The sequence below is a fragment of the Pseudoalteromonas sp. ABE4_541 genome (genome assembly GCF_056312285.1).
In genome coordinates this window covers 460,174-517,844 of sequence record NZ_JBSVEM010000001.1, presented here as the reverse complement: position 1 = coordinate 517,844, position 57,671 = coordinate 460,174, and the positions used below count along the sequence as shown (strand labels likewise).

At 41.9% G+C, this 57,671-nt stretch carries 55 protein-coding genes and 2 pseudogenes (2 of these 57 only partly in view); 27 read left to right on the top strand and 30 right to left on the bottom strand.

Features of this window, described 5'->3' with window-relative positions; genetic code table 11:
- The 6 genes and pseudogenes from ACW689_RS02445 to ACW689_RS02420 all read right to left on the bottom strand — a co-directional run.
- Nucleotides 1-1,379 carry the 5' portion of an HAL/PAL/TAL family ammonia-lyase gene (locus ACW689_RS02445; protein ID WP_476288220.1) on the bottom strand. The gene continues 238 nt to the left of window position 1, outside the view, so the window shows 1,379 of its 1,617 coding nt (coding positions 1-1,379); its start codon is at nucleotides 1,377-1,379; the stop codon falls past the left edge of the window.
- A 1,078-nt stretch (nucleotides 1,380-2,457) separates the two neighbouring features.
- Nucleotides 2,458-3,342 carry a CPBP family intramembrane glutamic endopeptidase gene (locus tag ACW689_RS02440; protein WP_476288218.1) on the bottom strand — a complete coding sequence of 295 codons (885 nt, stop codon included), beginning with the start codon at nucleotides 3,340-3,342 and terminating at the stop codon, nucleotides 2,458-2,460.
- 137 nt (nucleotides 3,343-3,479) lie between these two features.
- Nucleotides 3,480-3,632, bottom strand: a complete 153-nt coding sequence (locus ACW689_RS02435) for a hypothetical protein (protein ID WP_476288216.1) — start codon at nucleotides 3,630-3,632, stop codon at nucleotides 3,480-3,482.
- Nucleotides 3,633-3,888: 256 nt separating this feature from the next.
- Nucleotides 3,889-4,953: an AGE family epimerase/isomerase gene (locus ACW689_RS02430; protein WP_476288214.1), complete on the bottom strand. Its 1,065-nt coding sequence runs from the start codon at nucleotides 4,951-4,953 to the stop codon at nucleotides 3,889-3,891.
- Nucleotides 4,940-5,959 (bottom strand): carbohydrate kinase family protein, encoded by a 1,020-nt coding sequence (locus ACW689_RS02425; protein WP_476288212.1) that lies wholly within the window; start codon nucleotides 5,957-5,959, stop codon nucleotides 4,940-4,942. Before ACW689_RS02425 ends, ACW689_RS02430 begins: the two co-directional genes overlap by 14 nt.
- Nucleotides 5,956-6,240, bottom strand: a pseudogene (locus ACW689_RS02420) (glucose/galactose MFS transporter); the annotation flags it as partial. The pseudogene ACW689_RS02420 and the gene ACW689_RS02425, both read right to left, overlap by 4 nt.
- A 309-nt stretch (nucleotides 6,241-6,549) precedes the next feature.
- Between ACW689_RS02420 and ACW689_RS02415 the strand changes: the two are divergent.
- The 3 genes from ACW689_RS02415 (at nucleotide 6,550) to ACW689_RS02405 (ending at nucleotide 8,276) form a co-directional block, all read left to right on the top strand.
- A complete protein-coding gene (locus ACW689_RS02415) occupies nucleotides 6,550-7,545 on the top strand; it encodes a LacI family DNA-binding transcriptional regulator (protein ID WP_476288210.1) in 996 nt (331 codons plus the stop codon).
- A gap of 125 nt (nucleotides 7,546-7,670) precedes the next feature.
- Nucleotides 7,671-7,898, top strand: coding sequence for a hypothetical protein (locus ACW689_RS02410; protein WP_476288208.1), 228 nt, complete (start codon nucleotides 7,671-7,673; stop codon nucleotides 7,896-7,898).
- Between the two features lie 225 nt (nucleotides 7,899-8,123).
- Entirely contained in the window at nucleotides 8,124-8,276 is a 153-nt protein-coding gene (locus ACW689_RS02405; RefSeq protein ID WP_476288206.1) for a hypothetical protein, read from the top strand.
- A gap of 68 nt (nucleotides 8,277-8,344) precedes the next feature.
- Here the strand turns inward: ACW689_RS02405 and hrpB are convergent, their stop codons facing one another.
- Nucleotides 8,345-10,771, bottom strand: a complete 2,427-nt coding sequence (hrpB, locus tag ACW689_RS02400; protein WP_476288318.1) for an ATP-dependent helicase HrpB — start codon at nucleotides 10,769-10,771, stop codon at nucleotides 8,345-8,347.
- A 315-nt stretch (nucleotides 10,772-11,086) separates the two neighbouring features.
- On the opposite strand from hrpB, the gene ACW689_RS02395 reads away from it, so the two are divergent.
- The 3 genes from ACW689_RS02395 to ACW689_RS02385 all read left to right on the top strand — a co-directional run bounded on the left by ACW689_RS02395 (nucleotide 11,087) and on the right by ACW689_RS02385 (nucleotide 15,233).
- Nucleotides 11,087-12,430, top strand: a complete 1,344-nt coding sequence (locus ACW689_RS02395; protein WP_476288204.1) for an ABC transporter permease — start codon at nucleotides 11,087-11,089, stop codon at nucleotides 12,428-12,430.
- A 9-nt stretch (nucleotides 12,431-12,439) separates the two neighbouring features.
- Complete coding sequence (locus ACW689_RS02390; protein WP_476288202.1) at nucleotides 12,440-13,657, top strand: ABC transporter permease; 1,218 nt, start codon at nucleotides 12,440-12,442, stop codon at nucleotides 13,655-13,657.
- A gap of 232 nt (nucleotides 13,658-13,889) precedes the next feature.
- Nucleotides 13,890-15,233 carry an ABC transporter permease gene (locus ACW689_RS02385; RefSeq protein ID WP_476288200.1) on the top strand — a complete coding sequence of 448 codons (1,344 nt, stop codon included), beginning with the start codon at nucleotides 13,890-13,892 and terminating at the stop codon, nucleotides 15,231-15,233.
- Nucleotides 15,234-15,522: 289 nt separating this feature from the next.
- Here ACW689_RS02385 and metH read toward each other — a convergent pair whose 3' ends face one another.
- From metH to ACW689_RS02370, 3 genes are read right to left on the bottom strand one after another with little or no spacing between them, the layout of a single operon-like run.
- On the bottom strand, nucleotides 15,523-18,156 hold the full coding sequence (gene metH / locus ACW689_RS02380; protein WP_476288198.1) for a methionine synthase: 2,634 nt from the start codon (nucleotides 18,154-18,156) through the stop codon (nucleotides 15,523-15,525).
- A 10-nt stretch (nucleotides 18,157-18,166) separates the two neighbouring features.
- The gene (locus ACW689_RS02375) at nucleotides 18,167-19,222 is read right to left on the bottom strand and encodes a homocysteine S-methyltransferase family protein (protein ID WP_476288196.1); all 1,056 of its coding nucleotides are present in this window, start codon (nucleotides 19,220-19,222) and stop codon (nucleotides 18,167-18,169) included.
- On the bottom strand, nucleotides 19,212-20,159 hold the full coding sequence (locus tag ACW689_RS02370) for a homoserine O-succinyltransferase (protein WP_476288316.1): 948 nt from the start codon (nucleotides 20,157-20,159) through the stop codon (nucleotides 19,212-19,214). Before ACW689_RS02370 ends, ACW689_RS02375 begins: the two co-directional genes overlap by 11 nt.
- 167 nt (nucleotides 20,160-20,326) lie before the next feature.
- Here ACW689_RS02370 and ACW689_RS02365 point away from each other — a divergent pair, with 167 nt between their 5' ends.
- The gene (locus tag ACW689_RS02365) at nucleotides 20,327-20,647 is read left to right on the top strand and encodes a cupin domain-containing protein (RefSeq protein ID WP_476288194.1); all 321 of its coding nucleotides are present in this window, start codon (nucleotides 20,327-20,329) and stop codon (nucleotides 20,645-20,647) included.
- A 19-nt stretch (nucleotides 20,648-20,666) separates the two neighbouring features.
- On the opposite strand, the gene ACW689_RS02360 is transcribed toward ACW689_RS02365, so the two are convergent.
- Nucleotides 20,667-21,062: a tellurite resistance TerB family protein gene (locus ACW689_RS02360; RefSeq protein ID WP_476288192.1), complete on the bottom strand. Its 396-nt coding sequence runs from the start codon at nucleotides 21,060-21,062 to the stop codon at nucleotides 20,667-20,669.
- 159 nt (nucleotides 21,063-21,221) lie between these two features.
- Here ACW689_RS02360 and ACW689_RS02355 point away from each other — a divergent pair, with 159 nt between their 5' ends.
- Nucleotides 21,222-22,076, top strand: a complete 855-nt coding sequence (locus ACW689_RS02355; protein ID WP_476288190.1) for a hypothetical protein — start codon at nucleotides 21,222-21,224, stop codon at nucleotides 22,074-22,076.
- Nucleotides 22,077-22,100: 24 nt separating this feature from the next.
- Here the strand turns inward: ACW689_RS02355 and rluB are convergent, their stop codons facing one another.
- Genes rluB through rnm form a run of 5 tightly spaced genes read right to left on the bottom strand, consistent with a single transcriptional unit; the run spans nucleotide 22,101 to nucleotide 25,884 of the window.
- Nucleotides 22,101-22,964, bottom strand: a complete 864-nt coding sequence (rluB, locus tag ACW689_RS02350) for a 23S rRNA pseudouridine(2605) synthase RluB (protein WP_476288189.1) — start codon at nucleotides 22,962-22,964, stop codon at nucleotides 22,101-22,103.
- The gene (scpB, locus tag ACW689_RS02345) at nucleotides 22,964-23,551 is read right to left on the bottom strand and encodes an SMC-Scp complex subunit ScpB (RefSeq protein ID WP_476288187.1); all 588 of its coding nucleotides are present in this window, start codon (nucleotides 23,549-23,551) and stop codon (nucleotides 22,964-22,966) included. The genes rluB and scpB overlap by 1 nt, the downstream gene beginning before the upstream one ends.
- A gap of 49 nt (nucleotides 23,552-23,600) precedes the next feature.
- Nucleotides 23,601-24,404, bottom strand: a complete 804-nt coding sequence (locus tag ACW689_RS02340) for a segregation and condensation protein A (protein ID WP_476288185.1) — start codon at nucleotides 24,402-24,404, stop codon at nucleotides 23,601-23,603.
- Nucleotides 24,405-24,410: 6 nt separating this feature from the next.
- Nucleotides 24,411-25,034 carry an L-threonylcarbamoyladenylate synthase gene (locus tag ACW689_RS02335; protein WP_476288183.1) on the bottom strand — a complete coding sequence of 208 codons (624 nt, stop codon included), beginning with the start codon at nucleotides 25,032-25,034 and terminating at the stop codon, nucleotides 24,411-24,413.
- Nucleotide 25,035: 1 nt separating this feature from the next.
- Nucleotides 25,036-25,884: an RNase RNM gene (rnm, locus tag ACW689_RS02330; protein WP_476288181.1), complete on the bottom strand. Its 849-nt coding sequence runs from the start codon at nucleotides 25,882-25,884 to the stop codon at nucleotides 25,036-25,038.
- 447 nt (nucleotides 25,885-26,331) lie between these two features.
- Here rnm and ACW689_RS02325 point away from each other — a divergent pair, with 447 nt between their 5' ends.
- Genes ACW689_RS02325 through trpA form a run of 6 tightly spaced genes read left to right on the top strand, consistent with a single transcriptional unit; the run spans nucleotide 26,332 to nucleotide 32,866 of the window.
- Nucleotides 26,332-27,912 carry an anthranilate synthase component 1 gene (locus ACW689_RS02325; protein ID WP_476288179.1) on the top strand — a complete coding sequence of 527 codons (1,581 nt, stop codon included), beginning with the start codon at nucleotides 26,332-26,334 and terminating at the stop codon, nucleotides 27,910-27,912.
- Nucleotides 27,902-28,492, top strand: coding sequence for an aminodeoxychorismate/anthranilate synthase component II (locus tag ACW689_RS02320; RefSeq protein ID WP_476288177.1), 591 nt, complete (start codon nucleotides 27,902-27,904; stop codon nucleotides 28,490-28,492). Before ACW689_RS02325 ends, ACW689_RS02320 begins: the two co-directional genes overlap by 11 nt.
- An 8-nt stretch (nucleotides 28,493-28,500) precedes the next feature.
- Nucleotides 28,501-29,508 (top strand): anthranilate phosphoribosyltransferase, encoded by a 1,008-nt coding sequence (trpD, locus tag ACW689_RS02315; protein WP_476288175.1) that lies wholly within the window; start codon nucleotides 28,501-28,503, stop codon nucleotides 29,506-29,508.
- The gene (trpCF, locus tag ACW689_RS02310) at nucleotides 29,501-30,868 is read left to right on the top strand and encodes a bifunctional indole-3-glycerol-phosphate synthase TrpC/phosphoribosylanthranilate isomerase TrpF (RefSeq protein WP_476288173.1); all 1,368 of its coding nucleotides are present in this window, start codon (nucleotides 29,501-29,503) and stop codon (nucleotides 30,866-30,868) included. Before trpD ends, trpCF begins: the two co-directional genes overlap by 8 nt.
- Nucleotides 30,869-30,875: 7 nt before the next feature.
- Complete coding sequence (gene trpB, locus ACW689_RS02305) at nucleotides 30,876-32,060, top strand: tryptophan synthase subunit beta (RefSeq protein WP_476288171.1); 1,185 nt, start codon at nucleotides 30,876-30,878, stop codon at nucleotides 32,058-32,060.
- The gene (trpA, locus tag ACW689_RS02300) at nucleotides 32,060-32,866 is read left to right on the top strand and encodes a tryptophan synthase subunit alpha (protein WP_476288169.1); all 807 of its coding nucleotides are present in this window, start codon (nucleotides 32,060-32,062) and stop codon (nucleotides 32,864-32,866) included. The genes trpB and trpA overlap by 1 nt, the downstream gene beginning before the upstream one ends.
- A gap of 4 nt (nucleotides 32,867-32,870) precedes the next feature.
- Here trpA and ACW689_RS02295 read toward each other — a convergent pair whose 3' ends face one another.
- Nucleotides 32,871-33,146, bottom strand: coding sequence for an HU family DNA-binding protein (locus ACW689_RS02295; protein ID WP_476288167.1), 276 nt, complete (start codon nucleotides 33,144-33,146; stop codon nucleotides 32,871-32,873).
- 155 nt (nucleotides 33,147-33,301) lie between these two features.
- Here ACW689_RS02295 and ACW689_RS02290 point away from each other — a divergent pair, with 155 nt between their 5' ends.
- Complete coding sequence (locus ACW689_RS02290) at nucleotides 33,302-33,889, top strand: inner membrane-spanning protein YciB (protein WP_476288165.1); 588 nt, start codon at nucleotides 33,302-33,304, stop codon at nucleotides 33,887-33,889.
- Between the two features lie 78 nt (nucleotides 33,890-33,967).
- Nucleotides 33,968-34,609 (top strand): lysostaphin resistance A-like protein, encoded by a 642-nt coding sequence (locus tag ACW689_RS02285; protein WP_476288314.1) that lies wholly within the window; start codon nucleotides 33,968-33,970, stop codon nucleotides 34,607-34,609.
- A gap of 121 nt (nucleotides 34,610-34,730) precedes the next feature.
- On the opposite strand, the gene ACW689_RS02280 is transcribed toward ACW689_RS02285, so the two are convergent.
- Entirely contained in the window at nucleotides 34,731-36,155 is a 1,425-nt protein-coding gene (locus ACW689_RS02280; RefSeq protein WP_476288163.1) for a sodium-dependent transporter, read from the bottom strand.
- A 173-nt stretch (nucleotides 36,156-36,328) separates the two neighbouring features.
- On the opposite strand from ACW689_RS02280, the gene ACW689_RS02275 reads away from it, so the two are divergent.
- From ACW689_RS02275 to ACW689_RS02255, 5 genes are all read left to right on the top strand, one after another.
- A complete protein-coding gene (locus ACW689_RS02275) occupies nucleotides 36,329-36,628 on the top strand; it encodes a YciI family protein (RefSeq protein ID WP_476288161.1) in 300 nt (99 codons plus the stop codon).
- A 76-nt stretch (nucleotides 36,629-36,704) separates the two neighbouring features.
- Nucleotides 36,705-36,953, top strand: a complete 249-nt coding sequence (locus ACW689_RS02270) for a PepSY domain-containing protein (protein WP_476288159.1) — start codon at nucleotides 36,705-36,707, stop codon at nucleotides 36,951-36,953.
- A gap of 2 nt (nucleotides 36,954-36,955) precedes the next feature.
- Complete coding sequence (locus ACW689_RS02265; protein ID WP_476288157.1) at nucleotides 36,956-37,630, top strand: response regulator transcription factor; 675 nt, start codon at nucleotides 36,956-36,958, stop codon at nucleotides 37,628-37,630.
- The gene (locus tag ACW689_RS02260; protein WP_476288155.1) at nucleotides 37,624-38,964 is read left to right on the top strand and encodes an ATP-binding protein; all 1,341 of its coding nucleotides are present in this window, start codon (nucleotides 37,624-37,626) and stop codon (nucleotides 38,962-38,964) included. Before ACW689_RS02265 ends, ACW689_RS02260 begins: the two co-directional genes overlap by 7 nt.
- On the top strand, nucleotides 38,951-39,361 hold the full coding sequence (locus tag ACW689_RS02255; RefSeq protein ID WP_476288153.1) for a hypothetical protein: 411 nt from the start codon (nucleotides 38,951-38,953) through the stop codon (nucleotides 39,359-39,361). The genes ACW689_RS02260 and ACW689_RS02255 overlap by 14 nt, the downstream gene beginning before the upstream one ends.
- A 40-nt stretch (nucleotides 39,362-39,401) precedes the next feature.
- Here ACW689_RS02255 and ACW689_RS02250 read toward each other — a convergent pair whose 3' ends face one another.
- Nucleotides 39,402-40,421 (bottom strand): AI-2E family transporter, encoded by a 1,020-nt coding sequence (locus tag ACW689_RS02250; protein WP_476288151.1) that lies wholly within the window; start codon nucleotides 40,419-40,421, stop codon nucleotides 39,402-39,404.
- A gap of 129 nt (nucleotides 40,422-40,550) precedes the next feature.
- Here ACW689_RS02250 and ACW689_RS02245 point away from each other — a divergent pair, with 129 nt between their 5' ends.
- Nucleotides 40,551-41,462: a TIGR01777 family oxidoreductase gene (locus ACW689_RS02245; RefSeq protein ID WP_476288149.1), complete on the top strand. Its 912-nt coding sequence runs from the start codon at nucleotides 40,551-40,553 to the stop codon at nucleotides 41,460-41,462.
- A gap of 75 nt (nucleotides 41,463-41,537) precedes the next feature.
- On the opposite strand, the gene ACW689_RS02240 is transcribed toward ACW689_RS02245, so the two are convergent.
- From ACW689_RS02240 to ACW689_RS02230, 3 genes are all read right to left on the bottom strand, one after another.
- Complete coding sequence (locus ACW689_RS02240; protein WP_476288147.1) at nucleotides 41,538-42,602, bottom strand: hypothetical protein; 1,065 nt, start codon at nucleotides 42,600-42,602, stop codon at nucleotides 41,538-41,540.
- Between the two features lie 263 nt (nucleotides 42,603-42,865).
- Nucleotides 42,866-43,921, bottom strand: a complete 1,056-nt coding sequence (locus ACW689_RS02235) for a hypothetical protein (protein ID WP_476288145.1) — start codon at nucleotides 43,919-43,921, stop codon at nucleotides 42,866-42,868.
- A gap of 147 nt (nucleotides 43,922-44,068) precedes the next feature.
- Nucleotides 44,069-44,497 carry a MarR family winged helix-turn-helix transcriptional regulator gene (locus ACW689_RS02230; RefSeq protein ID WP_476288143.1) on the bottom strand — a complete coding sequence of 143 codons (429 nt, stop codon included), beginning with the start codon at nucleotides 44,495-44,497 and terminating at the stop codon, nucleotides 44,069-44,071.
- A gap of 108 nt (nucleotides 44,498-44,605) precedes the next feature.
- Between ACW689_RS02230 and ACW689_RS02225 the strand changes: the two genes are divergently transcribed.
- Entirely contained in the window at nucleotides 44,606-45,034 is a 429-nt protein-coding gene (locus ACW689_RS02225) for an organic hydroperoxide resistance protein (RefSeq protein ID WP_476288141.1), read from the top strand.
- A gap of 493 nt (nucleotides 45,035-45,527) precedes the next feature.
- On the opposite strand, the gene ACW689_RS02220 is transcribed toward ACW689_RS02225, so the two are convergent.
- Nucleotides 45,528-46,337 (bottom strand): sulfite exporter TauE/SafE family protein, encoded by an 810-nt coding sequence (locus tag ACW689_RS02220; RefSeq protein WP_476288139.1) that lies wholly within the window; start codon nucleotides 46,335-46,337, stop codon nucleotides 45,528-45,530.
- 464 nt (nucleotides 46,338-46,801) lie between these two features.
- Between ACW689_RS02220 and ACW689_RS02215 the strand changes: the two genes are divergently transcribed.
- The 3 genes from ACW689_RS02215 (at nucleotide 46,802) to ACW689_RS02205 (ending at nucleotide 49,875) form a co-directional block, all read left to right on the top strand.
- A complete protein-coding gene (locus ACW689_RS02215; RefSeq protein WP_476288137.1) occupies nucleotides 46,802-47,776 on the top strand; it encodes a DUF1852 domain-containing protein in 975 nt (324 codons plus the stop codon).
- A 30-nt stretch (nucleotides 47,777-47,806) separates the two neighbouring features.
- Nucleotides 47,807-48,835, top strand: coding sequence for a methionine synthase (locus ACW689_RS02210; protein ID WP_476288134.1), 1,029 nt, complete (start codon nucleotides 47,807-47,809; stop codon nucleotides 48,833-48,835).
- 188 nt (nucleotides 48,836-49,023) lie between these two features.
- The gene (locus tag ACW689_RS02205; protein ID WP_476288132.1) at nucleotides 49,024-49,875 is read left to right on the top strand and encodes a hypothetical protein; all 852 of its coding nucleotides are present in this window, start codon (nucleotides 49,024-49,026) and stop codon (nucleotides 49,873-49,875) included.
- 138 nt (nucleotides 49,876-50,013) lie between these two features.
- Here ACW689_RS02205 and ACW689_RS02200 read toward each other — a convergent pair.
- Nucleotides 50,014-50,118: pseudogene (locus ACW689_RS02200) on the bottom strand (transposase); the annotation flags it as partial.
- A 193-nt stretch (nucleotides 50,119-50,311) separates the two neighbouring features.
- Between ACW689_RS02200 and ACW689_RS02195 the strand changes: the two are divergent.
- Nucleotides 50,312-50,749, top strand: coding sequence for a nucleotide triphosphate diphosphatase NUDT15 (locus ACW689_RS02195; protein WP_476288130.1), 438 nt, complete (start codon nucleotides 50,312-50,314; stop codon nucleotides 50,747-50,749).
- Nucleotides 50,750-50,831: 82 nt separating this feature from the next.
- On the opposite strand, the gene ACW689_RS02190 is transcribed toward ACW689_RS02195, so the two are convergent.
- The 6 genes from ACW689_RS02190 to ACW689_RS02165 all read right to left on the bottom strand — a co-directional run.
- Nucleotides 50,832-53,513 carry a DUF349 domain-containing protein gene (locus ACW689_RS02190; RefSeq protein ID WP_476288128.1) on the bottom strand — a complete coding sequence of 894 codons (2,682 nt, stop codon included), beginning with the start codon at nucleotides 53,511-53,513 and terminating at the stop codon, nucleotides 50,832-50,834.
- Entirely contained in the window at nucleotides 53,503-53,784 is a 282-nt protein-coding gene (locus tag ACW689_RS02185; protein ID WP_476288126.1) for a YeaC family protein, read from the bottom strand. Before ACW689_RS02185 ends, ACW689_RS02190 begins: the two co-directional genes overlap by 11 nt.
- 2 nt (nucleotides 53,785-53,786) lie before the next feature.
- On the bottom strand, nucleotides 53,787-54,113 hold the full coding sequence (locus ACW689_RS02180) for a hypothetical protein (RefSeq protein WP_476288124.1): 327 nt from the start codon (nucleotides 54,111-54,113) through the stop codon (nucleotides 53,787-53,789).
- 79 nt (nucleotides 54,114-54,192) lie between these two features.
- The gene (locus ACW689_RS02175; RefSeq protein WP_476288122.1) at nucleotides 54,193-55,923 is read right to left on the bottom strand and encodes an alanine/glycine:cation symporter family protein; all 1,731 of its coding nucleotides are present in this window, start codon (nucleotides 55,921-55,923) and stop codon (nucleotides 54,193-54,195) included.
- 66 nt (nucleotides 55,924-55,989) lie between these two features.
- The gene (locus ACW689_RS02170; RefSeq protein ID WP_476288120.1) at nucleotides 55,990-57,117 is read right to left on the bottom strand and encodes a M14 family metallopeptidase; all 1,128 of its coding nucleotides are present in this window, start codon (nucleotides 57,115-57,117) and stop codon (nucleotides 55,990-55,992) included.
- A gap of 160 nt (nucleotides 57,118-57,277) precedes the next feature.
- Nucleotides 57,278-57,671 carry the end of a glyceraldehyde-3-phosphate dehydrogenase gene (locus tag ACW689_RS02165; RefSeq protein ID WP_476288118.1) on the bottom strand. Its footprint extends 1,052 nt past the window's final position, so the window shows 394 of its 1,446 coding nt (coding positions 1,053-1,446); its start codon lies beyond the right edge, outside the window — the gene reads right to left on this strand; it ends in the stop codon at nucleotides 57,278-57,280.

Here is a 57,671-nt window from a genome sequence, read left to right as displayed (position 1 = left end):
CCCATGCTGACGATGTCTTGGTTTAACGCCTCTGTTGTGCGTGAAAATACTGACATAGGGTTCGATTGTTTAAGCGCTTCTGCGACCAAGGCTGAAGCACTGATCTGCATTGCCTTAAAACCGTGATGGATCCAGGCTTTATTGCCTAAGTCATCCACTGCCACTAAGTTATTTGGAATACCGCCATTGAGTCTGTCGTCCACTAAAATGCCTAGCTCACGCTCCAACAACGCCCCCATGTTCGCCACTTGAGGCTTAAGCGCATCACAAATTGCAGCAATGTGACCACCATAGAAGTGACCGGCGTTTAGAATTAGGTCACTTTCATGATCAATAAGCGGGTTATCGTTTACAGAATTAATTTCAACCTGTAGCACTGATTTTGCCCAGTTTAAGGTATCAACTAATGAGCCTAGCACCTGCGGTGAACAACGAATTGAGTAGCTATCTTGTAAACGGAATTGCTCTTTCATACCGTGCTCAAAAGAGTCTTCCGTTCTTTGTCGACGACCTAACCTTTGCTCTGGGTCGGATAAACGTTTATAGATAAGATCAGCGCAGTACCGTTGACCTTGATGCGGTTTTAATTCATGTACTTTTGGGTGGAATGGTGATGCTCTGCCGTCAATAAGCTCAACAAACAGTGCAATTAGCTTACATGAAATATCAATGGCTTTTTCTACTTCATTGATGGCATTGGCTGCAATCGCACTCATTACTGAAGTGCCGTTCATAATAGCCAAACCCTCTTTCGCTTTAAGCGTATAAGGCTTGATATTCAGCTCTGCAAATACTTCTGCTGTGGGTCTTACAACACCTTGATAGTAAACTTCTCTTTGCCCATTTAGTGCCGCGCCAATGTATGAAAGAGGTGTTAAATCACCGCTTGCTCCTACCGAACCCATTGCTGGTATCGCAGGGAAAATTTTGTGCTGTAAAAACAGCTCCATCTGCTTAAGCAATTCCCAGCTTACACCTGAATAGCCACGTGCGTTACAGTTTAAACGGATCAACAAAGTTACAGCGCAATCCACTTCGCTTAAGTAATCACCTACACCACAGCCATGATAAGCCATCAAGTTTTTCTGCAACTCTTCAGATAAAGCTGGAGAAATACGATTACTAGCTGAGTTGCCAAACCCAGTTGTAACACCGTAAATATCGTCTCTGTTTTCTATTCGCTTATCAATATATCGGCGGTTGCTTTCGATAAGTGATTTATGAACTTCTCCATTCAACTGCACTTTTGGAAAATTTTCAGAAACAAATCTTTTTATATCTTCCAATGTTAGTTGACTTATTAAATCTATATCTATTGTTGATTCAACTTTAGTTTCAAAATCAGCTTTTGATTCTGAATATGAGAGTTCATGACTCATCTTCACTTCTTCCTTTAAAAAATATTAAATTACGGGTTTTATGACTAAAAAATGACAACAAAAAACAATTGCAATTAATCAAAAAAAACTAACCACCTATATAAACAAAAAACCTAAAGTAATAAAAAGGAAAACAAAAGGAATAAAAGCCATTTAATATTAACAGCTTCCAAATGCTAATAGGCTGCACTTTATCCAATTAATGTACGGAAGAATTTTTACACTATTAAATTTACTGAATCAATAGTGAATATGATTATTTTCATATTCAAGTTAATGCAAAAAACACCTAAAAAAATAGAGTGACAAACCAACTAATTAACAATAAAAAAATATATGTGAAACTTAAATTTCAGCTAGAATCAAGCCGCTTTCTTGTTAATTAAGAATGTAACAATCTACACAAGAGAGATAAAAACCAACCCACTTGAAAGTCGTTAATAAAAAGAGTAAAAGCTCAACAAGAATAAAAATATACAACCCAGCCCTTGTTGAAAAACAAAAAACCGTAAAAAACAGCACAGTAATAAAACACTTGCAAACTATTATTCTCTACAAGCCTAAAAACCAAAATACAAGGAATATAATTACCGAATTTATATATGACAAAAACATGAAAGTTATCACTATCACTTTAATATTAAGAATAAATTACACCTGAGTTGACCTGCACAAAACCAAAATAGATAAAATGGAAATTATTTAGTTTATTTGATCTTTAAAATAAAATTCAGATTTAACAAACACCAAAAATCGCAACAATTAAATTTAAATGACAGGGTTTGTTTTTGCTACTACCTCGCTTTTCCATAGTTTTTTAGTGGAGTAAAAAATCTAATTATTCGAATTTTTCTCGTTATAATCGCAAGCAACTGCAAGAGAAAACACATGCAATATTGGCAGTAGATGTAAAAAATTAAAAATCACTCACTCTAAGTGAAATGCAAAGATATAGTGCAGTCTTAGTAAGAAAAGTTGAAGCATCTAACTGGTGAACGCTAGGCTGGATATCAATAATAAGGTGGACTACTGAGTCATTATTAAAACTCAGTAATACACCATTTTTGCGTTGAAGAACTTAAGCTTGCGCTATGAATGGATAAGTAAAAAAGCAAAAGTGAACTAAGTTAAAGACAAAGTGCACAAATATTGGCACCAAAATATTTTGAGTCTTTTGATAGCTGTAGGCACAGCTAATACCGAGTATCGTAGCAATGAAAGTGTAGGCCGCGCCACCGGGCAAATGAGCAAGGCCAAACAGTAGACCTGATATGATAACCACAGCCACATTACCATAGGCAAAGCGGCTCAACGTGTTTTGTACTTGAACTTGTATAAACCCCCTAAAAAATGCTTCTTCCGCATAACAGGTAATAAATAAGTTGGTCAGTACCCAACCAAATAAAATCGGACTAAGCTTCATATCCCATTGCACTAAGCCAAAGTGCACACCACTTGAAAAGCCAACAACGTAGCTAGCTGCTATTACCGCTAGTATTTTGGCTTTATGTTGCTCCATCCTGACTTTCTTTGAAGGTACTACAAAACAAAGTAGTGCTAAAGCGACTAACAACTTATCGAAATTGAGGTGTTTCGAATATGGCACTGCATCACTACTGACCTGATATGATTCAATGACCATTGGATTATTAAAACCGGGGGCAGCATGAATAAACAGTAAAACTGATAGAACAAAGATCCCAATCCCCGTGAGGGTGGTGATCCATTTATGCTCGGAACGGCTAAATAAGAAGCAGGCAACAAATAAACCCACAATGCTAAAAAGTGCCACCCCGTCAATTAATTTGAAGTAGGCAGCGAGCAAGACCGAACAGAAACTCAACAATAAGGATAAGTTCCGTTTTGCTAACGTGATGGCAATTAATGCGAAAAAAGCTGGGCAGAAGGTAACAACCGTATTGAACGTTAGCGTCAATCCGAATAGTTCAAATGTCGAATTCATGTCGAAGTTAACTCATGGAAGGTATTTGCACGATTCATATGCAAAATGTGTTGTTTTGCTTATTGTACTTCGATCAAATAGATAAGCTGTAGACTTTATATAAAAAAGTAGCCCAGCCTAAACTGGGCTATTGCCTTTTAGCAAATGGTTGCAGTTGGACAAAATACAGGGGCTGTATAACAAGCGCCATAATCTTTGGTATAAGCTGCCCCCGCAATTTGACGCGTCTGCTTGTCAGTTAAGCTTTTATTATCTTTGAGCTTTTTTAGCTGTACTTTATTGAGTTTCATGTTTGTTCCTGTTGTTCAGTTATGATTATTTTCTTTGAAAGGTAAAGCTTAAAACGCCTTACCTGCACATCACTGTGTTTATAAAATGTACACAATGCAAGCTATGAGACCTTGTCAAATAGACTTAACGCTTTAGCATGCTGATTTATAAGTTATTTATTATATTGAAAATTTATCATATTGAACAAAATGACAGCGCTAGACAATTCAACAGTGCACCCAACCCAATCAAAAGACCAGATGCACTCGTCAAAAGCTATGCTTTTAATGCACCTTCAAGCACGTCAAAATACTGCCAACAATACGCCCATATCGCGTTATAACAATTTAGGTAATTTTGGGACTGCGTTTGAGCATACAGTAGTGCTGCTGCGGCAAAACTTTCGGCCTGCACCCAAAAATACTTATCGCTATCGCATGGTTGTAATTTTTGATCAAAACCATAGATCAACCCACCTTTTAAATGGTCCCATGCATTTTGATAAGCCGCATCAAACAAAAAGATAGCCTTGTTAACCAATTTCGACTCTGCCGTATAGCGATTAAGTTGCAGTAACAATTTGGCCCATTCGGTTTGGTGACCCGGTTGAAACCCCCAAGGGCGATATAAGTTTTTAGGGTCATCTTTGTTGTATACAAAATCAGGTTTGAGATCTGGCGTAAAGTGCTCATATATTAAGCCTTCGCTTTGCTCAGCTAATTCAAAGCAAAACTTTTTCGCAAGCAGCTTCGCTCGTCGTAAATAAAGTTCATTACCTATCGCCGAATAGGCAGCAATAAGCGACTCACAAATGTGCATGTTGGCATTTTGCCCGCGATACTGACATAAGCGACCATCTTCATAACGTGTATCGGCATAGAGTCCTTCTTCTTCGCGCCAAAAGCGAGATTCTAGTAGCTCAAAAGTACGCACCAGCTTGTGCTCATTTTCCAAAAGTCCCGCCTTAAAGCAATGCGCATAGCACAGTATTACAAACGCGTAACCATATGCTTGTTGGGTCATATCCAACGGGTGATTATCTTGTAAAGTCCAAGCATAAGTTTGTGTACTTTCTCGCCAGTGATGTTTTTCGATGTAATCAAGACCATGTTTTGCGTGACTTAGATAGTCTTTGTTCTCTAAAACGATGGATGCACGGCAAAAGTTAACCACCATTCGTGTGCTACTCACCAGTTGCCTAAAACCATGATTGAATATCTCACCATCATCGTAATAGTTTTGAAAGTAGCCACCTCGCTTTGTGTCTATACAACGCTGTGAGTAAAAGTCTAGGATTGCTTGTGCATGGTTTTTTAAAAAAGTTGAATTATAAAAGTTCACGTTTGATTTGCTCTAAAAATAGGTTGTTTGGCTGCTCGCCATATTGTGCGTAAAATAATTCGGTGGCTTGTTTTAAAGAAGGTAAAGCTGGAAATGCCCCTTGCTTTGATACCGCAATGGCGCCTGCACAGCTGGCAAAGGCAACACTACTATGTAGTAGTGATGTATTAAGAAGTAAAGAATACAATTTGTGTCCTTTACTCAATACAAAAAGCATCGCGCCAATGAAGCCATCACCGCCTGCAGTTGTGTCAACCACATTGACCTTTGGAGGAACAAGGTAACCTTGTGACAAAGGCGTTAGATACTCAATGGCGTGTGCACCGTTAGTAATGAGTAGCAGCTTGCATCCTGCATCAAAACATTTATTTATAAACGTTTTGCGCTGCTTCCCACTCAGTAAGTCAAATTCCTCTGCGGCAAATTTCACAACATCTGAACGAAAAACAACACTGTTGACTCGATCAATATCAATTCGATCTGCTGGCCATAAATTGCTGCGCAAGTTGACATCAAAACTGATCACTAGCCCTTGCTTTTTAGCTTCTTTTAACACTTCATCGGTTGTGTTGGCTGCAAATTCCGTAGTTAGGGTATTACTACACAAGTGCAAGGTTTCGCTATGTTCAAACCAATCAGCGACAACTTGCTCACATGACAACAACAAATCAGCGCTGTCATTTCTAACAAAGGTAAAACTTCTTTCGCCCTGCCCATCTAAATGCACAAACGCCAGTGCCGTAGGTGCATCTGGATGCGTCAAAACGTATTCAGTATTAACGCCATAACGCTGTAAACTCGTTTTTAAATATGCGCCAAATTGATCGTCACCGACCTGCCCCGCAAAATATGCGCTTCCACCAAGCTTCGCTAGAGCAACCGACGCATTGGCCGGTGCTCCTCCAGGAAACTGACGATAATCACGCACATTTAAACCGTCTTGATGTGCTGTATGTACTTGTAAAAAGTCAATCAGCGCTTCGCCATAACAAAGTACTCCACTCATGACAAACTAGCCTCCTTAACTCGCGCCATTGACTGGCTCACGGCAAAAAATAAAATGTATACGTATGCGAAAACGGGTACCAAAAAGCTCACTTGCACTGATTGACTGTCTGCGACAATTGCCTGCAATAGTGGAAAAATCGCACCTCCGACGATTGCCTGACATAACAAGCCTGAACCTTTTGCGGTGAGTCGACCAAGCCCTCTTATGGCTAAACTAAAAATAGTAGGAAACATAATCGAGTTAAACAGTCCGATTACCAACACACTCCACATCGCAAGTTATTCTCGTCATTGATAAGCTTGCTCATTCGCTCGCTTTCACTGAGCAATGATTGTGTATACGCATGTTCAGCTCCAAAGTTAAACATGCCAAATGGCTATACGTTTCACGCTCTTTCCCCTATGGCTTGTTATTTTCATTATGAACCTCTTTTACTTCACTGCACTTTACCCTACCAATAAATGGAACGTTCCAAATTCTTTCTTTTGAATATACTTAACGATTTGTTACAATACAAGTTATTGAGATGAAATTTACACAATTTTAATTTCATCAACCTATGCCAACCCTTTATAGAAAACATCACTTTGAACAAGAACAACCATAACAACCAAACCGTTACAGTACACGATGTTGCGCGAGTTGCTGGTGTATCAAAATCAACCGTATCGCTGGTTTTAAGAGGCAGTGATAAAGCCAGTACACGAGCAAAAGAAAAGGTACTCAAGGCAATTCAAGAGACGGGTTACGTATACAATCGCGAAGCCGCAGCAATGCGCAGTAAATCATCTGATTTAGTGGCCATTGTTATCAACGACTTAACTAACCCATATTCAGCAAAACTGGCCGTAGCGCTTGAAAAGCATATCCGTGAATTAGGCTTTATGGCCACATTGGTAAACACTAGCGAAAATGCACTCACGCAAACTCAAATCGTTTCAAAACTACAAGAATACAGAGTACGCGCTTTTATCATATGCCCTACCCCAAACACCCAAGCTAGTTGGTTAAATCAATTGCAAAAGCCACAAACGCAAGTTGTGAGTATTATGCGACAAGTGACCAACAGCCAAGTACCGTGTGTATTGCCCGACAACGAACTTGGTGCATATAAAGCGACTCAATCTCTCATTAACCGAGGCCATAAGCACATTGCTTTTATTGGCGGTGATGCGTCAATCTCTGATTATCACCAACGATTGAGTGGATTCAATAAAGCCATTTCAGAGCGAGATGACATACAAAGTTGGGTATTTAATAGCGCTACGAATAGGCATGGTGGACGCATGGCTATGTCTGAATGTTTAGCTCAAGTTCCCAATGTCGAGTCTGTGATGTGCTTCAACGATATAGTCGCCTATGGCGTTATCGAATTTTTATCTGAGCAGGGCTTAAAGCCTGGCGCAGACATAGGTGTAGTCGGCTTTGATGATTTGGATGACTCCAAGCTAATGAGTATTCCTTTAAGTACCGTAAAAATAAATGCCGATGATATCGCAAAAGCTGTTTGTTATATTCTTAAAAACAATATCCAAGATGGGATACAGCAGGTTCCCATTGAGCTAATCGAACGCGCATCATAATGCAACAATATAACTGGACTGCAAAAATATTTTGCAGTCCAGTTTCTTACACACGTTTAGGTTCCCTCCCCCTACAACGAACTTGAATAGAATTTTTATTTTCATCATGTTGCAACATAAATATCATGCAAAATCGTAAACAATTTAATACAACACCTTTGGCACTGTTTGTACTTGGTTTAAGTATTGGCGCTCAAGCGATAGCAAGCAATACGCTAAGCGATGATCTTACTCAACCAAATGCAGGCGTGGTTACAGCATCAGCTGAAAACACACAATATGGCGAAACAGCTGTAAAGGCGTTTGATGATAACCAATATTCTAAATGGATAACATTTGAGCCAACGGGCTAGATCAGTTATCAATTCTCTACGAGTAAAGTGGTAAAAGGTTACTCTTTGAGCTGCGCAAACGTAGTACCCGGAAGAGGGTCGAAGAATTGACAACTACAAGATTCAAGTAACGGTACAAATTGGATACTCAAAGTAATCAAACTTTTTGAGCCAACCACTGACAACCATACCTATGCAAGCACTTCACCTAGCGCAACAGAAACATGCAGCGCACAAGGCGACAATATGTATGTCTCTGTATATGGTTTCTCTGAAACAAGCTATACCATTAACATTTCAGAAGAACCGACGGACCCAACAGATCCTCAATGGCAGGCTCCTTGTGTCGATTTTGTAGATATGAACCCAGAAACAAATGGCTCAAAATATGTGTTCTAGGGCGTTTAACAAGTTTTCCTTAACCTAAAACAACCCCCCTTTATGGTTACTAGGGGGTTTTATTGACGCTACATACGACTTTTGACTCTATTGGTCGCTTGTGCTGTGCTTGGATCATCAGGCCAAAAGTGTTTGGGATAGCGCCCTTTCATTTCTTTTTGCACTTCTTTGTAACTTGTTTGCCAGAAGTTGGCGAGATCTTGGGTTAGCTGCAAAGGACGCTGCGCAGGAGACAAAAGCTCCATTAGTAATGGAAGTTGCCCATCACACAACTTAGGCGTCTCCGTTACACCATATACCTCTTGCATTTTAACGGACAACTTCGCGGGGCCATCTAGTTGGTAGTGAATTTTAATATTGGAACCACTGGGTACCTGCATGCGCGTTGGTAAAACCGCATCAAGCCGTTGTTGCTGAGACCAATCAAGATTGCTCATGAGCGCTTGATGTAAGTCCAGCTTTTTGAGTTGAGGGAGTTGTTTAACCTCATTTAGGTAAGGCGACAACCATTGCTCAGCCTGCTCCATCAAGGTTTCTTCTTCAAGCTTTGAAAACTCTTTGGGATAAAACCGACATGCTAAACTCATCCGTATAAGCAACTGCTCTACATTTGGAAACTGCTCAAAAAGTCTAAAGCCCTGTTTTTGTATCAACCCAAGCCAAGCAGATGTTCGTGCTATAATATCAAGCGCTTTGTTACTTGGTCTAGACTCAATAACCAAAGCACCAATCACTGTTCGACACTCTTGCACGAAGCGACCACTTCTTTCATCAAATTCGCACACCTCTTGTTCACGGAATAAGTGTGGCAAATAGTCACGAATTAAAGTGATATCAAGTTCTGTTGCACTAAAAATACGCTGCCCTTTATGGCCGCCAAGTGTTGCAATTGCTAAATAACCGCAGTCCAGCCAATAGTCTTCATGACTTTCAACACCTGCACCATTAGATAAAGCAAATCCACTTCCTCGACGTTTTGCCAGTCTATCGGGGAAAGCAAGCGAGACAAGAATAGAAATGTACCCACATTTCAGTTCTTGTGGAGAAGTAATGCGCATACGTTTTAACCAAGATGACAGTGACTGCGTGAAGCTAGCGCTCGGTCTTTCAAATTGGCTTTGTAGCGCGACTCTTAGCTCTGGCGCACTTTTCACTCGACTTTCAATCAGCGCAACAAAATAGCAAGCCAATGAGAGAAGCCCTGGTAATCGTTCTTCAAGCTGCTGTGCCTTAATCAACATATGCGCCAACCTTGGTTCTGTGCCAAAGGATTGCATATTTTTGCCTAAGGAAGTGATTTTTCCTTGCTCATCAACTGCTTCTAGTTGCTTAAGTAACTCTAATGCTTGTTTTACAGCAATTGAGCTCGGTCTATCTAAAAGCGGCAATTCTTCTAGGTCCGTGCCCCAGACTTTTGTTTCAAGCAATAAGCTGCTGATATCACTGCTTAAGATCTCTGGCAAATCATGTTGGCTGCGCCTTTCAAACTGCGCTCTTGAGCCCAAACGATAAACTATACCATCTTCAATTCGTCCCGCTCGCCCTGCTCTTTGAATAGCTGATGAACGTGAAATTGACACGGTCATCAGTTCGGTTATGCCTGTTTTGATATTAAACACTGCTGCACGACGTTTTCCGCTATCAATAACGATACGGATCCCCTCTATCGTCAATGAAGTTTCGGCCACATTGGTGGTCAATACGACTTTGCGTCGACCTGCCACTGGAGGTGCTATCGCAGCTTGTTGCGCACGTTTATCCTGCTCACCAAACAAAGTAACGACATCCACATAATCTGGCACTTTGTCGTGTAACTGTTGATATATATACCCAATTTCTCTTTGCCCCGGTAAAAATACTAATACACTACCATGTTGTTTTGACAATGCTTCTAGCGTCAATTTAGGTAAAGCCTCTAACCATCGACTTTCATCACTTAAAGGGTGGTATATCTCCTCAACCGCGAAACTTTTACCTTGTGAGCAGACAATGGGACAGGACAAAAACTGCTGGTATCGATCGGTATTCAATGTTGCCGACATGACTAAAATATTTAAGTCATCACGAAACGCCGCTTGGCTTTCCAATGCAAATGCTAGGGCGGTATCAGCAGCGAGCGAACGTTCATGAAACTCATCAAATATAATTAAATCAATACCCGTTAGTTCAGGATCACTTTGTAACATACGGGTGAGCACACCTTCAGTAACAATCTCCAATCTCGTATGCTCTGAAACCTGCACCTCATTGCGCACACGCAGACCCACACTTTGTCCTAAGGACTCATTCTGTTGCTGCGCCAAAAAGCGTGCGATATTACGCGCTGCGAGGCGTCTTGGTTCGAGCATCACAATACGCTTAAAGTGATTGTCTCTCATTAACTGCAAGGGCAACCATGTGGATTTGCCCGCGCCAGGGGGGGCTTGCAACAATACCGTACTATTGTTTTGAAATTCATGAACGAGTTGAGAATATACAGATTGTATTGGCAGCACAGAATTGACTCTAATTACAGCTGTTTTTTGCGATTCTAACATGCCCTAGGTTTCTGATTAAGTGCGATTTTGCGCTTACTCAATCATTCAACAGCGGTTGGCACATTGACCGATGAAAACATGTGCTTTTTCATAAAAACTGAACATTAAACAAGCAATCGACATCAAAATGTATACTAAGTTACTTTTTTGTAAAAAAATCTAGAGACAATCTAAGTTAACTTCATGTATCCTAAAGGTAATAGAAAAAACAAGTCGGTACCTTCTCGAGTGCTTTCTCACTCGTTGCCGCGCTCTTATCAATAAGGGAAAACAATGGCCCAGTATTATTTTAAGCTTGCATGGTTGAGTTTGCGCTCTACACCTATGCTTAGCTCATTAATGGTGTTAATTATTGCCATTGGAATAGCCACATCGATGATCACCTACACTGTCACGTACATGATGTCTAAACACCCAATAGAGCACAAAGCGGATACGCTCGTGAAAGTATATTTAAGTGCGTGGAATGCAAGTCGTCCCTACAAGGAAAAAGGTGGTCGGGAAGAAGCACCTGATGTGCTTACCTATCAAGACTACGTTAATTTGTCAGAAGTAAACCAAAAAAGCGCCCTTGTTAAAGCACAAACGCCAATCGCATCACATAAAGATTTAATTAGACTCCCCTCCCAGCCAAAAGCTCAAGCACAAATGCGCTATATGTATACAATCGGCAATGCATTTTTTACTATGTTTGATGCACCATTTTTGTACGGTGCACCTTGGACAGAAGCCTCAGACTTAGGTGGAGCGTTAGACGTAGTAATAAGTAAGCGACTCAATGAAATTTTGTTCCGTGGTGAAAACTCTGTTGGCAACCCACTGCTGATTGGTGCGCACACTTTTACCATTTCGGGTGTTTTAGATGATTGGAACCCTATTCCAAAGTACTTTGATTACGCAAGCTACGCTTATCAACGCCCCCATGATTTATATGTGCCATTCCAAACACAAATTAATACTCCTTTGTATATCGGCCCGTACTTCCCAACCTACTGCCCAACTTACCCTGAAGAAATCACGTTCCGTACAATTATTAAATCAGAGTGCATGTGGGTTAACCTATGGGTTGAGCTAAGAAATGCCAGTGATAAAGACGCATACACAAGTTTGTTACATGATTACGATGAACAACAAAAGCAAGTAGGCCGGTTCCCTCGTCCAATAAATAGTAAAGCCCGAACCATTGAAGAAGTTTTAGTATATGGTGGGGCAGTACCTGAGCATTCCAAAATAGCGGTCTGGCTCTCTTTTGCATTTTTGATCGTTTGCTTGTTAAACTGTATGAGCTTATTAATCAACAAATTTCATAATAAAAAGAACGAAGTGGGTTTAAGAAGAGCAATAGGCGCAAGCAAACAACAGATCGCGCTACAATATGGCTGTGAAACCGCACTAATTGGGTTTGTTGGTGGTGTATTTGGTCTATTGCTCACACAACTTGGGTTATTGAGTGCAAGAGGAATTTTCAACTTTCTCAACACCAGCTTTATACAAATGAATACAATACTCATCATCGCCACTGTTTTTTTGGCCGTATTTACAACTTGCTTATTTGGTCTTTGGCCTATTTACAAAGCGGTACAAGTACACCCTTCTAGTCAATTAAAGAACTTGTAGGATCCAAGGATGAAAGATCTATTACCTATTTTAAAATCGCTGAAACAACGTAAAGGCGCGGCATTACTGCTCATACTTCAAATTTCAGTCACACTCACTATCTTAATAAATACCGCCTTTATGTTAGAGCAAAAGCAAACGCGCGTATCGGCTGATAGTGGCATCGCTGAATCAGATACATTTAGCTTTATCATGAATCTACAAGGTGAACCGTCAGAGCTAGAAGCCTTGTTAAAGCAAGACCTTTCAGCAATCAAGTCACTAGAGAGTGTTCATAATGCATCCAACACATCGAGTATTCCTTATTCTCAGCGTGGAGGAACGGAAAATATCAGCCTACCACCCAATCCTGACGAAGTAATAGTACGAGCAGCTAGCCACTGGGGCGGCTACGATATGAAAGACACTTGGGATGTTCAGCTTCTTGCCGGTGACTGGTTTACAGAAAATGAAGTCTTTTATTACGCCAACATGAGCGAAAACCGTATGGGACAAAACTCGCTAGTGATATCTCAAGCATTAGCCCAAAAGCTCTTTCCCGATGACTGGCGACAAGCGGTTGGAAAAATAATCTATGCCTCTGGTAATTCATTTACCGTACGCGGTGTAGCCTATCAGTTTCCTAGTAGTGGTTGGAGTTGGTGGGAAAATCATTGGTATGGTATTGTTACCAATGCCAATTACCTTGCGACTGAGCCAAAAATCATTGTGCGTGCAAAGCCTGGCATGCGTGATCAAGCAATGCAAGATGTGACCAATTTACTAATGAAAACCCCAGGGAAATGGGTCGACCAAATGCGCTCTTTTGAAGAAATTAGACAGACTGCACATGAAAATGACTCCGCCGTTGTGGTTATTTTAATGGTCATGATGATCATCATCAGCATCGCAACCGCTTTAGGAATTTTTGCCCAAGTTCGTTTTTCCATTATTACAAGACGCAAGCAGATTGGAACACGTAGAGCGCTTGGCGCTAGTAAAATACAAATTTTACGCTTTTTTATGCTAGAAAGCTTTTTAGTTAGCAGTATGGGTGTATTAGTGGGAATGGCGCTTTCAATTATCACCAATGTGTACTTAGTTAACATATTATCATTAAGTCCAGTCCCCATCAGTTATTTAGTCATTGGCGCTGTCTGTATGTGGCTGATCTGCCAAATAGCAACCATGCAACCTGTTTATCAAGCCAGCAGAGTGTCACCCGCAATTGTAACGCGAAGTGCTTAACTCACGCACCGTATCTTGGAGTAAACTCCAAGGTACAACACTGCATGCCAAATAAGAAATCCAATCATATCAAAGCCGCGCATGCAATCATATTGCACAAGCTCAACGCAATTTGTAATAAAAATAGAGACAACAATGGTTAAATTGATGTATCCTAATTTGTCAAGAAAGTTAACAAAAGGAATCTAATTGTGCATGTTTCTCATCAAGCTCCTCATTACGTGGAGGCGCTATGATCCCATATTACATTAAGCTAGCTTGGCTAAGCATTCGCTCTACTCCCATGCTTAGTTCACTGATGATGTTGATCATAGCGATTGGGATTGCAACTTCTATGATCACTTATACTGTAACGTATATGATGTCTCAGCACCCACTTGAAGACAAAGCAGACACAATACTCAAAGTGTACCTCAGTGCATGGAATGCAAGCCGTCCATACAAAGAAAGATTCGGCGAAGAACAAGCACCAACAGTAGTAACGTACCAAGACTATGTAAATTTATCTTCGCTGCATGACAACACGAATATCGTTAAAGCCTATACACCGGTTGCGACGCACAAAGATCTCGTTAGAACCACAATACAGCCGCTCAATGAAGCTAAGATGCGTTACATGTATTCAATCAATAACGACTTCTTTTCCATGTTTGAATCCCCCTTTTTGTATGGCGCACCGTGGACAGAACCGGCAAATAATAAAGGCGGCCTAGAGGTTATTATCAGCAAACCTTTAAATGAAACGTTATTTGCGGGTGAAAACTCTGTTGGTCAACAACTTATGATAGGTAAACACGCGTTTACTATTTCTGGTGTACTAGATGAATGGAACCCCATTCCAAATTATTTTGGCTATGCTGCTGACTCCTATCGAAGTCCACACGATATATATGTGCCATTTCAAACACAAATTAACTCCGAGCTATACATTGGCCCTTACTTTCCTATATTTTGTGCGACCTACCCTGAAACAATTACCTTTCAAACTATTCTTAAAGCCGAATGTCATTGGATTGATTTATGGGTTGAGTTAACACATGCACAAGACAGAGATGACTACACCGCTTTACTGCATAGCTATGATAAGCAACAGAAACAAGCAGGTCGCTTTCCTCGGCCACTTCCGAGTAAAACACGGACTATTTCAGAAAACCTACTTTATGAAGGAATAGTTCCTGAAAATTCCACAGTGGCGGTTTGGCTGGCTTTTGCTTTCTTAGCCGTTTGTTTATTAAACTGTATGAGCTTATTAATCAATAAGTTTCATAACAAAAGAAGTGAAGTAGGATTAAGACGAGCCATAGGCGCAAGCAAACAAAATATTGCGCTTCAGTTTGGCTTTGAAACAGCTTTGATAGGTTTTTTTGGTGGCGTGTTTGGTTTGGCACTTGCACAAGTTGGCTTATTAGGTGCTAGGAACATTTTTCATTTCCTCAACACCAATTTTATACAGATGAATATCACAATCATGATAAGCACGATTGTATTATCAGTATTAGCGACCTGTATATTCGGATTGTGGCCGATTTACAAGGCGATGCAGGTACAGCCATCTAGCCAGTTAAAGAGCTTATAAGTTTGCAAGGTAAAAGGCCCTAATACCCCTTCTCAAATCCCTTACACAATCAAAAGGCAACGTATTTGGGCAGACCGCGGTATTTCACAACGAGATGCCTTTCGTTTTATATGAAAAGCAGCTACATGAAGACCAAGGTTTGGCACGCTTACTCAAACGAGATATAGATGCGTTCTGCGCGTTGCCAGTTGCCTCCTGCAATAGTGACTCCAAAAGTCATAAATTGGCCTACCAAAAAAAAAGAGCTACCATAGGAAGCTCTTTTTTAGTCTATTTAAAGTTTTAGCGATTAGCTCGGCTCATAGCCTAAGTTAGGCGCAAGCCACCTTTGGGCCTCTTCCAAACTCATATTGGTACGTTTTGCATAGTCTTCAACCTGATCCTTTTGAATGGCTGCAACAGCATAATATTTAGAGTCAGGGTGCGAAAAGTACCAACCAGATACCGCTGCCCCCGGCCACATCGCATAAGAACTGGTAAGCTTCATACCAATACTCTGCTCGGTATTAAGTAGCTGCCAAATCTTTTTCTTCTCTGTATGCTCAGGGCAGGCTGGATAGCCCGGCGCAGGACGAATACCTTGATAGTTTTCGCGGATCAGCTCTTCATTACTCAAGTCTTCATTTGGCGCATAACCCCAATATTGCTTACGCACTTGCTCGTGCAGATATTCAGCAAATGCTTCTGCCAATCTATCCGCGACCGCCTTAACCATGATTTTGTTATAATCATCGTGCTTAGCATCGAATGCATCCGCTAAATCGTCTTCTTCAAGTCCACCAGTCACGGCAAATGCACCAAAGTAATCCGCAATACCTCTAGGTGCGACATAGTCCGCCAAACAGTAATTAGGAAAGTCGGTTTTTTCAGTTTGTTGACGTAAATGACAAGATAGCGTCAATACTTCCGTCCGACTTTCATCGGTATAAATCTCGATGTCATCCCCGACTCTGTTCGCAGGGAACAAGCCAATTACACCCAAAGGTTGTAACGCACCCGTTTTTTCAAATTCATCGAGCATGGCATTAGCATCTGCGTACAAGCTTTTCGCTTGTTCACCGACAATTTCATCTTCTAAAATGCGCGGAAATTTACCCGCCAGTGACCAAGTCATAAAAAATGGCGTCCAGTCAATGTACTGACGCAAGGTTGCAATGGTTACATCGGTAAACTCTGTGACCCCTAACCTCTTTGGCACCGGAGGCGTGTAATTGTCCCAATCAATTTTAATTGCATTGTCGCGCGCTCGTTGCAAGGTTACAGGCTTGGAACGAGGCTTCTTACGCGCCTGTTGTTCGCGCACCTTTTCATACTCAGAGGTTGTTTTAGCCAAAAAGTCCGATTTTTGCGTTTTGCTAAGCAAACTTGAAACAACACCCACAGCACGGCTAGCATTATTCACATACACCACACCTTTATCGTACTGAGGCTCAATTTTCACCGCTGTATGCGCCTTTGAAGTGGTTGCCCCACCAATCAATAATGGAATTTCAAAACCTCGACGCGTCATCTCTTTTGCAACATGCACCATCTCATCAAGAGATGGCGTAATGAGGCCAGACAAGCCAATCACATCCGCATTTTCATCGATGGCAGTTTGCAAGATTTTCTCTGCAGGCACCATCACCCCCAGATCAACCACTTCGTAGTTGTTACACTGCAGCACCACGCCTACGATATTTTTACCTATATCGTGTACATCACCTTTCACGGTGGCCATGATGATTTTACCGTTGGTTTCACCTTCTTGCTTTTCAGCTTCAATGTAAGGGTCAAGGTAAGCAACCGCACGCTTCATTACTCGCGCCGACTTCACTACCTGTGGTAAAAACATTTTACCCGCACCGAATAAATCACCAACCACATTCATGCCGTCCATAAGTGGGCCTTCAATCACTTCTATTGGCTTGTCTTTATTTGCACGGCACTCTTCGGTGTCTTCCTCAATAAATTCGGTAATACCTTTAACAAGTGCATGTTCTAAACGCTTCTCTACAGGCCAGCTACGCCATTCTAAATCTTCAACTTTAGCGGCTTGAGCCATGCCGGAGTACTTAGGTGCGAGCTCAACTAAGCGCTCTCCCGCTTGAGGGTCTTTGTTGAGGATCACATCTTCCACTGCATCTCGCAGCTCTGATGGAATATCGTCATACACGGTCAACTGACCCGCATTTACAATCCCCATATCCATACCCGCTTGAATAGCGTGATATAAAAATACCGAGTGGATAGCCTCACGAACCGGGTTATTACCACGGAATGAGAACGACACATTTGACACACCGCCAGATACTTTACAGTGTGGTAACTCAGCTTTTATACGACGCGTGCCTTCAATGAATTCAACCGCATAGTTATCGTGCTCTTCAATGCCCGTTGCAACCGCAAAAATATTAGGGTCGAAAATGATGTCTTCAGGTGGAAAACCGATTTGATCAACCAAAATACGGTATGAACGTTCACAGATTTCAAATTTGCGCTGCGCGGTTTCCGCCTGGCCTACCTCATCAAATGCCATCACCACAGCGGCCGCACCAAAGCGCTTAATAATTTTCGCTTGGCGAATAAACGGCGCTTCCCCTTCTTTCAATGAGATAGAATTAACAATGGCCTTGCCTTGAATGCACTTTAGACCCGCTTCTATCACCTCCCACTTTGAAGAGTCAACCATGATAGGTACTTTGGAAATATCAGGCTCAGAAGCAATTAGATTTAAAAATTTGACCATTGCAGCTTTTGAATCCAACATGGCTTCATCCATATTGATATCAATCACTTGTGCGCCATTTTCCACTTGGTTACGTGCTATATCCAATGCGGCTTCATAATTTTCTTGCAATATTAGCTTTTTAAAACGAGCCGAGCCGGTCACATTGGTACGTTCACCAACGTTGGTAAATATGGCTGTTGATTGTTGCGTCATTGGATACTTCCTAATTCAAGTTACAGGCTTCTAAACCTGCCAAGCGCATACGCACTTCAAGTTCAGGTAACTGGCGCGGTGCGACCTTCTCAAGGCCTTGCGCAAACGCTTTAATATGCTCTGGGGTTGTGCCACAGCAGCCACCAACGATATTGATCAAGCCTTCTTTACCCCAATCAACGATTTCTTTGGCCATTTCTGGCGCTTCCAAGTCATACTCTCCAAATTCATTAGGTAAACCTGCATTTGGGTGTACTGAGGTAAATGTTTCACATACTCTTGATAATTCGACGACATATTGGCGTAATAAATCAGGACCCAATGCGCAATTTAACCCAATTGAAAGCGGCTTAATGTGGCGAATTGAATTATAAAATGCTTCTGTTGTTTGACCAGACAAAGTACGTCCAGATGCATCGGTAATCGTGCCTGAAATCATCACAGGTAAGGTCACACCGGCTTGCTCGAATGCTTCTTCAACTGCAAAAGACGCTGCTTTGGCATTGAGCGTATCAAATATGGTTTCAATCAGAATTAAATCCACACCGCCCTCAATCAAGGCGAGCGTCGACTCAACATAGGCCTCTACAAGCTGATCAAAAGTAATGTTTCTATAACCTGGATCGTTCACATCAGGAGAGATTGAGCAGGTTTTTGATGTTGGACCTAATACACCTGCGACATAACGCGGTTTAGCCGAATCATTCGCTGTGTATTCATCACACAACTTACGCGCAAGCCGTGCAGAAGCTAAGTTGATTTCTTTACTTACACTGGCCATGTCATAGTCTTCCATCGAAATGGTCGTGGCATTAAAGGTATTTGTTTCAATAATATCCGCCCCCGCATCTAAAAACTCTCGATGAATTTGCGCTATCACCTCAGGCTTAGTAATACTGAGCAAGTCATTGTTACCTTTGATCAACACATGCCAATCTTTAAATCGCTCACCGCGATAATCTTCTTCTTCCAGCTTGTGCTTTTGGATCATCGTGCCCATGGCACCATCCAAAATTAAAATGCGTTGTTTAAGTGCCTCTGTTAAGGCTGCGCGTTTATTCAGCATAGTTGTTAGTCCTTACATCTTGGCTAACGAGGTTAATATCATAAGGCGTGGTTTGATAAACGTAATAGTTTAACCAATTCGAGAATAACAAAAAGGCATGACTTTGCCATGTCTTTGATGGCTTATTCGAGGCATCGTCATTTGGGAAATAGTGCGCAGGTTTCGGGGCATCCGGGCTACTTTGCAAGTCTCGTTGGTATTCTTTCAATAACGTGTCTGCATCATACTCAGGATGTCCAGTAATATAAACTTGACTACCCGATAAGTTTTTAATCAGATACGCGCCTACAGTTTGTGAACCCGCTAATACCACCAGCTCTTTCTCATTCGCTATCTTACTTGGATCAACGTGACCATAACGAGAGTGTGGCACTAAGAATTCATCGTCAAAGCCACGGGTCAATGCGCCATGCTCAAAGTAACATTGATGCCTAAATACACCACATAGCTTTTCACTGCGAAGGTCGCGCTTAATCCCATAGTGATGAAATAACGCAGCGTGCGCCGCCCAACAAGAGAACAGCGTAGAAGTGACATGATGTTCAGCCCAATCAAAAAAGGTTTTGAGTTCTTGCCAATAAACAACATCGTCATATTCTAAATGTGCTAACGGCGCGCCTGTGACGATCAGCGCATCATAGTTTTGATCTTTCACATCAGAAAAATAACGATAAAACATGTCAAGATGTTGCTCCGAGTTTTCTGAACTGCGGTGTGTATCTAAGCGTAATAAATCAACATTGACTTGCAAAGGTGAGTTTGCCAAAAGACGAATAAACTGAACTTCGGTTTCTACTTTGTTTGGCATTAAGTTCAATATGGCCAAGCGCATCGGTCTGATTTCTTGTGTTTTTGCACGGCTTTGTGGCATCACAAACACGTTTTCTTGACGTAAACGCACAATGGCAGGCAATTCATCTTTTACTGTTATTGGCATCATTCACCCTCAAACTATCACTATGCTGTCATTATGAAGATAATCCGAAAAATATCAACCTCTAGATGTTTAGACGTCCAAAATAAGAACAATGGAGACTTCAAACTATGATTTTGAACAATAACATGCTAAGAAGTTAATTCTGCAGTTCAAAAGGTCAACTTGTTATGACACAAAACCTATTTTCTAACTTACCCACTGATAAATCGGTAGAGCATTTCGAAGACATTATAAAAAATAAGCATATTCGTATTGAACGTATCACATCGTACGGACAAAGATCGCCTGACTCATTTTGGTATAACCAAACTGAACATGAATGGGTAACGGTACTAGAAGGCGAAGGCACTATCGAATTTGAAGGTGGCGTAAAACACACTCTTAAGCGAGGTGATTATATTAATATCCCGGCACATACCAAGCATAGAGTAAGTCGAACCGCAGCCAACGAAACGACACTTTGGCTTGCGGTATTTTACAAAGACTGAGTAAATTTACACTCAGCCGCTAAACCTGCTCTTCTAGAAAGTCCATGGCCGATTGTTCTTTGCTATCAATTGTGCCATCGGCAGCCGCCACTTTTTGCGCCAGCTTAAGTGCTAACTCTCTCATTGGCTTGTCAACGATGTATTTCATGCGGTGTTGAATAAATGCTTCAACATCTGACGTTTGCACTGCATGAACACATTTTCCTGACATATCAGCAATATAATTTTCAAGGCTTACAGCAGAGTTCCAATTAATCTTGCTTGCCCATTGCTTCACAACCGCTAATTCAGCGTCACAAATACGACCATCAACTGCCACAAATAATAATGCTAAATCTAAAAGTGACTCTTTTTGCAACTGCTCTACACAAATGCCACTATCAAAGTGGTTAAGTAGTTGTTCAAATTTCATCATTCCGTTTCTCCTTGAAGTTAACAATCGATGTACATGTCACTTCATGACCACCGAACATCAATACAATATTAGACAACTATGAAAAAGTCACATTAAAAACTCTCATCATGCTCGCATACACTACAATAAGTGAAGTTACTCATATGATCAAAGGCCGTTATGCGCCCTCTTATCAGCCTATTTTTTGCAATACAATTCAATGCCATCGCTACGGAGCGGATCACCGTCACGATAGAAAAAGATATTTACGACTACGCGCAAACTATACTCAAAGGACAAACCGTTCATACCATCGATAACTTCAAACACCCACTTTGCCAAAGAGATATTGTAGAGTATGTTATTTTACAAAAGGCGCTAACGCTCGGCGGTTTATCATTAAAATTTGAATTTGACGTTGGCAATTATGATGCAAGAAATATCAAATTGTTGGTTGATGGTTTGTTGTTAGTCAGCTTTGATACAATATGGCTAGATCAAGCCAATCAATATCGTGACAAACTCTATATTTCCGCTCCGATTATTCGAAAAGGCGAATACTATGCTGGCATTTATACTAAACCAGAAAATATGGAAGTCCTTAAAGCCAAAATTAATCGAGACTTATCTCAATTGTCCATGATTTCTAGTAAAGCATGGCATACAGATTGGCAAACTCTGAATTCTCTCAAGCCTAAAAACTTAATTGATGAATCGGACTGGGTGATCATGGCTAAAATGGTCAGCCGTGGTTGGGTTGATGGCATGCTCGTTTCATTCAACAACACGCAACCCTTCGAATACAGTGGCGAGGGCTACCGAATAGCAGCGATTGACGGCATTAAGGTTGCTCTACAAGACAGTCGCCATTTTGCTGTGTCTCGTGCACATCCTATGGGAAAAACCGTTTTTGAAGCGCTTCAGACAGGATTAAAAAGGCTCAGAGAAGAAGGGTTTATAAGGCGCTCATACCAACAATGTGGTTTTTTTAATGATGTCATTAACGACTGGCGAGAACTAAAAAGCCAGCAATAAGCTGGCTTTACTGACAAACCTTAACTACCCACGTTTCTTTGGCTTTTGCATTCTTTGATTATGCTTCTTCACCGCTTTGCGGATTTGATTTACCCTCTTACGCTTATCTTTGCGCTTTTCAGGCATAACTGACAGTTTAGTTTCTGTTTCATTGCGTAGTTGAACTGACTTACGTAGATAGTTAACTTCTTCTAATGCTAGTTCTTCCCAACCGCCCTGTGGTAGGCGCTTGTTTAACTCCAGCTTGCCATATCGAATACGAATAAGGCGTGAAACTTCAACATCTTGTGATTGCCATAAACGGCGTACCTCACGGTTACGGCCTTCTGTTAAAGTCACATTAAACCACTTGTTGATCCCCTCTCCACCAAGAGGCTTAATCTTGAGGAATTTAGCAGGACCGTCGTCTAGCTCAACACCTTTGGTTAAGTTACGTAACGTTTCGTTGGTTACTTCACCAAACACACGCGCAGAGTACTCACGCTCGACTTCATACTTGGGGTGCATTAAACGATTTGCTAACTCACCATCATTGGTAAACAACAATAAACCAGAAGTGTTAATATCTAGTCGGCCTATCGCAATCCAACGATCACCATCCAAACGAGGTAAACGGTCAAACACCGTTCTGCGGCCTTCAGGATCTTTACGAGTGCACAGCTCACCTTCAGGTTTGTGATACATAATCACACGGCAAACTCTGTCTTCTTTTTGCTCAATTTTAACTACATGTCCGTCTACTCGGATCACCGCATTTTCTTCTACGCGGTCGCCCAGTTTGGCCACTTTACCGTCTACGCTCACACGGTTTGATTCTATGTATTTTTCCATTTCGCGGCGTGAACCCACACCAGCTCGGGCCAATACTTTTTGTAACTTTTCACTCATTAAGATGGTTCTCTCACAGAAGGATCGTTCAACATCTGATCTATTTTCACATGATGCTGCTCAGGCAGTTTAGGTAACATGTTCAGACCAGATAAAGAAAAATAATCTAAAAATTGTTTGGTTGTGGCGTACAATGCAGGTTTACCAGGCACCTCTTTATGACCTACCACTTTAATCCATTCACGTTCTTGTAAGCTTTTGATTATGTTAGAGCTTACCGTAACTCCACGGACTTGTTCTATTTCACCACGGGTGATCGGCTGACGATAAGCGATCAACGCCAGCGTTTCTAAGGTCGCTCGTGAATATTTTGGCGCTTTTTCCTGCCATAAAGCACTCAACCAAGGACTAAGGCTTGAGCAAGCTTGAAAACGAAACCCAGTCGCCACTTCAACTAAACGAATGCCTCTCGTTTGGTAATGTTCACTAATGCTGTTAATGGCTTTGTCTATTCGAACATTCGAAATACTGATATCACTCAGTACTGTTTCTTTTAAGCGCTTTTTTGACAACGGCTTATCAGCAACAAAAATAGCTGCTTCAATTAGTTCAACAAGTTGTTCATCACTAATCCGACGCGTTGTCATACATCTACCACTTGTTTACACCCAAACCTCTATTATGACAGAGGTTAACTCACTCTTGTAGCTGTAAACTCAAATAAATTTGGCTGTTCGGCTGTACCTGCAGACAAGTTATAAGTTGTTCTTTTACCAGTTCAAGCATTGCAATAAAGGTAACAACCACGCCGCTTCGCCCTTCTTTGAGTGTAAACAACGCGCTAAATTCACAAGGCCCTTCATGTTCAGACAGATACAGTAAAATTTGACTCATTCGCTCTCGCGTTGATAAGGCTTCAGCGCTCACTTGGTGATGTTCAAACGTCTTAGCTCTTGCCATTACGTCACCTAATGCCAAAACAAGTTCCTTGAGCGCGATATCTGGAAAGTTCACTTCTGGTTCGGCTGAGTCATCCATCAGTGCGTGTGCAATGTAGGTATCTCGATCTACACGGGGGATTTCATCTAAATTTTCAGCCGCTTTTTTAAATTGTTCATACTCTTGTAAACGGCGAACTAACTCTGCTCTGGGATCTTCTTCTTCTTCCAATTCTTCGTGCACTGGCAACAACATACGCGATTTTATCTGCGCTAGCAGTGCCGCCATCACCAGATACTCACCCGCAAGCTCTAACTGCAGGTCTTTCATCAGTTCAACGTAGGCAACATACTGCTCAGTGATGCTCAAAATGGGCAGTTGCAGTATGTCCAATTTATGCCGTTTTATAAGATACAAGAGTAAATCAAGCGGTCCTTCAAAAGTTTCTAAAATAACCTCAAGTGCATCTGGTGGAATATAAAGATCTTCTGGTTTCTCAACAACTGCTTCACCATTTAAAAACGCCAAAGGTAATTTTTGTTGCTGTGGCACTTGGTTCATTAGTTATTACTCAAAAGGTGCTGTATCACCACAACCTACGCGTAACACCTGAACATCATCGTCTTCAGATAAATCAACTACCGTTGTGGCTTGCTCAATCAAATAGCCACCGTGAATGATTAAGTCGACTTGTTTTTCCAAGCGCAAACGAATTTCGTCAGGATCTGATTCTGTATACTGCTCACCCGGTAATATCAACGAACATGACATCATGGGCTCGCCCAATTCCGCAAGCAGCGCTGTAGTAATAGGATGCTCGGTTACGCGAATTCCAATGGTTTTTTTCTTCTCGTTCAACAAACGTTTAGGCACTTCTTTAGTACCTTTAAAAATAAAGGTATAAGGCCCCGGCGTATTGTTTTTAATCAAGCGAAACATTTGATTGTCTACTCGAGCATAGGTAGCCAACTCTGATAAATCTCTACACATCAACGTAAAATTATGGTGTTTTTCAATACCACGGATGCGCTCAATGCGCTCTTTCGCTTGTTTGTTCCCTAAATTACAGCCAATTGCATAGCCAGAATCAGTTGGGTAAACAACAACTCCACCTTGCTGAATGATTTCAACGGCTTGCTTAATTAATCTTGCCTGCGGGTTGTCTGGGTGGATATGAAAAAATTGGCTCATGCTAACATTCCTCGCTTGCTTGCCAGTGTTGCCAAACCCCTTGGCAATCTTTTGGTAAGTATAGGTTTTTGCCCAAGTCTAACCAAGGCATTGGATAATGAAAATCGGACCCTTGGCTTGCCAGCAAGTTAAATTCTTGACTTAGCTGACCTAAAAATTGACGCTCTGACGGTGCCTGTTGTGGTTGTGCAACCTCCATCGCCTGACCACCACATTTGCTAAACTCACTGATGAGCTTACGCAACCACTTGTTAGACATTTGATAACGGGCAGGATGCGCCAGCACGCTGACTCCCCCCGCCCCTTTGATGGCTGCAATAGCAGTTGTCATATCGCACCAACTGCTTGGTACATAACCCGTTTTATTGCGCCCCAAATACTTTTTAAACACACCTTGGATATTGTTCGCGACGCCGCGCTCGACCAAAGCGGCCGCAAAATGTGCCCGGGTAATTTCAGCATCTTTTGCCAAGGACTTAGCTTGTTCGTATATACCCTCATGGCCATTTTTAGCAAGACGTCGACCGATCTCTTCTGCCCGCGCTTGGCGTTTGGCTTGTTGCTCAGACAACAACACATTGAGTTGCACGTTATCAGTATCCAACCCCAAACCCACTATATGGATTTCAAAACTATGCCATTTAGTCGAAATTTCTACGCCAGAAACCAACTCCAAATCTAGGTTATTTTCTTTTATAAAATCTCTGGCAGGTTTGATTGCATTGATAGTGTCATGGTCAGTGATAGCCAATACGTCTACGCCTTTTTCTGTTGCGCGCTCTAAGAGTTCCGACACGCTTAAACGACCATCAGAAAAAGTGGTGTGGCTATGTAAATCGTATTTAATCAAATTATCTCGTATTAAAATCATCGCTTTGTATTAGCGTACAAGTATATCATCAGTTGGAGTTACGAACTTTGACTATTTTTTTATTTTTATTTACGTTTTCTTAAATTTAGGGTTGACAGCGCATGAAAATATGGGGTTTACTGTACCCACTAAAGACATCTAAACGGATAAACCAATGAAAACAACTATGTTAAAAAACAACATTTGGTGGTGGCACTCGTAATTGCGGGTGATTCGTTGTGTCTATACGAAATTCTAAACCCGCTAAACATAGCGGGTTTTTTTGTATCTGAATTTAGGAAATTTAAAATGTTAAACAATAATGCAACAACAACTTTTTCTTGGTGGTGGTGCCTAGCTTAGCGGGACGGCATTGTTGTATGCATTTATCAACCCCGCTAAGCCTAACAAGCTAGTGGGGTTTTTTATTATTAGGGGAATGAGGTTTTGATATTTAGTCACATAACAACCACACCGGGTGAGGTGACCAGCATAAGACAAAGACGGGATTACATCGCAAGCCCACTTTCTCTTTATGCGGCACTGGATAAGAAAAATTCATTGCTACTTGAGTCTGCAGAAATCGACTCCAAGGACAATGTTAAAAGTATTATTCTCGTCGATGCCGCACTGCGTATTGAATGCCAAGGTAAGCAAGTATTGGTAAAGGCGCAGTCTAATAATGGTCAGCAGCTATTACCTTATTTACAGCATCAAGTGCAAAACTGTGAAACATCACTGAGTGGCAATACATTGACGCTGACTTACCAACCGCTTGACGAAGAGCTCGATGAGTTCAGCAAACTCAAAGCAGACAATGCATTTAGTGCGCTACGTACATGCATTAACAGCATTCAACGAAATTCCGACACACCACTATCGGTATTCTTGGGCGGTGTATTTGCCTATGATATGGTGGCCAACTTCGAACTTTTAGAAAATGTGCCAAATGGCAACAACACATGTCCTGATTACGTATTTTACCTTGCTGAAACGCTCGTACTTATCGATCATCAAGCACAAACTACCGAATTAATTGGTAATGTATTCAATGGCCCAGACGTACATGCAAACTGCTTTGAAGTTGGTAAACAACTGGAAGAGCTCAACAAACGGTGCAATACCGTACGGCCATACTTAGCAACACCCAACACTGGCAGTGCACCTGTTGAGGTTAATATCTCGGATGAGCAGTTTTGTGCACAAGTGAGTCAGTTGAAAAACAACATCGTGGATGGTGACATTTTCCAAGTTGTGCCTTCTCGCACCTTTTCATTACCATGTGCACAACCATTATCAGCATATCAGCAACTCAAAGCGCAAAACCCGAGTCCTTACATGTTTTACATGAATGACCAAGATTTTGTGTTATTCGGCGCATCTCCAGAGTCAGCGCTTAAGTATTCAGTTGAGAATGAACAGGTCGAAGTTTACCCTATCGCGGGGACCCGCCCTCGTGGTAAATTTGCTGACGGTCGTATCAACCCAGATTTAGACAGCCGCATTGAGCTGGAATTGAGAAATGACCAAAAAGAGCGCGCCGAACACCTTATGCTCGTTGACCTAGCACGTAATGACATTGCCCGCATTAGTGTTGCAGGCACTCGCCACGCCAAAGAGCTGCTTAAGGTTGACCGCTATTCACAAGTGATGCACTTGGTGTCTCGCGTTGTTGGTCAGCTTAAGCCTGACTTGGATGCATTGCATGCCTATCAAGCTTGTATGAACATGGGTACCTTAGTTGGCGCCCCCAAAGTCAAAGCAGCCCAATTGATCCGTCAAACAGAAAAGCAGCGCCGTGGCAGTTATGGGGGTGCGGTAGGCTATTTAACTGGCGATGGCGCTATGGATACCTGCATTGTGATCCGTTCGGCTTTCGTTCAAAACCAAACCGCCTACGTGCAAGCGGGTGCTGGTGTTGTATACGACTCAATCCCACAATCAGAAGCGGATGAAACGCGTGCCAAAGCACAAGCTGTGATCAAGGCTGTTCAGTCTACTTATCAAGGAGGCGGCAATGCAAACTAACGCCAAAGTCTACTTTTTAGATAACTATGATTCTTTTAGCTATAACTTGGTTGATGAACTGACATTACTAGGCCTTGATCTGGTGGTATATCGAAACCATCTAAGTGCACAACGTATTTTCGAGAAAATGAACCAAGAGCAACAACCTGTCATATTGGTACTTTCACCAGGCCCCGGTAGCCCTGCTCAAGCTGGCTGCTTGTTAGAGCTAATCGAACTGTGCAAAGGTAAATTTCCGATGCTAGGTATTTGCCTTGGCCAACAAGCGCTAACACAAAGCTATGGTGGCACTATCGGTCATGCAGGAGAAACCGTACACGGTAAATCTTCTATTATTGACGCACAGCCCCACCCTGTTTTTGATGGCCTTGGTAGACGCTTTGGGGTTGCTCGTTACCATTCGTTGATGGCAACCTCGGTGCCTGACTCATTACAAGTAATTGCCCAATATGAAAATATTCCCATGGCGATTTATCACAGTGAAGATAAAGTACTCGGGTACCAGTTTCATCCTGAGTCGATACTAACCCCTGATGGTGCTCGCATTTTACAGCAAAGCATCGCTTATTTAACTCGCTAGGAGCACACATGGACAGTTTAAATACCCTACTCAATAAACAATCTCTTAACTTTGAACAAAGCGAAATGCTATTCAACCAAGTTATGCGCGGAGAGCTTTCAGATATTGAACTCACCGCAGCACTCATCGCGTTAAAAATAAAAGGTGAAACAGCCGAAGAAATCGCAGGTGCAGCAAAAGCAATGCGCGTTAACGCAAAGACGTTTAACAACCATGGTTTGCGTTGCGTTGACAGCTGTGGCACAGGTGGTGATGGCGCAAACACCATTAATGTGAGCACCACGGCAGCCATTGTAGCAGCTGCATGTGATTTAAATGTGGTAAAACACGGTAACCGAAGTGTGTCGAGCAAATCGGGCTCAGCAGATTTACTTAAAGCACTCAACATTAATTTAAATATGGATGCCAAGGTGGCAAGTGAGTGCTTGCGCCAAACTGGGTTTACGTTCTTGTTTGCGCCAAATTACCATTCGGGTACTAAGCATGCTATGCCCGTGCGTACAACGCTCAAAACAAGAACCATTTTTAATATACTTGGCCCTCTAGCAAACCCTGCAGCACCGCAAACACAGTTATTGGGCGTCTATGATCCTAGCTTATGCCAGCCCATGGCGAAAACACTTGAAAAACTAGGTACGGAACGTGCAATGGTCGTTCATGGCGCTGGCACCGATGAAATCGCACTACACGGTGAAACTCAAGTGACCGAATTGAACAAGGGCGCATTAACACATTACGTTCTTACACCTCAAGATTTTGGTCTTGAAAACTATTCGCTTGAACAAATTGCTGGGGATACGCCACAGTACAACGCTAAAGCAAGTTTAGACATTTTGCATGGTCGTGGCCTGCCTGCACACAATGCCGCTATTGCAGCCAACGTTGCCGCTCTGCTCGTGATGGAAGAAAAGGCTGACAACTTTAAATCAGCCACACATACAGTGCTTGATGTACTCGCCAGTGGTAAAGCTGCCGATAAATTAAAGCAAATTGTGGAGGCGAGTAACCGTGGCTAACGTACTAGAAAAAATAGTTGCAGATAAACGCGAAGAGCTTGTCAAACGCAAAGCAGACAAACCTCTAGCACAATTTAGAGACAAAGTTACACCATCTGAACGAGACTTTTTTGCGGCTCTCGCACAATCAGGCACGCAGTTTATTTTAGAATGTAAAAAAGCATCCCCTTCAAAAGGCTTAATAAGAGCACGCTTTGACTTGGATGAGATAACACAAGTTTATAAACACTATGCAACCTGCATCAGTGTTCTGACTGATGAAAAATACTTTCAAGGTAGCTATGAGTATTTAAGCTATGTGCGTCAGAAAGTGGAACAACCACTGATCTGTAAAGATTTTTTTATTGATGAATATCAAGTCTACCTAGCGCGATTGCACGGTGGCGATGCCATTTTACTGATGCTGTCAGTGCTTGATGACGAACAATATCAAACACTGGCAGGTGTTGCACAAACGCTTAATATGGCTGTTTTAACCGAAGTTAGTAATGAAGAAGAAGTAGCTCGTGCACTGGCATTAAACGCGCAAATCATCGGCATTAATAACCGTAACTTGCGAGATTTAAGCACCGATCTAGCAACCACAGAAACGCTTCGAAAATTAATCCCCAAAGACAAAGTAGTTATCTCAGAATCCGGCATTTATACCCACCGAGATGTTAAACGACTCTCACCGCTTTGTAATGGCTTTTTAGTCGGCAGCTCACTTATGGCTGAAGCTGATTTAGACGGCGCGTGTAGAAAGCTCATTTTAGGAGAGAATAAAGTCTGTGGTTTAACCCGTAGCCAAGATGCGCAAGCAGCATATAAAGCCGGCGCTTTATACGGCGGGCTGATATTTTATCCAAAGTCGCCCCGTCATATTGATTTAAACAGCGCGAAAAGCTTAGTCGAAAGCGCACCACTGAATTATGTAGGCGTATTCGTCAATGAACAAATTGATCTAGTTGTTGAATACGCACAAGCGCTCAAACTGAGTGCAGTCCAATTACACGGCCAAGAAGACCAAGACTACGTAACGCAATTAAGAGCACAACTCCCTGTGACTTGCCAAATTTGGAAAGCGCAAGGTGTACGTGATGTCATACCTTCACCGATGAAAGACGTTGATAAACACTTGTATGACACACAAACCCAAAACGGCTTTGGCGGTACGGGCGAAAAGTTTAATTGGCATTTACTACATGAGCAAGTTGCTGGTCATTTTATACTTGCAGGCGGCCTAAACCCAGATAACGTGCACGAAGCAGCACAATTTGGCGCGCAAGGGCTGGATTTAAATTCAGGGGTTGAGCTCAGCCCCGGTATAAAGTGCGAGAAAAAAATACAACGTGCTTTTACAAATATCAGAAATTATTGAGGTGGAAATGAACAACGCAGCTTATTTTGGTGATTTTGGTGGCATGTTTGTCCCAGAGTTACTGGTACCCGCACTAAAACAGTTAGAAGTCGAGTTTAACAAGGCACAGCAAGACCCTGAGTTTCAAAAAGAGTTTCATGAACTTCTTAACGAATATGCAGGTCGCCCTACGCCACTCACTCTAACGCGTAACTTAGTAAAAAACCCAAAGGTTAAACTCTACCTAAAGCGTGAAGACTTATTACACGGTGGTGCACACAAAACCAATCAAGTACTTGGCCAAGCGCTGCTCACCAAACGCATGGGTAAAAACGAAGTGATTGCAGAAACCGGTGCGGGCCAGCATGGTGTTGCCACTGCGCTAGCCTGTGCGTTATTGGGTTTAAAATGCCGTGTTTACATGGGGGCAAAGGATGTAGAACGCCAGCAACCGAATGTTTTTAGAATGCGTTTAATGGGTGCTGAAGTGATCCCTGTCACAGCAGGCTCAGGCACATTAAAAGATGCCGTTAACGAAGCACTGCGCGACTGGTCAGCTAATTACAAAACAGCACATTATCTGCTGGGTACCGCTGCGGGTCCGCACCCATTCCCAACGGTCGTGCGCGAATTCCAAAAAATGATTGGTGAAGAGGCCAAACAACAGGTGTTAGAAACAGAAGGTCGCTTGCCTGACGCGGTTATTGCTTGTGTCGGTGGTGGTTCCAATGCCATAGGCATGTTTAGTGATTTTATTGACGAGCCATCTGTTAAACTGATTGGCGTTGAGCCTGCGGGTAAAGGCCTAGATACTGAAGAGCATGGCGCGGCGCTGTGCAAAGGCTCAAAAGGTATTTTACATGGTGCGTATACATATATAATGCAAAACAAAGATGGTCAAATTGAAGAGTCATATTCAGTTTCGGCAGGTCTTGATTACCCAGCAGTTGGCCCACAGCACGCATTTTTACATGAAACAGGACGAGCACAATACGTTGCGGTAACTGACACTGAAGCGCTCGAAGCATTTCAAGCTCTGGCAAAAAATGAAGGGATTATCCCTGCTCTTGAGTCAAGCCACGCATTGGCATACGCATTAAAATACGCAGAGCAACAGACTGACAACACCATACTTGTGGTCAATTTAAGTGGCCGTGGCGATAAAGACTTAGCACATGTGCACCAAGTACTTAACGAGCGAGGAGAGCTTTAATGAGCCGTTATTCAAACACATTCAGCACACTAGCAGAAAATAACCAAGGTGCATTTGTACCATTTGTCACCATTGGCGATCCTAATAAAGCACTGAGTGTTGATATTATAAAAAGCTTAATCGATGGTGGTGCAGATGCGCTGGAGCTCGGTATTCCATTTTCAGATCCCATTGCCGATGGCCCTGTGATCCAAGCTGCTAATATTCGTGCATTAGAGCAAGAAATTAATACTCAAGATTGCTTCGATATAATTAAGCAAGTGCGCGAGTACAATGCCAACATCCCAATCGGCCTATTGCTGTACTCTAATCTCATTTTTGCAAGAGGCATTGAGCAGTTTTACCGCGATGCCAAAGAAGCTGGTATCGATTCAATTTTGGTTGCCGACGTGCCGTTAAACGAGTCAAAATTGTTCCGTCGCGCGGCAATGAACGCAGGTATCGAGCCCATTTTCATCGCCACGCCCAATGCAGATGATGACACACTACGCGAGTGTGCAAGCTATGGCAGAGGCTACACCTACTTGCTATCACGCGCAGGGGTTACGGGTACAGAGACAACCGCACAAATGCCTGCGGATTCCATGATCACTAAGTTAAAAGAATATCACGCTGCACCAGCACTACTTGGTTTTGGCATTTCTACACCACAACACGTTAAAGCGGCGCTCGATGCCGGTGCTGCTGGTGCAATTTCAGGCTCTGCCGTCGTTAAAATTATCGAGCAAAACCTATCTGAGCCACAACGGATGCTGAGTGAACTCAAAGCGTTCGTCAGTGACATGAAGGCGGCAACACACCGCTAAACAATTAATCAGCTAAAGCGTCTTTGAGCGCTTTAGCTGCTTTAAATTGCACTTTGTTGCATCCCTCAATAGTAATCGCTTCGCCTGTTCTTGGGTTACGTCCCGCCTTCGCAGGATGGTAGCTTAGCGCAAATGTGCCTAACCCTGAAATTGGCACTTGATCACCTTCAGACAAGCGTTTTTGAATCGTAGACAAAATACTCTTTAATGCGGCTTGCGTGTCTTTTTTTGTCAATTCGCTCGTTGATGACATAGCTGAAACTAATTGCGATTTATTCATGACTACCTATTTTTACTTGTTCGATTATGCAGCAATTTGCAGCGCAAATTGTAAAAGCCGCAGAGGCTAAGGAGTTAAGCGGTAAAAGTCAATCTTGAACTTACGCAAGGAACTTGGTAAAACCAAACCCAAGATAATTAAATAGGTGACCTTATATGGCCGCATTGCTTGAATACCTTCCGTTAATTCTGTTTTTTCTTACTTATAAGTTTGTTGACATCTATTGGGCAACCGGCGTACTAATCGTTGGCTCTATGGCGCAGCTGGCCTATCATTATTTTTCTAGCGGCAACGTAGCAACGCGACACTGGGTATTTTTTGCCATCGCATTGGTACTCGGCGGTATGACTATCCTGTTCCAAGATGAAAACTTCATAATGTGGAAAGCAACGGTTATTTATGCCCTTTTATCTGCTGCACTGCTCGTGTCTCGTTACATCTTCAAAAAAAACTTGGTTGAAAAAGCGTTGCTGGGATTGCTCCAATCAGTGGCAGAAAAAGAAAAAGCAGGACAGTCCGCTCCTGAAATCAACATCCCTCACTCCATTTGTGAACAGTTAAATGTAATGTGGATGATTTTGCTGGCATTTATTTCAGCGCTGAATCTATACGTCGCGTACAACTTCTCTCTAGACACTTGGGTGAATTTTAAGGTGTTCGGACTTATGGGTATTACCTTTGTTGCCATACTGGTCACTATTATGCGTATTTATAAGTATTTGCCAGAGGAAACTGAGAGCTGATCTTTTAAATAAAAAATCACTTTTAAGGACATTTTTACTGCTATAGTTTTTTTAAACTTAGCTAAAGCGAGAATGTCCTTGAACGCAAGTCAATACCGCTGGTGTGAACTGTTTCTTATCTTTTTTTGCTTACCTACGCTGGCATATTTATTTCGTAATCACTTGGCTAATTGGCTATTCCCAGCGCTCATCACCCTCACTATAATTTGCTTTTTCCTATTACTCAATGATCCTCATTTTAAGCGTTTTAGATTAACCAGCCTTGGTCATTTTTCTACCATTAAACGCCGCCTGTTTACCACCTTTTTTGCTGGGGCACTGTTCTCTGCGATGCTCTATGGCTTAATCAATCAAGAAAATTGGTTTGACCTTCCCTTAAACTCAACCACACAGTGGATCTACTTGCTCATTGCATACCCTATTTTATCGGTATTACCGCAGGAACTGATATTTAGGAGTTATTTCTTCCATCGATACAAACGTATTTTACCCAGTAAAACAACACGCATTTTACTGAGCGCCACGGTCTTTGCACTCGCTCATTGTGTGTATGACAATTGGATCGCAATTGCGCTGTCGTTTGCAGGTGGATTGCTTTTTTCATATACCTACGCTCGGAGTCGTTCATTGATGGTCTGTGTGTTAGAGCATAGTTTATGGGGGTTGTGGATGTTTACACTGGGCCTAGGCCACTATTTAGATTCGGGCATTACGTTTTAGGGCAAGTTGATATTTTCTATGATCATAGCCTACTTCTGGTATTAAAAGCTTTTGACTAACCACTTCTAACAAAAAACCGGGCATATAGCCCGGCTCTCATATTGCTCAATACTATTACGGCTTAAAAACCAAACAAGCTTACCGCAAAGAACTTTGTTGCAACTGTGTTTGCAAAAATCAGTAGCAATACAACAGGAATAAACGTCGACAATGAAAAGTTAACATATTTCTCGCCAAAGCTGCCTTTGTAACCTTCACAGCCCTGTGCAAGCTCTGCAGATAAGTTAGCTCTTTTCCAGCGATAGATCACAAACAAACACACCATTAATCCATTAAATGGTAATATCGTGTCGTAAAATACATCATAAACCAAATCAAACAAGCTCTTGTTCGAACCACCGTAGCTGACGAATTGGGTCAACCAATCCACCATCCCAAACGACATGGTGCTTAAAACCGTCAAAATACCCGTCGACCCCGCCAAAATAAGCAATGCCGTTTTACGACTCACGTTTTTCTCTTCAATCAGTGCTGAAGTCGGCACCTCAACAATTGAAACTAATGAGGTAATAGCTGCAAAAAATACCAACAAGAAAAAGATAAACGCCACTGCTGAAGCGCCGAAATAACCAATATCCTCTTGTAGTGCCAGTAAAATCTTAGGTAAAAACTCAAAAATCATCGACACGGATGAGTCAGAAAGCTCATCAGTATTGGTCGCAGGATTGAAGCTAAAAATAGCAGGCAACACCATTAAACCAGCGATAAATGCAACCAATGAGTCTGTAACAGCAACCATTTTTGCGCCACCGACGATGTCATCTTTTTTCGAAATATAAGACGCATAGGTCATCAAAATACCCATACCTAGGGACAACGAAAAGAAAGCTTGAGATAGAGCGCCGTTTAACACGCTGGCATCCATTTTAGAAAAGTCTGGCACGATATAATAGCGTACACCAGCCATCGCGTTGTCTAATGTCAGTACATAAGCTACTAAGCCAATGAGTAACACAAAAAGCGCTGGCATCAACAATTTAGCAGCCTTTTCAATGCCTTCTTTTACCCCACCGACTAAAATCAAATTGACTATCACACCCACAACAAGCATGTACCAAAATACTGAAGTTTGATTAATGAACTCACCAAAATGACTAGGGTTAGCCAAAGCATCCAAATTACCCATCGCCGTTTGTGCCAGATAGCCAAAAATCCATACAGTAATAACCATGTAGAATACAGCAATCATAAATGGCGTAAGCACGGCCAATCCGCCTGCAATAGACCAACGCTTGTCACCACCTGATAACGCCTTGTATGCACCATAGGGGTCTTTTTGCGCCTTTCGACCCATCGCCATTTCAGCCATCATCACTGGTAAACAAATAAATGCCACAAACAATGCGTAAACTAGTAAGAAAGCGCCACCACCATTTTTGGTTGCAGACACAGGAAAGCCAACCAAGTTACCAATACCAACCGCAGACCCTGCTGCTGCTAGTATAAAACCTAGTCGAGAGCTAAAATGCTCGCGATTTGCACTCATGTGGAAAACCTTATTATTATTTTTTCTGAATATCCGAGCGACTCTACCAGCCTTAGCGGGCGATTTTCAAGTGTTAAAGACCAATGGCCCAACAAAATCGCCAAAGCATTTACAAGGCTTATTAAAGAAGTCTACACTATGGGTCCATTTAACCCTTTAAAGAACAAACCGCTATGCTTTATATGATCTACTCAACCGACGTAGAAAATTCATTAGAGAAGCGTCTCGCTACTCGCCCTACTCACTTAGCACGCTTAAACGAGTTGAAGGAGCAAAATAGATTATTTGCTGCAGGCCCACTGCCTGCAATTGACAGTGAAGATCCTGGCAGTGCTGGATTTACAGGTTCGTTAGTGATTGCCGAGTTTCCATCTTTAAGCGATGCGCAAGCATGGGCCGATCAAGATCCATACATAGAGGCAGGTGTGTATTCAAACAGTGTTGTAAAACCATACAAAAAAGTACTGCCGTAGTTCAGTTTCGGTTAATTACGTTACACTTATTATCATTCGCATATTCAAAGCAATTTAAAAGGTGAGGCTGGGTAAAATGAAGTTGTTAGTTTGTTTTTTACTCTTTGCTGCTACTGCATGTACACACGTTTACGCAGTAGAAAAAGAAGCATCCGATCTTGTTACAAAAAAACAAGCCGTGGAACTTGCACTTGACAATTACGCCGGCCGAACTTTGAAAATAACAGAAAATACAGACAGTTATGTGATTAGAATTCTACAAAATGATGGCTATGTTGTAGATATACGAGTTGATAAAAAAACAGGTACTGTCAGGAAGGATTAGTAATGCGAATTTTAGTAATTGAAGATGATATTCAACTAGCGGAAAACCTTCGCTCTGCCCTAGAAAAAGAACGCTATAGCATAGACTTATGCCACGATGGTGAGTCTGGCTTATATCACCTAACTGAGTACCCGCTCGACATGGCCGTTATCGATTTAGGATTGCCTAAACTTGATGGTATTGAAATCATTAAACGCGCCCGCGCTGAAGGAATTAAGATCCCCATTTTAATTTTAACCGCGCGTGATCGTTGGCAAGACAAAGTAGAAGGCCTTGACGCTGGTGCTGACGACTACCTAACCAAGCCATTTCACGTTGAAGAGCTGATTGCTCGTTGTAATGCGTTGATCCGCAGAAGCGCAGGTCAAGCAAACCCTGAAATTGCGATTGGACCAATTAAGATCCATACCCGTTCACAACAAGTTTGGGTCAACGAGAAAGAACTATCTTTAACGGCGTACGAATATAAAGTGCTTGAGTACATGATGGTGAATCCTCAAAAAGTGATTTCTAAATCTGAACTGACTGAACATATTTATGATCAAGACTTTGATCTGGATTCAAACGTGATTGAAGTGTTTGTACTTAGACTGCGTAAAAAATTGGACCCTGATGGTACCTTAAACCCTGTAGAAACCTTGCGTGGTAGAGGATATAGGTTTAAAACCCAGTGGTAAACCCAGCGCAAATATCCCTTAAGATAAGACAAGGTTTCATCCTTGTCTTTGTGCTTATTGTCGCCCTACCAGCGTTGTTTTTCTCAATTGGTAAGGCTTATCATGCCTCATTGGTTGAAGCCACGGAAAAAACACTGGAAGCACACTTATATTCTCTGATTTCTGAAGTTGAGTTTGTCGACGATGGTATTGAAATGCCTCGCACTTTACTTGCACCTGAACTAAATCGCATCAACTCCGATACTTATGCACTCATTTATCAAGGGCAAAGTCTGATTTGGTACTCAGAATCAGCTGTTAACCTGTCCATTTCGCCTATTTTTAATGATCATGAAGCCGGTGCAGCCGAGTTTAAACAGGTAGATTATAAAGGGACTAAATACTGGCAACTAAGTTTAACGGTTATTCTTGGTAACGCAGACTATTCTAAGCATGCGCGATTTATCCTGTTAAAAGATGACGAAGCACTACTAAAATTGATGTCCGGTTTTAGAAATACGCTGATCACTTGGATGCTGATTATGGGCGTGATCATCGCGGTGTTAATGGCAATAGGCTTTATTTGGAGCGCTCGCCCCCTACAACGTTTAGACAAAGAAATTAAAGCCATAGAAGCAGGTAAAAGAGAGAAAATCACGGGTGCATACCCTAATGAATTATTGACCATTAAGTCTGATCTTAATCTGTTACTAGATTCTCAAAAGCGCCAAAAAGAACGCTATCGAGCCTCTTTAAGTGACTTAGCTCACGCCCTAAAAACGCCACTCGCGGTACTAAAATCAAGTGAATTGGCCAAAGATGAAGATGCTCAAGAACAACTCGACAGGATCAATGCCATGATCGAGCATCAACTAAAAAGAGCGGCAACGGGCGCATCAGATACATGGAAAAAACAAACAACGATAAAGCCTGTGCTAGACTCAATACTGAATGCAATGAAAAAGGTCTACCATGATAAAGGTATAGAGTTTCATTCGCACTGCGATGAAAAGCTCGCATTTTTGGGCGATAAAACCGATTTAATGGAGATTTTAGGGAATGTTATCGATAATGCATGTAAAGCATGTAATACATGCGTAGCGATTAACGTTCACCTTGATAAAGGTCACATTCTCCAACTGGAAATTGAAGATGATGGTCCAGGTATACCAGAGCATAGACGCTCAGAACTACTCACTAGAGGCAGTCGTTTAGATACATATGAGGCGGGTCACGGAGTCGGGATGGCAATTGTGTCTGATCTTGTTAACGCATACCACGGTACTATTGAGATAGGAAACTCTAAATTTTCTGGTGCAAGGTTTTTAATAGAATTTAATTATGAAAAAGATTAGCGCGACAATTCTTTTGTTATACCCGTTAATTTCATTTGCTAACACTGATGAGCTTTTTATAACCGATTGCTCTCACTTCGAAAGCTATCACCCAGTTGGCTCTCGTGATTACATTAAGTGCCTTGATGAAAGTATCACCATGTTAAGACGTCACCAACAGAGTTGGATAAACAAGTTGTTGCACGACATTGAAAAAATACAAGAGCAAACTGGCAATCGACAATTACTGCCGATCATAAAAAGAACCATCATTGAACACGAGCGCTATAGCGAAGATACCTGCAAGTGGCGCTACTTATATACATTGCCAAATAGTATCAAAGCATCCGTGACACACAAAAAATGTACGATTCGAATGCTTAAACTCCATATCGACGATTTGCAGTTGCCCTACTAATTATCCACGGCAGTGATTAATTAATCTCGACTATGGATAGTTATTGCTCATTACCCAACATGGTCGCTAACCAGTGGCCATCTTCGCTATTTTCAAGTGCAATTTTCACAACCATAGTCAGAGGGACTGAGAGCAGCATGCCCACTGTACCAAATAACCAACCCCAGAATATCAAAGATAAAAACACCACAAGTGTAGACAAACCCAAGCCGCGTCCCATGAATTTGGGTTCAATGATATTTCCCATAACCGTATTAACCGTTACATAGCCTGCTGCCACAATACCTGCAATAAGCGCCCCTTGCGTCACTAAAGCAAGTAAAACGGCGGGGACGGCAGCAATAATAGAACCTATATTTGGAATGTAATTCAATAAAAACGCCACTACACCCCATAAAATATAATAATCGACCCCCAACAACCACAACATCAAGGACGCACATGCACCCGTACCTAATGATACTAACGTTTTGATAGCAAGATAAGAGTTTATCGACTCCAAAAAGCGGTCAATTTGCTTCATCTTCATTTCTGGATCATCAAGCGCTAAGTGAACTTTGTTTGCAATGGTTGGCGCTTCGAATAACATAAACACCACAGTCAAAATAATTAGAAATACATTGGCCATCACACCACCAAAGCCCGTCAGCATCGACGACGCCATATCAATCATCTTACCGGGATCAAAGAACTCAATTATTTGCTGCTTATCTATCAGTATGTTGTATTGGGCCCCCGTGTTTACAAGCCAGATAAACTTGCTTTGTAATTGCGCTTTATAGCTTGGTAGCTGCTGCGAAAAGTCGTTAACTGACTGACCAACTAACCCCCCAATACTGGTGCCAACCCCCAGAACAGCTGCAATTATCAGCATAATTGCAATACCTTTCGGGATACGATAGCGAGCTAAAAATTTAAGGATAGGGTTACAAATAATGGCGATAAAGGCAGCTAGAATAAAGGGAACAACAATATCACTTGCCAGTTTAACGCCCGCTAGCACCACAACGAGTGAGGCCAACACGACGAGGCTTTTATTTAATCCAGTTAACGAAGACACGACAATTCCTTACGTTTTTTGCAAAGTTTAAAGGAATACCAAGAAAAATAAAACGTTATGATCTTTATTCAGTAATTGGCGTAAATTTCCTACACTGACTTTAGACAAAGAAAATAATAGGCAAATACTATGAATGTTTTAGTTACAGGCGCAACTGGCTTAATTGGCTCTCAATTATGCCGATTTTTGTTCAATAAACATCAGGTAACCGTCTTAACAAGAAACATCTCAAAAGCTCAAGCATTGTTTAAAAACCGTGTTGAATGCATTGACTCACTGGACGATGTCGATTTCAACCAACTTGAGGTCGTCATTAACCTTGCAGGTGAACCCATTGCTGAAAAGCGCTGGAGCAAATTACAAAAGCAAAAAATCGTCAATAGTAGATTGCATATCACACAACAAATCGTCGATAAAATTCAGCAAGCCGATACCCCTCCACATACCTTGATTTCAGGCAGTGCGATTGGTTTTTATGGTCGACAATCCAATGAGCTGATAATTGACGAGTCATTTCAAGCCCCTCACGATGAATTCAGTCACCAATTGTGCCAACAGTGGGAGGCAATAGCACAGAGTGCACAAACGCAAGATACGCGAGTATGTATATTAAGAACAGGTATCGTGCTCAGCCAGCATGGTGGTGCGCTTAAAAAAATGCTTCCTGCTTTCAAATGCGCATTGGGTGGGAAACTTGCCAGTGGTGAGCAAATGATGTCTTGGATACACATTGACGACATGATCCAGCTTATTTTGTACCTCATCAAACATACGGAACTGAAAGGGATATTTAACGCCACTGCACCTAACCCTGTAAGTAATCAGGCCTTTACTAAAGCACTAGGCAAAGCCCTAAACCGTCCAACCTTACTCCCAATGCCAGAAAAAGCACTGCAATTTTTATTTGGAGAAATGGCCGATTTATTGATTTATGGTCAAGCCGTAGCGCCAAAACATTTTCAAAAGTCGGGCTATCGCTTTCGCTATAACACGATTGATGATGCATTTAAGAGCTTGTTAATACGAGATCACGAATCATAACCACAACGATTTAACTATTCTTAGTCGCTTAAAAAATGTGGCGAGCGAACAATCGCCACATTATTTGTCTGTATATTAGGGTATTACGTTATAAATCAGTTGTGATAAACCAACATGATCTGAATTTTTTACATAACGATAAGTCTTTTTAAAGATCCAGAAGCCAGTTTTTTGATCGTAAGTTTGATAGCCAACATTCTTACCAGCAACATTGATATTGTTCATCGCCACAGTCACTTTACCTTCGTGTCCCGCTTGTCTAACAGTACGATGTGTATAGTCATCGGCCATGATGAGTGGGTAGTGGTAAGGCATAAAGCCATTGACAGCATCACCTTGAGATTTAACATGACCATCCATGCCAATTTGCTGTGAACAGCTACCAAAGCTCCCCGCTCTGCTTGCGCCACATGACGAGTGAGAAGAAACGACACCATCGTCGCTGCCCTTTAAAAACAAACCCGTTGCACCATAGTAGTCACTTGAATTAGCAACGAAGCGAAGTCGTGGCGTACGCTCAGAAGGTTGTGACGATAACTTACGCGCATTGTTCACTTTAAGATCATGCAATACACCAAGCGCCTTAACTGTGGTGCTCCCAATCCATAGTTTGATAGCCTGTTCAACAACAGCATCCCATAGGCTATCACCCGTTAAAGCACTCACTGCGGTATCGGCAAGTTCACTCCCCCCGCCAGCACCAGCTAAATCAAAAGTAGCAACAATATTCAATGGACGAAGCCCTGCATTTTCAAGCCAAGTTGCCTGATTATCAATCAAGTACCTCGCAACTAAGTCGCCTGTTGAGTGCGTTAATAAAACGCAGCCAGGTTCACATAAGTTTGATTGCGAGAACTGCTTCAATTTAGGCCATAACCAATCAGTTGCGATCTTACCTTCAATTCGTTCATATGAAGGCCAATCAATGCGCTCATCTGCTCTAGCCCCCCAATATGAAGACCAATATGAATCTCCGTCGCTGCTCACATTGGTCCCTGCTGGATTAAGTAATTGATCTGGCTGAAAGCCATGAATTAATATGGTTTTATATTCACTACTGTGCGCAGTAAAACTCGCTAACCCTATAAATAAAAGCGTACCAAAAGCCTTTAATCCGTACTTGCTGCTTTGCTTGTTCATGTAAACTCCTGAGTATTTCGTATTATTCGAATTAACAACTCAGACATCTGACCTCTGGTCACTGAGTAAACAACAGTATGTTTAATAAACAAGCAAAAAACAACAGGACATTTACATGTTTACCTATAATAGGTTTATATAAATACTAAAGATTAAATATATGCTTATTATTCATTAATTTAAAAACAAAAACCTTATTCAAAAAAAGAATTTTTTGTTTCAAAATTATAACAATTTAGCATATATGGCCATGGGTTATGGCCTTAACCTTTCTCCGGATTAGATAATTGACGTAAAAACTGAGCCTTTTGTAGCTCATTTTGAGACGGCTGGTAAGACAATTGCTGTAAGCTGTCATAAGGAAAATCAAAGATATCAAAGTACGCTAGTTCACTGTCGCCAAATAGCGCCGGCTCGCCCGGCGTTGGCGACGTACGTTCAACGACAAATCCAGCAAGGCGCATGTCACTTAGTTGTGGCTCTAACACCGACCAATGAGCCCTTAATTGCATAACTTGTATACCTTTAGATAGCTTTTGCTTGCTAACAAGATGTGCCAAAGGCCGATTACTTTGCGTTAGTAAGTTTGCCCGAACTCGATATAACCCAGGATTCGACACATCCAGTGTCACGTCTACCTGTAAATTATCGTTCTGCGGATAAGCATTCGACAATGCAATAATTTTGGCACTTGGTTGCATATATTGAAATTGCGCAACAACTGGCACACGTTTACCGTCAGCCACACCTATTGCTATAAGCTGCATACTACGCGCGTATTCCTTGCTGCCCTGAAAAGTGACACTCTGCCCTGCTCGAATATTTGATTGGCTATACTCTTTGTTAAGCTCAACATCTACAAGTTGTAACTCAATACGCTTAAAATCCCCACCTGTCACCTCAACTTTAATATCTTCAGGATATACAAAGCGATATTTCGAGAGCTTAATGGTCAGCGGTTCAGTACCATCTTGTGTGGCACTTGAAACCGGATAAAAGAAGTTTGGTTCTAATCTGTCTAAATCATGTTCTGTGAGAGGCTGTGAGTAAGGAGGATACTGAATGGCTTTTTCATATTGTGTCGCCACGATTTGCGTGGCCTGATGTAACTGTGTGCTGGTTTCTAGCACCTCCTCACGAGTGCTTTTTTTCAGCAGGATTTGAGTTACCTCTTTTGTATCATTTTCTCTTTTCTCATTCTCGACCAATTGCTTTTGTGGTTTATCTTGCACTGTAATACTAACTTCAGGTTCTACGCTCAGCCACCAAACCAATACAGCAACTACTGCCACCATCAACAATTTTAATCGCTTACTCATACAAAAGATCCCTCTGGCAAATTAGTTGCGCTACGTCATACTTATTTGCAACGCAACCCTATATTATTCAAAAGCTAGTATGTTGAATAAGTGATCTCCAAGCAAACTTTTTAGCCATTCCTTCATACTTTTTTGTAGCATGTTTGTTTATAGCTTATGCAAAACTTTATCAAGTAATGCAGCTAGTTGTTGCATGTCATCCTTACTGACGTTATCAAATCCGCACAATATTTTATCGGGGATATCGAGCGCTTGTGCTTTTAGGCGTGCACCGACTTCGGTGAGTACCACCCATTTCTTGCGCTTATCGTCTTCATCCTTAACAATCTCAAGTAATGACTTAACCACCATCTTTTTTAAGATCAGCGTCATGGCACCGCCATCAATGGCTGTTTTTTCAAGTAATTGAGCAATGGTCAGTTTTTCATGCTCCCACATCGCCATCATCACCACATACTGAGGATAGGTTAGATCCAATGCATCAAGTAAAGGTCGATATCGTCTTACTACCCCATTCGATGCCATATAAAGTCGATGACACAGTTGATTCTCAAGCTTGAGTTGTTCGTCTTTCATAGTAGTTACCTCTCCCATTATTTTATTTTGTACGCAAAGTATTTGCAATCCTATTTTTAAACCCATATACTTTGCATGCAAACTAAATTCATCTACTTGGAGAAAACCATGAACAAATTACAAACTGTCGCTTACTCAGCATACGCAAACGCAACGGGCGGCCGTGAAGGGTCAGCTAAATCAAATGATGGTCGTCTAGATGTGAAACTATCAACACCAAAAGGCTTAGGTGGCGACGATGGCCAAGGCACTAACCCAGAGCAATTGTTTGCCGCAGGCTACGCCGCATGCTTTATTGGCGCACTAAAATTTGTCGCGGGTCAAAGTAAAATTGCCCTACCTGCCCAAACCAATATTGATGCACAAGTTGATATTGGCCCGATTGAAGGTGGTTTTGGTATCGCGGTAAAACTTGAAGTATCGATCCCTGATATGGACCAAGATAGCGCGCAAACGCTAGTAGAAAAAGCACACCAAGTTTGCCCATATTCAAATGCCACACGCGGTAATATTGAAGTTGAGTTATCGGTAAAATAAGTGGCTAGGTATTACGTCGGATGGCGCTTTGCTCATCCGACTTATTTGCTTTCAGCACAATTTATGTCATCTGCTCTATAAGTAAAAAATAGCAATAAGCACTCGATACAATAAAGTGGCATACGAACCCGAATGTATGCCAACCACTCCAAAGTGCCCCTTTTCTAACTATTACCACTCGAAATCTTTTGATAAACAGTATAGAAAAATGAAACAAAGCATAAGTAAACAACACTACGAGTAATATGAAATTACTTAATTCATCTTTTCCATGGTGAGTAAACATAAAACTGATAGCTATTAAAAGACACCAAGCTAAATAGATTAGCCACCAATAAGGCCCTTTTACTAAATGGAAGAAGCTTGGATTGGTAATCAAAACATACCCCTTATTCCCTATTAAAGTACCAGTAAAAATTCTTGTAAATATTTAAAATAGTATAGTTGAACTTTCCATTTTGAGGAACACAATCCGTAACTACTTTCCTAGCCCTCACCCAACCAGCATCTTGCCGGCCATTACCACTAACAATATGGCAAATATTTTCTTAATCGTTGAAACGGGTAAAGCATGTGTCGCTTTTGCTCCAAGCGGGGCGGTAAACCATGATGTACAAACGATGCCTAGTAGCGCTGGTAAATACACAAAGCCTGCAAATCCATTGCTCAACTCAAAATGCGAGATACCTGAACTAACGTAGCCAATGGTGCCAGATATAGCGATCACAATACCGCACGCAGAAGCACAGCCAATGGCTTTTTTCATATCCAATGAAAAAAATGTGAGCAGTGGTACAAGTAAAGCACCACCACCAATCCCTATCATCGCTGAAAGACCACCAGTGATCGTAGTGAAAACGCCAAGTACGCCTTTATTGGGTAATGTGCGCTCAGCCGCATTGTTGTTTTTACTGCTTAAAAACATTTTCAGTGCGATTATGACCACCGTCACCACAAACACAATACGTACCATTTTTTCTGGTAACAATGCTGCCATAAAGCCACTGGCAAGCGCGCCCAAAGCAACGCCGCTCATGATCCATGGCGCAAGCGCCCAAGGCACATTGCCATTTTTATGATGGGCAATCGCCGAAGAAGTTGACGTGAATAAGATGGATGCTAAAGAAGTCGCAATAGCAACAATCACCACTTGCTCTGCGGGTAAAATAGCAAAGTGCGTTAAAATAGCGCTCAATATGGGCACAATCACCAAGCCACCACCTATGCCTAATAACCCCGCTAAAAAACCGACACCACTACCTAATAGTGCGCAGCATAAAATCAATACGATTAATTCATTCATTATGTCTCTATTCTCTATCGTTGTAGTGACTGCAGTTTGCCTACACGTTTGTTGCTTTACTTAATGTCGCTTGATATTCAAGGCGCAAAAGCGAGTATATCAACTGTTTAATCAATAAGTTACCACTAGGACGTGTTTAAGAGGCGAAGAATCCTCATGTTTAAATTGAGAGAAATTCAACTTAGCCACAAAAACACCTAGACATCTGAACATCTAAAAATACAAATCTGTTTTTTACCTCTTCGATGCATGAGTCACACGTTCGTCCACGCTAAATCATGAATGTGATTCATGTTTTATGTGAAGTTAAACCGTTTTTCTTCAAGTGCTGATCCACGTATAAATTTCACATCTCCTAGCGTGGACAATAAATCAGTCTACATAAACAAGCTTTAGGAAGGACTCATACACTGTAGCGAACACAGTTTGAGATGTTAGAACACAACTTGGGATACCAGCGCATCATGAACAAAGATTTTACTTATACGATTAAAAGCATTCGCTTGGACGAACACTATCAGCCGTCTGACAGTACCCGTATTACCACTAATTTTGCTAACCTAGCACGCGGTGAAAGCCGTCAGCAAAACCTGCACAATGCGTTAACCATGATTGATAATCGTTTTAATGCCCTTGCAAATTGGGATAACCCTAACGCCGATCGCTACAGTGTTGAGCTAGAAATTATATCGGTTGATTTAGACATTGTTGGCAGTGGCGATAAGTTCCCATCAATTGAAGTATTAAAAACCAACATTCTTGATCACCATACCAATGAGCGTATTGAAGGGATTGTGGGCAATAACTTTTCTTCATATGTTCGAGACTACGACTTTAGCGTGTTGTTGTTAGATCACAACAAAAATCAACCGCAATTCAGTATTCCTGACAACTTTGGCGAGTTACACGGTAAGTTATTTAAAAACTTTGTGGAGTCGAATACCTACAAAAGTAACTTCAAAAAGCCGCCGGTGATTTGCCTGAGTGTCTCCGACAACAAAACGTATCACCGCACTGAAAATCATCACCCTGTACTTGGCTTTGAATATCTGCCCAATGAGTCGTCACTCACTGAGCAGTACTTTAAAAAGATGGGCTTACAAGTACGTTACTTTATGCCGCCAAACAGTGTTGCGCCTTTCGCGTTCTATTTTTTCGGTGACTTACTGAACGATTACAGCAACCTTGAGCTGATCAGCACGATTGCTACCATGGAAACATTTCAAAAAATTTATCGCCCTGAAATATACAACGCCAATGCAGTTGCAGGCAGGTGCTATCAACCTAATTTAAAAAATGCAGATCACTCAATCACACAAATTGTGTATGACCGTGAAGAGCGCAGCAAGCTAGCAATTAAGCAAGGTAAGTTCGCTGAAGAGTTTTTCATCAAACCATACCAAACCGTGCTGGCGCAGTTTTCTGAAAGCTACGCTTAATGATCAACATCATATAGAACAGAATTTATTATGAAAAAATTATTACCCACATCAACCGCTGGCAGCTTGCCTAAACCAACTTGGCTTGCCCAGCCAGAAACACTCTGGTCACCTTGGAAGCTAGAAGGCAAAGAGCTTCTTGACGGCAAACAAGATGCTCTGCGCGTGTCGCTACACGAACAACAGCTTGCTGACATTGATATTGTCAGCGATGGTGAGCAAACACGCCAACACTTTGTCACCACATTTATTGAACACTTGGACGGCGTAGATTTTGAAAAACGCCAAACCGTTAAAATTCGTGATCGCTATGATGCGAGTGTGCCAACAGTAGTTGGCCCCGTTTCTCGACAGAAATCGGTGTTTGTTGAAGACGCTAAGTTTTTACGCCAGCAAACTAAGCAGCCGATAAAGTGGGCTCTACCCGGCCCAATGACCATGGTCGACACTCTATATGATGACCATTATCACAGCCGTGAAAAGCTGGCCTGGGAGTTTGCCAAAATACTCAATCAAGAAGCCAAAGAGCTCGAAGCCGCAGGCGTAGATATCATCCAATTTGATGAACCAGCATTTAACGTGTTTTTTGATGAAGTAAACGACTGGGGTATCGCTTGCTTAGAAAGAGCAATTCAAGGGCTTAATTGTGAAACCGCCGTACACATTTGTTATGGCTACGGCATTGAAGCCAATACCGATTGGAAAAAAACATTGGGCTCTGAATGGCGACAATACGAAGAAGCCTTTCCCAAATTACAAAAATCGAACATCGATATTATCTCGCTTGAATGCCACAACTCCCGCGTACCACTAGAATTACTTGAGCTTGTTCGCGGCAAAAAGGTCATGGTTGGCGCCATTGACGTTGCAACCGACCAGATCGAGACACCTGAAGAGGTGGCCAACACACTGCGCGAAGCACTCAAGTATGTTGACGCCGACAAGCTTTACCCTTGCACCAACTGTGGCATGGCACCGCTATCGCGTATAGTCGCAAATGGTAAACTCAAAGCACTGAGTGCTGGTGCTGATATTGTACGTAAAGAATTACTAGCATAAGGCTGTAAATTTCCTATTTTCATGATATTGCGATAACTGACAGCTCGTTTCCATGCTCCAAAATGAGAAGACCAAATCGAATATCGATGATCCATTTTGACGCTTTACTTTTACCCAAAATAAAAACACAATACACAAATTAGAGTAAATAGTAACAAATAAACAAATCATTAAATAAGGAATCATTAATGAAAAAACACTTGCTTTGTGTAGTACTAATGTCTGCTTTCTCATTTCAATCTGCTGCAAATGAATTGCCTTTCGATTGCAGTTATAAAGACAAAAGTAATACTGGAGTAGACTTTGCCAAATTGCCTAATCTAATTGAGGCAAGTTGGAACCTTTATCAAACACCTTCTCCATGGGCATCGAAGACAGATTTTTTAAGCGCTATTTACTCTTTCATTAATTCTGAAAGTGACCTTAAGATATCAGGGCCTGGATATATCTTAAGAAATTCAGGTGCTAGAATTAAGGCAGATTTAGATTTTCTCGATCCCAATGACAAGTTAAGAGATGTAAGCTTCTACAACTCCGAACAAGGCTACTTAGGTAAAGATCGAAGTAACTGGGATTCAAACGCTTACTACAGTATGGACTTTAAATATACTCATGGCCCTGCTGTGGTTTGGGCTAGGACAGGAGAACGATGCCAAGCCATGTCTGTTGTAGTCCAAAAAGATAAACCACAGATAAAATACCATTCAAAGCCATATTCAAACTCACCTAACAGAGTAACTGTAACAGTAGGTTGGATGGCTGATAAATACTCGAAACTAGGTATAAAAGGCACGAGCGCAAATGCACGCTTATGGGTAAGAGCTGTTGGGGCTCAAGGAATAGGAGCTGGGGCGTCAAAGGCTATTTCTAAAACTCAAGGCAATACGACCTTAAACATCTATTCTAGTCAATCAGGAGTTCATACTGTTGAAGCGTGGGTTTCTGACGGTTCCTACACTTCAGAAAGGCTTTACTTAGGTCGAGTAGATGTTGGTGGAACCGCCCTAGAACGACCTTGTCCAACCTGCCCTCCTTATTAACAACTCACCCAAAGTTTTAGTTAAGAAGCTTTAGGGCAATACCGAAACCGCGGACACTCAAAAAATAATTAGAGTGTCCGCATATATTTACTAATATGGCATGTCAAATTTATTGTGCCACTACAGTCCAGTATCGCCGAGCTTATCCTCACCGCACAAAAACACGCGGCGAACACAGTGCAATACGCAGTGATAATATGGTGTATCCGACAAACTGATTTGCCGACTCCTTGCTAATCCCATCGTTCGCTCCTTGAACCTAGAATTGAGTATGATTTTTAAGGACTAGAAGCTTAGACAAACCAACCCAACATGCAAATTGGAGTGGGTGTCCACGTTAACCGTCTCACGTTAACCGTCTGAAATTATGGTATTTGTAACATCGATAAAGTTAAAATCAGCAAAGTAATTGAACGTTTTTAAGGTATTTTTACATATGAATATGTCTGTACGAGTAGGCGTCGCCGCTGTGATTCTTCGTGAAGGTAAAATACTTCTCGGCGAGCGAATTGGTGCTCATGGCGCGAACACTTGGGCAACCCCTGGCGGCCACCTTGAGTTAGGCGAAAGCATTGAGGCATGCGCTGAACGAGAAACACTCGAAGAAACGGGCCTGGTTGCCAGCTCATTTAAAAAACTCGGTTTCACTAATGACATTTTTGGCAAAGAAAATAAGCACTATGTGACATTATTTATGGTCTCATCTAGCGCCTCAGGCGCACCTAAAGTTACTGAGCCAGAAAAATGTACTCAATGGCAATGGTTTAAACTCAACGAACTACCTGAGCCTCTGTTTCTTCCTTTGAAAAACTTACTACAAGACTCAAAAATCCATGATGCACTCGTCAACCATCTTATCGAAAGCCAGCAATAAAGTGTAAAGCGCAAAACACAATTGCAAACAAAAAATCCGATGACTGTGCATCGGATTTTTATTCTTAGTCTTGAGTACCTGGTTAGCTCTTAAGTACAGTCAATAAGCGGCTCGCATCAAGTTCGCCTTCACCCACACTTAGGTATTGTATTAGTGTTTGCTCAAAACCGACTTCTTCACCTTGCAATTTAGCATCGAGTAACGCCACCTGCTCGGCCATGCGCTCAGCTTTTTGCGCAGCTGGTGATTCAATATCTGACAAAATCTCAAGGCGTAGCAAAAGCTGCTCAGCAGATAACCCAGTATGACAATTACTTAACTGCCAGTTAGCTGGTAACGCGTCACCTTGCTCAAGTGCTGCGATTAAGTCATTGTACTTTTGTTTATCTTTCTTGGCTTGTAGTTTTGCTTGCTCGCTTTCAATTTTGTTCAATAGCGCCTTTTGCAATTTCTTCAAGCCTGATAGCAACTCAAGCGATTTAACTTCGTCAGCAAGTTGTTCCAGCTCCGAAAGCGATAAACTGCTATGTAACTTAGAAGCTAGGGCATCTAACTGCGCCTGCTGCTCTGCTTCTTGATTGGCTTGTTGCTCTTTATGCTGTTCAATTTGTTCACTACGTTTAGCAAACACCGCATCGTTGTGTGCTCTAAATGTTTGCCATAACGTATGCTCGTGCTTCGAACCTGCAAAACCAATCGTTTGCCACTGCTTTTGTAGCGCTTTTAACTGCTCACATGCATCAGCTAAATTTTCAACTGCTAATTGTTGCTCAGCCTGCTCTACCAGCTTTTGTTTAAGTTCGGCATTTTGCTGATGATAAGCTTTAAGTTGATCATTCACAGACTTATGAGCAGCGCGGTATTGAGTATTGAGCTCTTTGTAGACTGCCCCTTCAACATTACCAGCAGATCGCCATTGCTTTGCCAATCGATTAAATTGGCTCTCAAAATCACGCCAATCAAAGCCGCTTACCTGCGTATCTTGCTCTGACAAAGATTGCATGTGTGCGATAATTTGTGAACGAGCTTCTTTAGCTTGTGCTCTTTGCTGTTCTTGCTCAGCGAAGTACTCTCGGCACGGGGCAAAAAGTAACTCAATTTTCTCGTCAAATTGCTGCGCTTGTGCCCTTTCTTCATCCGTATCAACACGCCCTAATTCATTCCAACGAGCTCTGAGCAACTTAACTTCAGCGGCACGCTTTTTAGGATCAATGTCAGTTTCAGCTAGCTTATCATCGAGTTGCTCTAATAGCTCGGCACGCTTTGGCGTGGCAGCATATTTTTGCCAATCACGCACTTCTCGCAGCGCCTCAGATAAACTGGTATGTAACTTGTCTAGACTTTGTTGGTTGTTGGAAGTCAGTTTTTCAAAATGCTCTAGAAAGCCATTAAATACACCAAAAGCAACATTAAAACGACCTTGTTCGATCAGACGCTGAACATCTTTACCCTTACGTCGTGCTTGCTTTAACTGATTTTGCTGCTCGTCTACCAACGGCGCCATCGCCTTTTTAAATTCATTGCTCAGAGCGTAAAGCTTTTCTGATGCTGGCTTTTGTAGGTTATCCGGTAACTGGCGCAACGTTGCTTTACACACTTCATACGCTTCTTGTTGCGCTTGAAGTGTATTGTCTAACTGTTCAAGCTCTTGCGTCGAACTAACCTGGGCTAAGGCTTCTAGTGCCTGCTGCATTTTAGTATTTGCATCAATTAATGCGGGTAATTGCGTTAACTGTGTTGCTAAACGTTCTAAACGTGCACCTTGTTCAAGAAACTCTGAAGATTGCGCGAATGCACTCTCAGATTGCTGTGCTTGTAGGCTCTTCAATGCATCTTGTAATTGGCTTTCTTTCGTTGCATCCAGTTCACTGACGGCACTGGATAGCTGTAAAGCCAATTCGTCCACAGCAACAACTAAAGTTTTTAATGCTGCTTCTTGTTCTTGTTTAGCTCGAACAATGGCTTGCTCTTGTTCAAACTCTGCTTTTAGTTTTTCAAGATGAGTGGCTAATTTGTCATTGATCATTTGAAACTTTTTATCAACGGCAACTATTGACTCTTCATCCAACCACTTTAGTTCAATCTCTTGCCATTGATTGAGTAGTCGTTTGGCTTGTTCATCCACTTGCTCATAGTCAAACTTCTCGCGGAGTACATTAAGTTTTGCAAGCACCATCTTGGTTTGCTGCTCAACTTGCTCCGGCATTACTTTTGCCAAACGTGCTTGCTCTAAACGATTTTCTATTGTGCTACGCGCTTCACCCTGCGCGCTTTTCAACACTGTTTTATCAAGCTGATATTGCTCAATAAGCGATAATAGACCTGTCTGTAATGACTCATTACCTTCTTTAAAGGCACGCTCAATCAGCTTCGGATTAGCCAAGCGTTTAAGCAGCTTACACTTCTGAGAGACTTCTTTTTCCGCAAAGGCTAACTTTTCTAAAAACTTATTCGAAGCGTATTTATCGATATATTCGCTTCGAATATCATCACTTAACGCATTACTCTGGTTAAGCACAGCGTTAGTAATCTGCTGCTCGGCTAGGTCTTTTAGGCTTTGGTCCTGCTTATAGGCTTGCCACCACAAAACGAGGTCATTGACTTTATGCAATGCTTTTTTACGAATTTCTATCGAGTTGTCTTGCAAGGCAATAGTGTGAAGTACCTCGGCATCCTTCCCTGTGTCTAATTTATCAACTGCCGCCAAACGTACCGCTGTTTTAGGGTGTTTCCATTTTGGCGTAAATAGGTGTTTAAAGATCATTTTCACTGAACCTAGCTATTTCGTTTTGAGATTTGAATTCTTGTTGTAATTCGCGTTTTGATTTTTGAACCATTTGGCCATGTTCGTTGATAGTAAATTGCTCATTACTTTTGGCGACTTTAGCTTGGTATAGCATCACTAACTGTACCGCTTGCTCTTTTTGAGCCTCATCTAAGGGGGTACCATCTGGCCATTTGCCCGTAGCTGCGCCATATTGCAAGCGTTCATAAACTTCGGGTGTTAAACCATTTACTAAACTATCAATATTCATCGTTACTTTTTCTTTTTCAAATAAATTAAAATGACGCGGTTTACCAAATACCATACGCAGCCTACCGCAATCGCGCCTTGCGTAGCGTACATTTGCCATGATTCAGGCTCTGGCTGACGCCAATAAAGAAATAAAAAACCACCTAAAAATAATATTAAGGCCAAAAAAGAATGGTTCATTATCTTTTGTTGCTTATTGATACGCTTTTTAATCGCGAGACGTTCAAGTTGCTCATCGGTCATTTCGCCCAACTGAAGATCGCAATGCGGGCATACCGTACTTTTATTTGAAATAGATTTGCTGCAACTGGGGCATTGTACAATCGCCATTATTTTACTCCTCCAAATGCTACAAAAAAGCGCCCAATGTGGGCGCTATTTTACTTGTTTTCTATTCGAATGTCTTTGTTCAATTCGATTCGTTTACACGCATGCTGCTTTTATCATCACCTTTTTGCTCAGTGCTTTGATCCGCTTCGTTTTCAGCATTAAACTTTTGCCAGTAGTCATCAACCGAGTCTTTCATTTCTTTACGAAGTAAGAAAATGCCGAATAAGTTAGGTAACGTCATTACAACGATTGCCACCGCGGCTAATTTCCACACCAAAGTGGTGTCGGCAAATGAAGCCCAGAAGAAACCAGCAACATAGAATACACGGTAAGGCATAACCGAGCGACTACCTAAAAGGTAGATCATGGCTCTATCACCATAGTAAGACCAAGCAATGGCTGTTGAGAATGCAAACATTAACAAGCCAATAGATACAATGTACTGACCGCCGTCACCGAAGAAACCGCGTGTAAATGCTTTTGTTGTTAACTCTGCTGAGTGCACTAAAGATTTACCACGTACGCTAATACTATCATCAACCAGCATACCATTTTTGATTTCAACTGAACCTGTGTAAACATGACGTTCAGTAATACCAAAGCGGATGTCTTCACCGATTGAACGAGAATGAATGATCGTGAAGTTATTATCTTGTGCAACACCTTGTTTAACATCGATAGAGCCGGTAAATAGTTCTACACCATGTTCTTTATCACCATTCAAGTATTTATACAGTGACTGTCTTTGAGTATCGTTGTCTTCACTGTATTGACCTTGAATAATCGTCATTGATGAGCGCTCAAACTGCGTATCAAATTTTTCTGACCATACGCCAGAAGATAGAATCACAAGACCCGTTAGCGTACAAATGATAATTGTATCAATGAATGGTTCGAGAATAGACACCATGCCTTCAGACACTGGCTCGTCAGCCTTTGCCGACGCGTGCGCAATCGGGGCCGAGCCTTGACCAGCCTCGTTTGAAAATAAGCCTCGGTTTACACCTCGGTTAAATGCGTACGCAAAAGACGCCCCTAAGAACCCACCGGCAGCAGCAGATCCCGTAAATGCATTCGTGAACACCGCCGCAAATGACGGCACGATATTCTCAATATTGTAGAAGATAACGCCTAACGCACCAACGATGTAGATAGCTGCCATCAGTGGAACAATACGAGAGGTGATCGCAGCGATGCGTTTGATACCACCCAAAATAACCAGAGCAAGAAGAATAGATAGCACGCCACCAGTATGCCACGGCTCGACACCAAATGTCGCTTCCATACCTTGCGCGATATTATTGATCTGCGGCAAGCTACCCGTGCCAAATGAGCTAATAACGGTTGCGATCGCAAATAAAACTGCCAACCATTTCATATTTAAACGACGGTCCATGTAATACATTGGACCACCCGCCATTGTGCCATCATCAGTTTTTACGCGGTATTTGTGAGATAAGGTAACCTCGACAAATTTAGTCGTCATACCGAAAAACGCGGTCATCCACATCCAAAACAATGCGGCTGGGCCACCAATCGAAATGGCCAAAGCCACACCACCAATGTTACCCGTACCAACTGTACCAGACAGTGCAGTGGCTAACGCTTGGAAATGAGTGGTATCCCCTTGCTGGCCTTTTTTATCAAATTTGCCCGTTACGACTTTACACGCATGTTTGAAATAACGAACTTGCGGGAACTTGAGGTAAATCGTGAAAAATAACCCCACGCCCAATAATACATATGGGAACCAAGCTGATCCCCCCAAAATGCTATCTAGAAAATCTAGAAACTGTCCAAATGCATCCACGACTCATCCTCTTGTTGTTATACGTAAAAAGCAACCCAATAATAGGTTGCTTTTTGAATATTGTTATTATCTTAGTTTATCTACAACACTCACAATCGCTGCAAGTGTGTCTTGTCCAAATTGATATGAACGTCTGTCAGACCACCCATAATATGGGTCTGGCAGATTAGCATTATCTTTAAATGGCATTTCCACGGTATAGGCCAACACTTTAAATGCTTCACCAACCGCACAAGATGCGACCGTGAGATTTGCTTCTCCTGGTGCGTCTTTATCGTAACCAAATTCATCTTGGAATTCTGGCGTAATTGTCAGTAATGCGCGTTTAAATGTTTCTTCCAAGTTTTGAATACGTGCGTCGTAACTTGGTATACCTTCTCCACCAGCCACAAAGTTATAAGGTAGTGCCTCATCACCGTGAATATCCAAGTACATATCAACGCCTGTCTCATGCATTTTGTTCAATACATGAAATACTTCAGGTGACTTTTCTAAACTTGGCGTCTGCCATTCGCGATTTAAGTTAACACCTGCTGCATTGGTACGCAAATGGCCTCTAACACTGCCATCAGGGTTCATGTTCGGCACTATATGAAACACCGCTTTTGACAACAATGCCGCAGCATGTGGATCTTCATCATCGAGTAACTTATGCAGTAGCCCTTCAACAAACCACTCTGCCATCGTTTCACCTGGGTGCTGACGTGCAGTGATCCAAATATGCTTTTTATCATCACTTGGTTCGCCCACTGTCAGTAAGCTTATATCGCGTCCATCTAGTGTTTGGCCTAAGGTTTGAATTTCACATACGTCATGACTTTGCGCCCAATAAAGTAAGTCTAAATGGCGCTCGTAGCTGTACGGTGTGAAGTAAGCAAAATAAGTGTGTGCACATTCTGGTTCAAACTCAATAACCAAACTGCCATTTTCATAACGGCTAGGCACTCTGAACCATGTTTGGCGATCGTAAGATGCCACGGCATGATAATCATCCCACCCTTCTGGGTATGCCGACTTTTCTAGACCATTGATATGCAGCTTGTGGCCCAAAAATGGCGTGCTCTCTAAACGGAAATGGAACCATTGAAAGAACTCAGATTCATTGTCTTTATTAATTTCTAACTGAATATCAAGTGGCTCACTAGCCGAAAGCACCTTGATATTTCCGCTGTCAAAATTACTCGTGATGTTCATTATGTACCTTAATATTGCACATCGTCCATGACTGAAAAATAACGTTGCTGTTAAATGTTGTTACCTAGCTGTAACGTATTAAGCCCAAGAGTATCATAGCCTCGAGCGTTCAAAAACTAAAAAAGCCAGCAATTGCTGGCTTTTTGTGACTCACGGTCAATTAACGTGGTAAGCTTGGAAATGACACTTCTGCCATATCGCGCATTACACGAACAACCTGACAGCTATAGCCAAATTCATTATCGTACCAAACGTAAAGTACAACACGATCGCCATCCACAATTGTTGCTTGTGAATCAACAACACCAGCGTAGCGACTACCAACTAAGTCAGTAGAAACGATTTCAGTTGATGCTGTATAGTCAATCTGATCACGTAAGTCTGAATAGAGTGAAGTATCACGCAAGAACTCGTTTAACTCGTCACGGTCTGTCGCAGTCTCTAAGTTTAAGTTGATGATAGCCATTGATACATTTGGCGTAGGTACACGAATTGCATTACCCGTTAATTTACCTGCAAGTTCAGGCAAAGCTTTAGCGACTGCCTTAGCTGCA

Excerpts from the sequence above, each read along its gene's own strand:
- ACW689_RS02290 (WP_476288165.1), top strand. The coding sequence starts at position 33,302 with ATGGCCGCATTGCTTGAATACCTTCCGTTAATTCTGTTTTTTCTTACT.
- ACW689_RS02395 (WP_476288204.1), top strand. The coding sequence starts at position 11,087 with ATGGCCCAGTATTATTTTAAGCTTGCATGGTTGAGTTTGCGCTCTACA.
- ACW689_RS02375 (WP_476288196.1), bottom strand. The coding sequence starts at position 19,222 with ATGCTGAATAAACGCGCAGCCTTAACAGAGGCACTTAAACAACGCATT.
- ACW689_RS02295 (WP_476288167.1), bottom strand. The coding sequence starts at position 33,146 with ATGAATAAATCGCAATTAGTTTCAGCTATGTCATCAACGAGCGAATTG.
- trpA (WP_476288169.1), top strand. The coding sequence starts at position 32,060 with ATGAGCCGTTATTCAAACACATTCAGCACACTAGCAGAAAATAACCAA.
- metH (WP_476288198.1), bottom strand. The coding sequence starts at position 18,156 with ATGACGCAACAATCAACAGCCATATTTACCAACGTTGGTGAACGTACC.
- trpB (WP_476288171.1), top strand. The coding sequence starts at position 30,876 with ATGAACAACGCAGCTTATTTTGGTGATTTTGGTGGCATGTTTGTCCCA.
- ACW689_RS02180 (WP_476288124.1), bottom strand. The coding sequence starts at position 54,113 with ATGGCGATTGTACAATGCCCCAGTTGCAGCAAATCTATTTCAAATAAA.
- ACW689_RS02360 (WP_476288192.1), bottom strand. The coding sequence starts at position 21,062 with ATGATGAAATTTGAACAACTACTTAACCACTTTGATAGTGGCATTTGT.
- ACW689_RS02440 (WP_476288218.1), bottom strand. The coding sequence starts at position 3,342 with ATGAATTCGACATTTGAACTATTCGGATTGACGCTAACGTTCAATACG.
- ACW689_RS02215 (WP_476288137.1), top strand. The coding sequence starts at position 46,802 with ATGAACAAAGATTTTACTTATACGATTAAAAGCATTCGCTTGGACGAA.
- ACW689_RS02435 (WP_476288216.1), bottom strand. The coding sequence starts at position 3,632 with ATGAAACTCAATAAAGTACAGCTAAAAAAGCTCAAAGATAATAAAAGC.
- rluB (WP_476288189.1), bottom strand. The coding sequence starts at position 22,964 with ATGAGTGAAAAGTTACAAAAAGTATTGGCCCGAGCTGGTGTGGGTTCA.
- ACW689_RS02385 (WP_476288200.1), top strand. The coding sequence starts at position 13,890 with ATGATCCCATATTACATTAAGCTAGCTTGGCTAAGCATTCGCTCTACT.
- ACW689_RS02265 (WP_476288157.1), top strand. The coding sequence starts at position 36,956 with ATGCGAATTTTAGTAATTGAAGATGATATTCAACTAGCGGAAAACCTT.
- ACW689_RS02390 (WP_476288202.1), top strand. The coding sequence starts at position 12,440 with ATGAAAGATCTATTACCTATTTTAAAATCGCTGAAACAACGTAAAGGC.
- ACW689_RS02255 (WP_476288153.1), top strand. The coding sequence starts at position 38,951 with ATGAAAAAGATTAGCGCGACAATTCTTTTGTTATACCCGTTAATTTCA.
- ACW689_RS02195 (WP_476288130.1), top strand. The coding sequence starts at position 50,312 with ATGAATATGTCTGTACGAGTAGGCGTCGCCGCTGTGATTCTTCGTGAA.
- ACW689_RS02275 (WP_476288161.1), top strand. The coding sequence starts at position 36,329 with ATGCTTTATATGATCTACTCAACCGACGTAGAAAATTCATTAGAGAAG.
- ACW689_RS02170 (WP_476288120.1), bottom strand. The coding sequence starts at position 57,117 with ATGAACATCACGAGTAATTTTGACAGCGGAAATATCAAGGTGCTTTCG.
- ACW689_RS02210 (WP_476288134.1), top strand. The coding sequence starts at position 47,807 with ATGAAAAAATTATTACCCACATCAACCGCTGGCAGCTTGCCTAAACCA.
- scpB (WP_476288187.1), bottom strand. The coding sequence starts at position 23,551 with ATGACAACGCGTCGGATTAGTGATGAACAACTTGTTGAACTAATTGAA.
- ACW689_RS02270 (WP_476288159.1), top strand. The coding sequence starts at position 36,705 with ATGAAGTTGTTAGTTTGTTTTTTACTCTTTGCTGCTACTGCATGTACA.
- ACW689_RS02205 (WP_476288132.1), top strand. The coding sequence starts at position 49,024 with ATGAAAAAACACTTGCTTTGTGTAGTACTAATGTCTGCTTTCTCATTT.
- ACW689_RS02320 (WP_476288177.1), top strand. The coding sequence starts at position 27,902 with ATGCAAACTAACGCCAAAGTCTACTTTTTAGATAACTATGATTCTTTT.
- ACW689_RS02245 (WP_476288149.1), top strand. The coding sequence starts at position 40,551 with ATGAATGTTTTAGTTACAGGCGCAACTGGCTTAATTGGCTCTCAATTA.
- ACW689_RS02425 (WP_476288212.1), bottom strand. The coding sequence starts at position 5,959 with ATGAGTGGAGTACTTTGTTATGGCGAAGCGCTGATTGACTTTTTACAA.
- ACW689_RS02190 (WP_476288128.1), bottom strand. The coding sequence starts at position 53,513 with ATGATCTTTAAACACCTATTTACGCCAAAATGGAAACACCCTAAAACA.
- ACW689_RS02185 (WP_476288126.1), bottom strand. The coding sequence starts at position 53,784 with ATGAATATTGATAGTTTAGTAAATGGTTTAACACCCGAAGTTTATGAA.
- ACW689_RS02355 (WP_476288190.1), top strand. The coding sequence starts at position 21,222 with ATGCGCCCTCTTATCAGCCTATTTTTTGCAATACAATTCAATGCCATC.
- ACW689_RS02340 (WP_476288185.1), bottom strand. The coding sequence starts at position 24,404 with ATGAACCAAGTGCCACAGCAACAAAAATTACCTTTGGCGTTTTTAAAT.
- trpD (WP_476288175.1), top strand. The coding sequence starts at position 28,501 with ATGGACAGTTTAAATACCCTACTCAATAAACAATCTCTTAACTTTGAA.
- ACW689_RS02410 (WP_476288208.1), top strand. The coding sequence starts at position 7,671 with ATGCAAAATCGTAAACAATTTAATACAACACCTTTGGCACTGTTTGTA.
- ACW689_RS02220 (WP_476288139.1), bottom strand. The coding sequence starts at position 46,337 with ATGAATGAATTAATCGTATTGATTTTATGCTGCGCACTATTAGGTAGT.
- ACW689_RS02235 (WP_476288145.1), bottom strand. The coding sequence starts at position 43,921 with ATGAGTAAGCGATTAAAATTGTTGATGGTGGCAGTAGTTGCTGTATTG.
- ACW689_RS02405 (WP_476288206.1), top strand. The coding sequence starts at position 8,124 with ATGTATGTCTCTGTATATGGTTTCTCTGAAACAAGCTATACCATTAAC.
- ACW689_RS02225 (WP_476288141.1), top strand. The coding sequence starts at position 44,606 with ATGAACAAATTACAAACTGTCGCTTACTCAGCATACGCAAACGCAACG.
- ACW689_RS02230 (WP_476288143.1), bottom strand. The coding sequence starts at position 44,497 with ATGAAAGACGAACAACTCAAGCTTGAGAATCAACTGTGTCATCGACTT.
- ACW689_RS02335 (WP_476288183.1), bottom strand. The coding sequence starts at position 25,034 with ATGAGCCAATTTTTTCATATCCACCCAGACAACCCGCAGGCAAGATTA.
- ACW689_RS02280 (WP_476288163.1), bottom strand. The coding sequence starts at position 36,155 with ATGAGTGCAAATCGCGAGCATTTTAGCTCTCGACTAGGTTTTATACTA.
- ACW689_RS02240 (WP_476288147.1), bottom strand. The coding sequence starts at position 42,602 with ATGAACAAGCAAAGCAGCAAGTACGGATTAAAGGCTTTTGGTACGCTT.
- ACW689_RS02365 (WP_476288194.1), top strand. The coding sequence starts at position 20,327 with ATGACACAAAACCTATTTTCTAACTTACCCACTGATAAATCGGTAGAG.
- ACW689_RS02370 (WP_476288316.1), bottom strand. The coding sequence starts at position 20,159 with ATGCCAATAACAGTAAAAGATGAATTGCCTGCCATTGTGCGTTTACGT.